Source organism: Tistlia consotensis USBA 355 (assembly GCF_900177295.1).
GTDB classification, from domain to species: Bacteria; Pseudomonadota; Alphaproteobacteria; order Kiloniellales; family DSM-21159; genus Tistlia; species Tistlia consotensis.
Genome location: NZ_FWZX01000004.1, coordinates 56,200 through 111,175, shown reverse-complemented (window position 1 = coordinate 111,175; position 54,976 = coordinate 56,200). Strand labels below are relative to the sequence as shown.

The 54,976-nt window shown below is 72.0% G+C and carries 54 protein-coding genes and 1 other RNA gene (2 of these 55 running past the window's edge); 30 read left to right on the top strand and 25 right to left on the bottom strand.

Annotated elements, in window-relative coordinates:
• The 4 genes from B9O00_RS07305 to B9O00_RS07290 form a co-directional block, all read left to right on the top strand.
• A protein-coding gene (locus B9O00_RS07305; protein ID WP_085121810.1) for a universal stress protein crosses the window boundary here: on the top strand, positions 1 to 251 show its 3' portion. 217 nt of this gene lie to the left of the window's left edge; the window shows 251 of its 468 coding nt (coding positions 218-468); its start codon lies beyond the left edge, outside the window; its stop codon occupies positions 249 to 251.
• 114 nt (positions 252 to 365) lie between these two features.
• Complete coding sequence (locus tag B9O00_RS07300) at positions 366 to 1,313, top strand: TAXI family TRAP transporter solute-binding subunit (protein WP_085121809.1); 948 nt, start codon at positions 366 to 368, stop codon at positions 1,311 to 1,313.
• Between the two features lie 116 nt (positions 1,314 to 1,429).
• Positions 1,430 to 3,529: a TRAP transporter permease gene (locus tag B9O00_RS07295; RefSeq protein WP_085121808.1), complete on the top strand. Its 2,100-nt coding sequence runs from the start codon at positions 1,430 to 1,432 to the stop codon at positions 3,527 to 3,529.
• A 10-nt stretch (positions 3,530 to 3,539) separates the two neighbouring features.
• Entirely contained in the window at positions 3,540 to 3,914 is a 375-nt protein-coding gene (locus B9O00_RS07290; protein WP_085121807.1) for a DUF1850 domain-containing protein, read from the top strand.
• On the opposite strand, the gene ogt is transcribed toward B9O00_RS07290, so the two are convergent.
• From ogt to pcaB, 3 genes are all read right to left on the bottom strand, one after another.
• Positions 3,899 to 4,444 carry a methylated-DNA--[protein]-cysteine S-methyltransferase gene (gene ogt, locus B9O00_RS07285; protein ID WP_322111168.1) on the bottom strand — a complete coding sequence of 182 codons (546 nt, stop codon included), beginning with the start codon at positions 4,442 to 4,444 and terminating at the stop codon, positions 3,899 to 3,901. The two genes, B9O00_RS07290 and ogt, sit on opposite strands and share 16 nt — an antisense overlap.
• Positions 4,437 to 6,020, bottom strand: coding sequence for an AlkA N-terminal domain-containing protein (locus B9O00_RS07280; protein ID WP_085121805.1), 1,584 nt, complete (start codon positions 6,018 to 6,020; stop codon positions 4,437 to 4,439). Before B9O00_RS07280 ends, ogt begins: the two co-directional genes overlap by 8 nt.
• A gap of 90 nt (positions 6,021 to 6,110) precedes the next feature.
• Positions 6,111 to 7,457, bottom strand: a complete 1,347-nt coding sequence (gene pcaB / locus B9O00_RS07275) for a 3-carboxy-cis,cis-muconate cycloisomerase (RefSeq protein WP_085121804.1) — start codon at positions 7,455 to 7,457, stop codon at positions 6,111 to 6,113.
• A 111-nt stretch (positions 7,458 to 7,568) separates the two neighbouring features.
• On the opposite strand from pcaB, the gene hutG reads away from it, so the two are divergent.
• Positions 7,569 to 8,360 carry an N-formylglutamate deformylase gene (gene hutG, locus B9O00_RS07270; RefSeq protein WP_085121803.1) on the top strand — a complete coding sequence of 264 codons (792 nt, stop codon included), beginning with the start codon at positions 7,569 to 7,571 and terminating at the stop codon, positions 8,358 to 8,360.
• A 127-nt stretch (positions 8,361 to 8,487) separates the two neighbouring features.
• On the opposite strand, the gene B9O00_RS07265 is transcribed toward hutG, so the two are convergent.
• The 3 genes from B9O00_RS07265 to B9O00_RS07255 form a co-directional block, all read right to left on the bottom strand.
• Entirely contained in the window at positions 8,488 to 9,630 is a 1,143-nt protein-coding gene (locus tag B9O00_RS07265; RefSeq protein WP_085121802.1) for an MFS transporter, read from the bottom strand.
• Positions 9,631 to 9,742: 112 nt separating this feature from the next.
• A complete protein-coding gene (locus B9O00_RS07260; protein ID WP_085121801.1) occupies positions 9,743 to 10,981 on the bottom strand; it encodes a M24 family metallopeptidase in 1,239 nt (412 codons plus the stop codon).
• A 107-nt stretch (positions 10,982 to 11,088) separates the two neighbouring features.
• Positions 11,089 to 11,793, bottom strand: a complete 705-nt coding sequence (locus B9O00_RS07255) for a hypothetical protein (protein ID WP_143596174.1) — start codon at positions 11,791 to 11,793, stop codon at positions 11,089 to 11,091.
• 235 nt (positions 11,794 to 12,028) lie between these two features.
• Between B9O00_RS07255 and B9O00_RS07250 the strand changes: the two genes are divergently transcribed.
• The 7 genes from B9O00_RS07250 (at position 12,029) to B9O00_RS07220 (ending at position 18,373) form a co-directional block, all read left to right on the top strand.
• Positions 12,029 to 13,159 carry a CobW family GTP-binding protein gene (locus B9O00_RS07250; protein ID WP_085121799.1) on the top strand — a complete coding sequence of 377 codons (1,131 nt, stop codon included), beginning with the start codon at positions 12,029 to 12,031 and terminating at the stop codon, positions 13,157 to 13,159.
• Entirely contained in the window at positions 13,156 to 13,536 is a 381-nt protein-coding gene (gene hisI / locus B9O00_RS07245; protein ID WP_085121798.1) for a phosphoribosyl-AMP cyclohydrolase, read from the top strand. The genes B9O00_RS07250 and hisI overlap by 4 nt, the downstream gene beginning before the upstream one ends.
• Positions 13,537 to 13,659: 123 nt before the next feature.
• Entirely contained in the window at positions 13,660 to 14,523 is an 864-nt protein-coding gene (dapD, locus tag B9O00_RS07240) for a 2,3,4,5-tetrahydropyridine-2,6-dicarboxylate N-succinyltransferase (RefSeq protein ID WP_085121797.1), read from the top strand.
• 16 nt (positions 14,524 to 14,539) lie between these two features.
• Positions 14,540 to 15,721 (top strand): succinyl-diaminopimelate desuccinylase, encoded by a 1,182-nt coding sequence (gene dapE, locus B9O00_RS07235; protein ID WP_085121796.1) that lies wholly within the window; start codon positions 14,540 to 14,542, stop codon positions 15,719 to 15,721.
• Complete coding sequence (locus tag B9O00_RS07230) at positions 15,718 to 16,305, top strand: YIP1 family protein (protein WP_085121795.1); 588 nt, start codon at positions 15,718 to 15,720, stop codon at positions 16,303 to 16,305. The genes dapE and B9O00_RS07230 overlap by 4 nt, the downstream gene beginning before the upstream one ends.
• A 109-nt stretch (positions 16,306 to 16,414) precedes the next feature.
• Positions 16,415 to 17,368, top strand: coding sequence for an N-acetyl-gamma-glutamyl-phosphate reductase (argC, locus tag B9O00_RS07225; protein ID WP_085121794.1), 954 nt, complete (start codon positions 16,415 to 16,417; stop codon positions 17,366 to 17,368).
• Positions 17,369 to 17,386: 18 nt separating this feature from the next.
• Positions 17,387 to 18,373, top strand: coding sequence for a metallophosphoesterase (locus B9O00_RS07220; protein WP_085121793.1), 987 nt, complete (start codon positions 17,387 to 17,389; stop codon positions 18,371 to 18,373).
• Between the two features lie 10 nt (positions 18,374 to 18,383).
• On the opposite strand, the gene truA is transcribed toward B9O00_RS07220, so the two are convergent.
• Genes truA through def form a run of 3 tightly spaced genes read right to left on the bottom strand, consistent with a single transcriptional unit; the run spans position 18,384 to position 20,674 of the window.
• Positions 18,384 to 19,121: a tRNA pseudouridine(38-40) synthase TruA gene (gene truA, locus B9O00_RS07215; protein WP_085121792.1), complete on the bottom strand. Its 738-nt coding sequence runs from the start codon at positions 19,119 to 19,121 to the stop codon at positions 18,384 to 18,386.
• Positions 19,103 to 20,068: a methionyl-tRNA formyltransferase gene (gene fmt / locus B9O00_RS07210; RefSeq protein WP_085121791.1), complete on the bottom strand. Its 966-nt coding sequence runs from the start codon at positions 20,066 to 20,068 to the stop codon at positions 19,103 to 19,105. The genes truA and fmt overlap by 19 nt, the downstream gene beginning before the upstream one ends.
• Before the next feature lie 57 nt (positions 20,069 to 20,125).
• A complete protein-coding gene (gene def, locus B9O00_RS07205) occupies positions 20,126 to 20,674 on the bottom strand; it encodes a peptide deformylase (RefSeq protein WP_085121790.1) in 549 nt (182 codons plus the stop codon).
• A gap of 132 nt (positions 20,675 to 20,806) precedes the next feature.
• On the opposite strand from def, the gene B9O00_RS07200 reads away from it, so the two are divergent.
• Positions 20,807 to 21,919 carry a DNA recombination protein RmuC gene (locus B9O00_RS07200; protein WP_085121789.1) on the top strand — a complete coding sequence of 371 codons (1,113 nt, stop codon included), beginning with the start codon at positions 20,807 to 20,809 and terminating at the stop codon, positions 21,917 to 21,919.
• 66 nt (positions 21,920 to 21,985) lie between these two features.
• Positions 21,986 to 22,888: a hypothetical protein gene (locus tag B9O00_RS07195; RefSeq protein WP_085121788.1), complete on the top strand. Its 903-nt coding sequence runs from the start codon at positions 21,986 to 21,988 to the stop codon at positions 22,886 to 22,888.
• 123 nt (positions 22,889 to 23,011) lie between these two features.
• On the opposite strand, the gene B9O00_RS07190 is transcribed toward B9O00_RS07195, so the two are convergent.
• Together B9O00_RS07190 and recR are read right to left on the bottom strand one after the other, a co-directional pair.
• Complete coding sequence (locus B9O00_RS07190) at positions 23,012 to 24,424, bottom strand: DUF4139 domain-containing protein (protein WP_085121787.1); 1,413 nt, start codon at positions 24,422 to 24,424, stop codon at positions 23,012 to 23,014.
• A gap of 119 nt (positions 24,425 to 24,543) precedes the next feature.
• A complete protein-coding gene (gene recR / locus B9O00_RS07185) occupies positions 24,544 to 25,140 on the bottom strand; it encodes a recombination mediator RecR (protein WP_085121786.1) in 597 nt (198 codons plus the stop codon).
• 46 nt (positions 25,141 to 25,186) lie between these two features.
• Here recR and B9O00_RS07180 point away from each other — a divergent pair, with 46 nt between their 5' ends.
• A complete protein-coding gene (locus B9O00_RS07180; RefSeq protein ID WP_085121785.1) occupies positions 25,187 to 25,609 on the top strand; it encodes an NUDIX domain-containing protein in 423 nt (140 codons plus the stop codon).
• Positions 25,610 to 25,805: 196 nt separating this feature from the next.
• On the opposite strand, the gene B9O00_RS07175 is transcribed toward B9O00_RS07180, so the two are convergent.
• From B9O00_RS07175 to B9O00_RS07160, 4 genes are all read right to left on the bottom strand, one after another.
• Positions 25,806 to 26,129, bottom strand: coding sequence for a YbaB/EbfC family nucleoid-associated protein (locus B9O00_RS07175; RefSeq protein WP_085121784.1), 324 nt, complete (start codon positions 26,127 to 26,129; stop codon positions 25,806 to 25,808).
• A 33-nt stretch (positions 26,130 to 26,162) separates the two neighbouring features.
• Positions 26,163 to 28,025, bottom strand: coding sequence for a DNA polymerase III subunit gamma/tau (locus tag B9O00_RS07170; protein ID WP_085121783.1), 1,863 nt, complete (start codon positions 28,023 to 28,025; stop codon positions 26,163 to 26,165).
• Positions 28,026 to 28,081: 56 nt separating this feature from the next.
• Positions 28,082 to 28,175: signal recognition particle sRNA small type (gene ffs / locus B9O00_RS07165), an RNA gene on the bottom strand.
• Between the two features lie 61 nt (positions 28,176 to 28,236).
• Positions 28,237 to 28,923 (bottom strand): DUF6134 family protein, encoded by a 687-nt coding sequence (locus B9O00_RS07160; RefSeq protein ID WP_085121782.1) that lies wholly within the window; start codon positions 28,921 to 28,923, stop codon positions 28,237 to 28,239.
• 102 nt (positions 28,924 to 29,025) lie between these two features.
• Between B9O00_RS07160 and nudC the strand changes: the two genes are divergently transcribed.
• Entirely contained in the window at positions 29,026 to 29,976 is a 951-nt protein-coding gene (gene nudC, locus B9O00_RS07155) for an NAD(+) diphosphatase (RefSeq protein ID WP_085121781.1), read from the top strand.
• A gap of 21 nt (positions 29,977 to 29,997) precedes the next feature.
• On the opposite strand, the gene B9O00_RS07150 is transcribed toward nudC, so the two are convergent.
• The gene (locus B9O00_RS07150) at positions 29,998 to 30,855 is read right to left on the bottom strand and encodes a prephenate dehydratase (protein ID WP_085121780.1); all 858 of its coding nucleotides are present in this window, start codon (positions 30,853 to 30,855) and stop codon (positions 29,998 to 30,000) included.
• A gap of 227 nt (positions 30,856 to 31,082) precedes the next feature.
• On the opposite strand from B9O00_RS07150, the gene B9O00_RS32390 reads away from it, so the two are divergent.
• From B9O00_RS32390 to B9O00_RS07110, 8 genes are all read left to right on the top strand, one after another.
• Positions 31,083 to 32,096, top strand: coding sequence for a c-type cytochrome (locus B9O00_RS32390; RefSeq protein WP_143596173.1), 1,014 nt, complete (start codon positions 31,083 to 31,085; stop codon positions 32,094 to 32,096).
• 14 nt (positions 32,097 to 32,110) lie between these two features.
• Entirely contained in the window at positions 32,111 to 32,926 is an 816-nt protein-coding gene (locus tag B9O00_RS07140) for an inositol monophosphatase family protein (RefSeq protein ID WP_235017059.1), read from the top strand.
• 190 nt (positions 32,927 to 33,116) lie between these two features.
• Positions 33,117 to 35,147 (top strand): extracellular solute-binding protein, encoded by a 2,031-nt coding sequence (locus tag B9O00_RS07135; RefSeq protein WP_235017058.1) that lies wholly within the window; start codon positions 33,117 to 33,119, stop codon positions 35,145 to 35,147.
• 16 nt (positions 35,148 to 35,163) lie between these two features.
• A complete protein-coding gene (locus tag B9O00_RS07130) occupies positions 35,164 to 36,285 on the top strand; it encodes a microcin C ABC transporter permease YejB (protein ID WP_085121779.1) in 1,122 nt (373 codons plus the stop codon).
• Positions 36,286 to 36,288: 3 nt separating this feature from the next.
• Entirely contained in the window at positions 36,289 to 37,431 is a 1,143-nt protein-coding gene (locus tag B9O00_RS07125) for an ABC transporter permease (RefSeq protein ID WP_085121778.1), read from the top strand.
• Positions 37,428 to 39,089 carry an ABC transporter ATP-binding protein gene (locus tag B9O00_RS07120; RefSeq protein ID WP_085121777.1) on the top strand — a complete coding sequence of 554 codons (1,662 nt, stop codon included), beginning with the start codon at positions 37,428 to 37,430 and terminating at the stop codon, positions 39,087 to 39,089. Before B9O00_RS07125 ends, B9O00_RS07120 begins: the two co-directional genes overlap by 4 nt.
• 12 nt (positions 39,090 to 39,101) lie before the next feature.
• A complete protein-coding gene (locus tag B9O00_RS07115) occupies positions 39,102 to 40,049 on the top strand; it encodes a 2-hydroxyacid dehydrogenase (RefSeq protein ID WP_085121776.1) in 948 nt (315 codons plus the stop codon).
• Positions 40,021 to 42,153, top strand: coding sequence for a S9 family peptidase (locus tag B9O00_RS07110; RefSeq protein WP_085121775.1), 2,133 nt, complete (start codon positions 40,021 to 40,023; stop codon positions 42,151 to 42,153). The genes B9O00_RS07115 and B9O00_RS07110 overlap by 29 nt, the downstream gene beginning before the upstream one ends.
• A gap of 10 nt (positions 42,154 to 42,163) precedes the next feature.
• Here B9O00_RS07110 and B9O00_RS07105 read toward each other — a convergent pair whose 3' ends face one another.
• From B9O00_RS07105 to B9O00_RS07075, 7 genes are all read right to left on the bottom strand, one after another.
• Complete coding sequence (locus B9O00_RS07105) at positions 42,164 to 42,601, bottom strand: hypothetical protein (RefSeq protein WP_085121774.1); 438 nt, start codon at positions 42,599 to 42,601, stop codon at positions 42,164 to 42,166.
• Positions 42,598 to 43,569: a hypothetical protein gene (locus B9O00_RS07100; protein ID WP_085121773.1), complete on the bottom strand. Its 972-nt coding sequence runs from the start codon at positions 43,567 to 43,569 to the stop codon at positions 42,598 to 42,600. Before B9O00_RS07100 ends, B9O00_RS07105 begins: the two co-directional genes overlap by 4 nt.
• A gap of 286 nt (positions 43,570 to 43,855) precedes the next feature.
• Positions 43,856 to 44,920 (bottom strand): hypothetical protein, encoded by a 1,065-nt coding sequence (locus B9O00_RS07095; RefSeq protein WP_085121772.1) that lies wholly within the window; start codon positions 44,918 to 44,920, stop codon positions 43,856 to 43,858.
• Positions 44,921 to 44,981: 61 nt separating this feature from the next.
• Positions 44,982 to 45,950 carry a hypothetical protein gene (locus B9O00_RS07090; RefSeq protein ID WP_085121771.1) on the bottom strand — a complete coding sequence of 323 codons (969 nt, stop codon included), beginning with the start codon at positions 45,948 to 45,950 and terminating at the stop codon, positions 44,982 to 44,984.
• 85 nt (positions 45,951 to 46,035) lie between these two features.
• Entirely contained in the window at positions 46,036 to 47,475 is a 1,440-nt protein-coding gene (locus B9O00_RS07085; RefSeq protein ID WP_085121770.1) for an MBOAT family O-acyltransferase, read from the bottom strand.
• Between the two features lie 352 nt (positions 47,476 to 47,827).
• The gene (locus B9O00_RS07080; protein WP_085121769.1) at positions 47,828 to 48,265 is read right to left on the bottom strand and encodes a hypothetical protein; all 438 of its coding nucleotides are present in this window, start codon (positions 48,263 to 48,265) and stop codon (positions 47,828 to 47,830) included.
• Positions 48,262 to 49,230 (bottom strand): hypothetical protein, encoded by a 969-nt coding sequence (locus B9O00_RS07075; RefSeq protein WP_085121768.1) that lies wholly within the window; start codon positions 49,228 to 49,230, stop codon positions 48,262 to 48,264. Before B9O00_RS07075 ends, B9O00_RS07080 begins: the two co-directional genes overlap by 4 nt.
• On the opposite strand from B9O00_RS07075, the gene B9O00_RS33015 reads away from it, so the two are divergent.
• Positions 49,229 to 49,402 (top strand): hypothetical protein, encoded by a 174-nt coding sequence (locus B9O00_RS33015; RefSeq protein WP_159460135.1) that lies wholly within the window; start codon positions 49,229 to 49,231, stop codon positions 49,400 to 49,402. The two genes, B9O00_RS07075 and B9O00_RS33015, sit on opposite strands and share 2 nt — an antisense overlap.
• A gap of 66 nt (positions 49,403 to 49,468) precedes the next feature.
• Here B9O00_RS33015 and B9O00_RS07070 read toward each other — a convergent pair whose 3' ends face one another.
• Complete coding sequence (locus B9O00_RS07070) at positions 49,469 to 50,449, bottom strand: 2-hydroxyacid dehydrogenase (protein ID WP_085121767.1); 981 nt, start codon at positions 50,447 to 50,449, stop codon at positions 49,469 to 49,471.
• Between the two features lie 244 nt (positions 50,450 to 50,693).
• Here B9O00_RS07070 and B9O00_RS07065 point away from each other — a divergent pair, with 244 nt between their 5' ends.
• Positions 50,694 to 51,260, top strand: coding sequence for an SH3 domain-containing protein (locus B9O00_RS07065; RefSeq protein ID WP_085121766.1), 567 nt, complete (start codon positions 50,694 to 50,696; stop codon positions 51,258 to 51,260).
• Positions 51,261 to 51,309: 49 nt separating this feature from the next.
• Here the strand turns inward: B9O00_RS07065 and B9O00_RS07060 are convergent, their stop codons facing one another.
• On the bottom strand, positions 51,310 to 52,188 hold the full coding sequence (locus B9O00_RS07060; protein WP_159460134.1) for a LysR family transcriptional regulator: 879 nt from the start codon (positions 52,186 to 52,188) through the stop codon (positions 51,310 to 51,312).
• A gap of 127 nt (positions 52,189 to 52,315) precedes the next feature.
• Between B9O00_RS07060 and B9O00_RS07055 the strand changes: the two genes are divergently transcribed.
• The 4 genes from B9O00_RS07055 to B9O00_RS07040 all read left to right on the top strand — a co-directional run.
• On the top strand, positions 52,316 to 52,756 hold the full coding sequence (locus tag B9O00_RS07055) for a DoxX family protein (protein WP_085121764.1): 441 nt from the start codon (positions 52,316 to 52,318) through the stop codon (positions 52,754 to 52,756).
• A 107-nt stretch (positions 52,757 to 52,863) separates the two neighbouring features.
• On the top strand, positions 52,864 to 53,583 hold the full coding sequence (locus B9O00_RS07050) for a GntR family transcriptional regulator (RefSeq protein ID WP_085121763.1): 720 nt from the start codon (positions 52,864 to 52,866) through the stop codon (positions 53,581 to 53,583).
• Between the two features lie 35 nt (positions 53,584 to 53,618).
• Positions 53,619 to 54,425 carry a phytanoyl-CoA dioxygenase family protein gene (locus B9O00_RS07045; protein ID WP_085121762.1) on the top strand — a complete coding sequence of 269 codons (807 nt, stop codon included), beginning with the start codon at positions 53,619 to 53,621 and terminating at the stop codon, positions 54,423 to 54,425.
• A 4-nt stretch (positions 54,426 to 54,429) separates the two neighbouring features.
• Positions 54,430 to 54,976 carry the beginning of an NAD(P)H-dependent oxidoreductase gene (locus B9O00_RS07040; RefSeq protein WP_085121761.1) on the top strand. It continues 779 nt past the right edge of the window, so 547 of the gene's 1,326 nt are visible here — the first part of the coding sequence; its start codon is at positions 54,430 to 54,432; the stop codon falls past the right edge of the window.

Genomic DNA, 54,976 nt, shown 5'->3' with positions numbered 1-54,976 from the left:
CCGAGGCCGGGGGCGCGGCGCCGGGCACGGGGGCGGGCACGGGGGCGGGCGGCGTCGAGATCGCGCGCGAGGTCCGCTTCGGCAGCATCGGGCACGAGGTCCTGGCCTGCGCGGCGGAGCGCCGGGCCGACCTGATCGTCATGGAATCGCACCGGCCCGAGATGCTCGACTACCTGATCGGGCCGAACGCCGCCCACGTCGCCCAGAACGCCCCCTGCTCGGTCTTCGTGCTGCGCTCCCACGGCGGCTGAGGCCGGCTTCCGGGGCCGCCTCGAAGGCGGGGCGGGGCGGCGAAAAATTCGCGATGTGACTCGCCGGTTCCTGCCCTATAAATCCGCGACGGATTGACACAGAGGGAGGAATCCATGCTTCGCCGTCCGGGGCTTGCTCTTGCGGCCGCGGTCGTGGCCGCGGCGGTGTCCACCGCGGCTCACGCCGATACCTTCATCAACATCCTGACCGGCGGTCAGGCGGGCGTCTACTACCCGCTGGGCGTCGCGCTCGAGAAGATCTACGCCGGCGCCGTGCCGGGGGCCCGCCCGTCGGTCCAGTCGACGAAGGCATCGGTCGAGAACCTCAACCTGATCCAGGCCGGCCGCGGCGAGGTCGCCTTCACGCTCGGCGACTCCCTGCTCAACGCCTGGCAGGGCAACGCGGAGGTCGGCTTTCCGAAGAAGCTCGACAAGCTGCGCACGATCGCCGCGATCTATCCGAACTACGTCCAGATCGTCGCCTCCAGGGAGTCCGGCATCAAGACGCTGGCCGACCTGAAGGGCAAGCGACTGTCGGTCGGCGCGCCGAAGTCCGGCACCGAGCTCAACGCCCGCACCATCCTCGGCGCGGCCGGCATCGGCTACGGCGACCTCGGCAAGGTCGAGTACCTGCCCTTCGCCGAGTCGGTGGACCTGATGAAGAACCGCCAGCTCGACGCCACCCTGCAGTCGGCCGGTCTCGGCGTCGCCTCGCTGCGCGATCTCGCCAGCTCGATCCCGATCACCGTGGTCGAGGTGCCTGCCGAGGTCGTCGAGAAGATCGGCGCGCCCTACCGCGCGGCGGTGATCCCGGCCGGGACCTACGACGGGCAGGACGCCGACGTGAAGACCGCCTCGGTGATCAACTACCTGGTGACCCGCTCCGACCTCGACGAGGAGACGGTCTACCAGATGACCAAGGCGCTGTTCGAGCACCTGGGCGACCTGGTGGCCGCCCACTCGGCCGCCAAGGCGATCAAGCTCGACAAGGCGGCGACCGACTCGCCGGTGCCGCTGCACCCGGGTGCGGAGCGCTTCTACAAGGAAAAGGGCCTGCTGTGAGGCACCGCCTCCGGGCCTGATCGGCAAGGGCAGCGACCCGGTCGTCCCCGCCGGGCGGGAGCGGCCGGGTCGGTCCGTTTCGGGCCGCTCTTTCGGAGCCCAGGAAACAGAACGCCATGACCAGTGACGCTCAGGCCGCGGCCGACCAGGCCGAGCACATCCCCGGCTGGGGCGCCGGCCGTCTCGGCCGTCTGCTCTTCGGCATCGCGGTCGCCTTCTCCGCCTTCCAGCTCTGGACCGCCGCCTATTCGCCGCTGCCCAGCCAGGTCGTCCGCTCGGTTCACGTCGGCTTCCTGCTGCTGCTGTTCTTCGGCCTGGTCGCCAACGCCGCCGGCGGGGGCCGGCGCCTGTTCTGGTCGGCCGCGGCGGTGATCGGCTTCCTGGTCGGGCTCTACCACTGGGTCTTCTACCAGGACCTGATCCTGCGCGCCGGCATGCCGGACGATCTGGACCTCGCGGTCGGCGTCGTCGCCGTGGCCCTGGTCTTCCTGGCCGGCGTCCGGATGATCGGGCCGGCCCTGCCGATCATCTGCGCCGTCTTCCTGGCCTACGCGCTCTGGGGCCATCTGCTGCCGAGCCCGCTCGACCACCGGCCCTACGCCTTCGACCAGGTCGTCGACATCCTGTTCCTCGGCACCGAGGGCATCTACGGCACGCCGATCTACGTCTCCTCCTCCTACATCTTCCTGTTCATCCTGTTCGGCTCGTTCCTCGAGCGCGCCGGCATGATCCAGCTGTTCACCGACGTCTCGCTCGGCCTGGTCGGCCACACCCGCGGCGGCCCGGCCAAGGTCTCGGTGGTCTCCTCGGGCCTGATGGGTACGATCAACGGCTCGGGCGTCGCCAACGTGGTGACGACCGGCGCCTTCACGATCCCGCTGATGAAGCGCTACGGCTTCCGGCCGGCCTTCGCCGGCGGCGTCGAGGCGACGGCCTCGATGGGCGGCCAGATCATGCCGCCGGTGATGGGCGCGGTCGCCTTCATCATGGCCGAGACCCTGGGCGTCGAGTACGTGACCATCGTCAAGGCGGCGATCGTCCCGGCCCTGCTCTACTTCCTGACCGTGTTCTGGATGGTCCATCTGGAATCCGGCCGGCTCGGCCTCTGGGGCCTGCCCAAGGCCGAGCTGCCGAGCGCGCTCGGCGCGCTCAGGGCGCGCTGGTTCCTGACCCTGCCGCTGGCGGCGCTGATCTACCTGCTGTTCTCAGGCTACACGCCGCTCTTCGCCGGCACGGTCGGGCTCGGCCTGACCGTGCTCATCGTGCTCGGCGGGCCGGTCTCGAACCGCCTGCCGCTGGCTCTGCGGGTGCTGTTCTGGGTCGCCCTCGGCCTGCTCGCCGCGGCCGCCTTCGGCACGACCTTCCGGCTCTTCGGCACGCCGCTGCGCGGCATCACCCTGGTCTTGGCGCTGATCGCGCTGCTGGTCGCGGTCAACCTGGCCGTGCGCGGCGGCCGCGCGACCCTGCGGCTCTGCCTGGAGAGCCTCGGCGAGGGCGCCAGGAACGCCCTGCCGGTCGGCGTCGCCTGCGCCCTGGTCGGCGTCATCATCGGCGTACTGGTGCTGACCGGTGCCGCGACGACCTTCGCGATCTTCATCGTCTCGATCGGCCAGCACTCGCTGTTCCTCTCGCTGGTCCTGACCATGCTGACCTGCCTGGTGCTCGGCATGGGCATCCCGACGATCCCGAACTACATCATCACCTCCTCGATCGCCGGCCCGGCGCTGCTGCAGCTGGGCGTGCCGCTGATCGTCAGCCACATGTTCGTCTTCTACTTCGGCATCATGGCCGACCTGACGCCGCCGGTCGCGCTGGCCGCCTTCGCGGCGGCGCCGATCGCCCGCGAGAGCGGCATGAAGATCGGCCTGCAGGCGGTGCGCGTCGCCGCCGCCGGCTTCGTCGTGCCCTTCATGGCGGTCTACGCGCCGACCATCATGCTGCAGGACGGCGGGCCGCTGGCCCAGGCGATCGGCTTCTGGCCCGCCGTCGCCGTCACCGTGACCAAGGCGGTCATCGCGATCGGCCTGTGGGGCGCCACCGCGATCGGCTGGGCCGGCCGGCCGCTGGCCTGGTGGGAGCGGCTCTGGTCCTTCGCCGCGGCCGCCCTGCTGATCGCCTCGCTGCCGCTCAGCGACGAGGCCGGCCTGGCCGCCGGCGCGGCCTTCGCCGCCTGGGTCTGGTGGCGGACCCGGGCGGCGGCGCCGGCCGCGGGCTGAGACAGCACGCATGAGTGTGCTCTGCCTGGCCGGCGGCGGGGTTGTCGCCAGGATCGCCGCGACCGCCTTCACGCTCGCCTGGATGCACACGGTCGAGCGGATTCCCTGGGAGGAGGACTGGCGGGTCGAGGGCGACCGGCTGGTCGTCGTCGAGTCGCGGGTCAAGGGCTCCGGGGCCGGCATGGACCCGCCGCCCGAGGCCAGGCTGCTCGACGGCTTCTACCGCTGGACGCCCGAGCAGGGCGAGCGCAGGGAGGTGATCCTGCGCCGCTCGCCGGCGCCGAACGTCGGCGACTGGACGCTCTGCGCCCTCGGCACCTGCCGTAAGCTCGGCGAGATCCTGCCGCCCGACGCCGATCCGGTGCGCCTCTATCCCTGCGAGTGAGCGGCCCCCTCATGGGCGAGCAGCCAGCGCTTGCGCTCCAGGCCGCCGCCGTAGCCGGTCAGCGAGCCGTCGCTGCCGATCACCCTATGGCAGGGCACCACGATGGCGACCGGGTTGGCGCCGTTGGCCAGGCCGACGGCGCGCACCGCCGCCGGCCTGCCGATCCGTTCCGCGAGCCTGCGGTAGGAGATCGTCGTGCCGCAGGGAATCGCGCGCAGCGCCTGCCAGACCGCGCGCTGGAAGGCGGTGCCGCCGGTTGCGGACGGCAGGCCGTCGATGCTGCCGAGGTCGCCCTCGAAGTAGGCGGCCATCCGGCCGCTCAGGCCGCCCGGGTCGCGGTCCCGGACCGTCTTCCAGCCGCCGGCGCCGTAGTGCCGGCGCAGCAGCAGCGCCATGCGGTGCTCGTAGTCGCTCCAGTCGAGGCTGCGCAGGCGGTCCTCCTCGTCGGCCAGCAGCAGCAGCTCGCCGATCGGCGTCGCCAGGCGGTCGAGGCGCAGGGTCAATGGACGGACGTTCAGGGTGTCAGGCACGGCGTTCCTCCGCATCGGCGGCCCAGAGGTGCTGGGCGGCATAGGCCCGCCAGGGCCGCCAGGGCTCGGCGCGGCGCACCAGCTCGGCCGGGCTCGGCCGGCCGCCGTCCGGCGCCGCGGCGCCGCGCAGCAGGCCGATGTCGCTGGCCGGGAAGGCGTCGGTCTCGCGCAGCGCGCGCAGGGCGATGTAGTGCGCCGTCCAGTCGCCGATCCCGGGGATCGCACGCAGCCGCGCCACCGCCTGCTCGATGTCGCCGAAGGGCCGGAACAGCTGCGGGTCGGCGAGCGTCGCCTCGGCGAGGGCCCTGAGCGCTGCGCGCCGGGCCTGCGGCATGCCGAGCGCGGCGAGATCGGCGGCGGCGACCCGTTCCGGGCCCGGAAAGGCATGGCTCAGGCCGGCCAGGGCGAGGCCGTCCGGCAGCGGCAGGCCGCAGAGCGCGACCAGCTTGCCCGCGAGGGCGCGGGCGGCAGCGACCGTGACCTGCTGGCCCAGGACGGCGCGCACCGCCAGCTCGAAGCCGTCCCAGCCGCCCGGTGCGCGCAGGCCGGGCCGGGCCGCGACCAGGCGGGCCAGGAAGGGGTCGCGCGACAGGTGGTCACCGATCGTCTCGATGTCGGCACCCAAGTCGAAGACCCGGCGGACCCGCGCCACCACCGCCGGCAGGGCGCGCACCGAGGGATGGCGGATCGTGACCGCCAGGCGGGCCGGTGCCGGCTCGTGGCGCACCTCGACGGTGCCGGGCGCGCCGGCCTCGGCCAGGGTCCGGCGGTAGAGGTCGTCCGCCACGACCTCGACGCCGGCGATCGCCCGCGCCGAGAGGAAGGCGAGCATGGCGGGCCAGTCGTAGGGCGGCCGGTAGCTGAGCCTGAGGGTGACGCCGGCGGTGTCCGGCGGGGCCTCGGCCAGGGCCCTGCGGCGCAGGGCGCTGGGCGGCCGGCCGTAGAGGGCGCGAAAGGTCTCGTTGAAGCGGCGCTGGCTGCCGAAGCCGGCGGCCAGCGCGACCTCGGCCATCGGCAGGCTCGTCTCCTGGATCAGCTGCTTGGCGAAGAGCACGCGGCGGGTCTGGGCGACGGCGACCGGCGAGGCGCCGAGGTGCTGCCGGAACAGCCGCCTGAGCTGCCGCCCGCCCAGCCCGAGCCGGGCCGCCAGCGCCTCGACCCCCGACTCGGGCCCCGACTCGGGCCCCGACTCGGGCCCGCGCTCAGGCCCGGCCTCGCCCGGCCCGTCGCGATCGCCGTCGAGCGCCCCCTCGGCGATCAGCGCCAGGGCGCGCTGCACGGAGTTCGAGGTGCCGCGCCAGGAGGCGAGGTCGGGCGCCGTCTCGGGCCGGCAGCGCAGGCAGGGCCGGAAGCCGTTCTCCTGGGCCGCCGCCGCCGAGGGGAAGAAGCGGCAGTTCGCGGCCTTCGGCGTGCGCGCCGGGCAGATCGGCCGGCAGTAGATGCCGGTCGAGGTGACCCCGACGAAGAGCCGGCCGTCGAAGCGCGCATCGCGGCTCTGGATCGCCCGATAGCAGGCAGCCGGATCCTCCAGCAGGTCACCGGGCCACGCGACGGCGGGGAGAGGCAGGTTGTCCATCGCCCGAGACTGTCACGGCCGCGCCCGCCACGCTCGCGGTTTTCGGACATGGATGGCGCGCCGCCGCGTCCTGCGGCAGCCGATGCTCGGTCAGCGCCGCCCGGCCAGCAGCCGGCGGACCATCTGCGGGGCGACGCCCAGGTAGTTGGCCGGCTCGACCAGCGCGGCCAGCTCCGCGCGGCTCGCCGCGGCGGCGATCCGCGGCTCGGCGGCGAGCGCGTCGAGGAAGGCGATGCCCTCGTCGAGCGCCCTGCGGCAGCAGTCGTAGACCAGGTCGTGGGCGACGCCGCGGCCGAGCTTCGAGGCCAGGCCCATCATCACCGCCTCGGCGACGATCAGCCCGCCGCTCGACTCGAGCGTCCTGCGCATCGCCTCGGGATGGACCTCCAGCCCGGCCAGGGTCTCGCGCGCCGCCTTGAGGCCGGCCGAGGCGGCCAGGAAGGCGGTCGGCAGGGCCTGCCACTCGACCTGCCACTGGCCGGTCGCGCGCTCGTGGTCCTGGACCAGGGCGTCGAGCATCGCCGCATGCTGCTCGCGGGCCAGCTTGGCGGCCGCCAGCATCAGCTCGCTGGCGATCGGGTTGCGCTTCTGCGGCATGGTCGAGCTGGAGCCGCGGCCCGGGATGAAGGGCTCGAAGACCTCGCCGACCTCGGTCTGCATCAGCAGCATGATGTCGTAGCCGATCTTGCCCAGGCTGGCCGCGACCAGGGCCAGGAAGCCGCTGGTCTCGGCGAAGGCGTCGCGGATCGTGTGCCAGGTCATGGCGGGACGGCCAAGGCCGAGCTCCGCCATCAGCGCGTCCTGGACCTCCAGGCCCCGGTCGCCGAGCGAGGCCAGGGTGCCGGCGGCCCCGGCGAACTGGCCGACCAGCAGGCGGGGCTTGAGCTCGCGGAGCCGCTCGCGGTGGCGGTCGATGCCCGACAGCCAGGTCGCGGCCTTGTAGCCGAAGGTGATCGGCAGGGCGTGCTGCAGGTGGGTGCGCCCGGCCATCGGCGTCTCGGCGTGCATCTCGGCCAGCGTGGCGAGGCTCGCGGCGATCGCCTCCAGGTCGGCCTCGACCAGGGCCAGGGCGTCGCGCAGCTGCAGCACGTCGGCCGTGTCCATGATGTCCTGGGTCGTCGCCCCCCAGTGGGCGTACCTGCCGAGGCCGTCCTCGGCCCAGGTCGAGAGCTGGTCGACCAGCGGCTTGATCGGATAGCCGACCAGGCGGGTCTTCTTCGCCAGCGGCTCCCAGTCGACCTTCTCGACCCGCGCCGCCGCGGTGATCGCCGCGCCCGCCTCGGCCGGGATCAGGCCGAGCCCGGACTGGGCGCGCGCCAGCGCCGCCTCGACGTCGAGGTAGCGCTGGACGATGGCCTCGTCGCTGAACAGGGCGCGCATCTCGGCGCTGCCGAACATCTCGCCGAACAGCTTGGATTCGAGCACGAGGGAAGGCATGGCGGGGTCCTGGAGGTAGCCGGTGTCTGACTGCGGTGGCGACCCTAGCCGGCGCTGGCGCCGGACGGAACGCAGATTGTAGGCTGGCGCGGCGAACAGGGAGGCAGGGCGTTGAAGATCGTCGAGGTTGTCGAGGGCGAGGGCCCGGTGGTGCTCGGCCAGCCGCACGGCGGCACCGAGGTGCCGGAGGAGATCCGCGCGCGGCTCAATGCCGTCGGCGCCGGCCTGTCCGACACCGACTGGCACATCGGCCGGCTCTACGACGGCCTGCTGCCCGGCGCCACGGTCGTGCAGGCGCGCCTGCACCGCTACGTGATCGACTGCAACCGCGACCCCTCGGGCGCCTCGCTCTATCCGGGCCAGGCGACGACCGGCCTCTGCCCGGTCACCGATTTCGACGGCCGCCCGCTCTGGTCGGCCGGCGCGGAACCGGACGAGGCCGAGATCGCGCGGCGGCGGGACGCCTACCACGCGCCCTACCACGCCGCGCTGGCCGCCCAGATCGAGCGGGTCCGGGCGCGCCACGGCGTCTGCCTGTTCTTCGACTGCCACTCGATCCGCTCCCTGGTGCCGCGGCTCTTCGAGGGCCGGCTGCCGACCTTCAACCTCGGCACCAACGGCGGCGCCTCCTGCGCGCCCGCGGTCGAGTCGGCGGTGCGCGACGCCGTCGCGGCCCTGGCCGAGGGCCCCGGCGACTGGGTGCTCAACGGCCGCTTCAAGGGCGGCTGGTGCACCCGCCACTACGGCCGCCCGGAGCAGGGCCTCCATGCCGTCCAGCTCGAGCTGGCCCAGCGCGCCTACATGGAGGAAGTCGCGCCCTGGCGTTACGACCCGGCCAGGGCCGAGGTCACGCGCGGCAAGCTGAAGCAGGTCCTGGAGGCCTTCGCCGGCAGCCTGGCCTGACCAAAGGAGCCCTCACGCCCCTCGACAAGCTCGGGACGAAGCGAAGGGTTGAGAGAGCTGTGAGTCCGCTTCGTCCCGAGCTTGTCGAGGGGCGTGAATTCGCCAGCCCTGCCGGCTTTCCGGCCGCTCAGCGCCGGATCAGCCGGACGCCCAGGAAGCCGAGCGCGATCATCAGGGTGCCGGCGAGCAGGAACGGCGCCGTGAAGCCGGCCCGGTGGGCCAGGGCGCCATAGACCACCGGCCCGGCGCCCTGGCCGAGGAAGAAGCTGGCGGCGAAGAGCGCGACCGCCGAGCCGCGCGCCGTTGGTGCCAGCTCGGTCGCCTGGGTCTGCAGCGAGTTGTGCAGCATGTAGAAGGCGAAGCCGGCGACCAGGAAGACCGCGCCGACCGCCGGCCAGGCCAGCGGCAGGGCCATCGAGAGGTAGCAGAGGCCGAAGAGCACGCCGCCGGCCTGCATCATCCGCCACTGGCCGAGCCCGGCGACGAGGTGCCGGACGGTCAGGCTGTAGAGCACGCCGCCGCCGGCGAAGGCGACCAGCACGATGCCGGCCTCGAAGGCCCCGGAGCCGCCGTGGCCGCCCAGCATCGGCGCGACGAAGGGGAAGGCGCCGAGCACCAGGAAGCCCTCCAGCGCGACCGTGGCGAAGACGGCGAGCGAGACCGGGTTGGCGAGCACCGAGACATAGCGGCTCCGGGCGTCGGCGAAGGACAGGCGGGCGCGCGGCCCCCCCTGGCCCCGCAGGCCGAGCAGGGTGGCCGCGCAGACCAGCGCGGTCAGGCCGGCCGACAGGCCGAAGACCGCGCGCCAGCCGAGCAGCTCGGCGACCGGCCCGCCGGCCGCCGAGCCGCAGACCTGGCCGAGGATCACGGCGATCAGGAAGCGGCTGATCGCGACCTGGCGCCCCGACCAGGGCACCCGGTCGCCGATCAGCGCCATCGCGCCCGGAATGATGCCGCCGGCAAAGCCGCCGGCCAGGATGCGCGCGGCCATCACCGTACCGTAGGTCGGCGCGACGGCCGAGAGCGCGAGGCCGACGGTCAGCACGGCCAGCGCGATGCGGATCAGCAGGGCCTTGCCGATCGCGTCGCCGACCGGGCCGAGCACCACCTGCATCAGGGCGTAGGGCAGGGTGTAGGCCGAGGACAGCAGCGCCGCCTGCTGCAGCGTGACCCCGAGGTCGCCGGCGACCAGCCCGAGCATCGGGTCGGTCGCGCGCAGCGAGACGGCGCTGGCGAAGCCGGCGAGGCCGAGCAGCAGGATCAGGGGCATCGGCAGCGAAGGGTCATGGCAGCGGCCGGCCAGTGGCGGGAGACGGCCATGCTGCCAGCTTGGACGCGGCCGGGCGATCCCCGGCGCCGCAAGGCAGGGTTGATGCGCCGGCTCAGACCTCGCGCCCCAGCAGCCGCTCCTCGAAGGGGAAGGGGCTGAGCAGCTCGATGCCGGTCTCGGTGACCAGGACCTGCTGCTCCAGCTTGACGCCCTCGCCGCCGGCCTCGTCGCCGATGAAGGACTCCACCGAGAGGGTCATGTTCGGGACGACCACGCCGTCGTAGTTGGCACCCGAGTCGTAGTCGGCGTCCTGCACCAGGTAGGGATACTCGCCGGTCGGGCCGTTGCCGTGCATCAGCAGGTAGTAGCGCCGGGCGTAGTAGCGCTCCGGGATCGTCCAGGCCGCCTCGGTGATCTCGCGGAACGACTTTCCGGGGGCGATCAGGCCGAGGTTGTGGTGCAGCTGCTCGAAGGCCGTGCCGTAAAGCCGGCGCTGGTCGTCGGAGGCCGGCCCGTCGCCGACCAGGAAGGTCCGCGAGAAGTCGGCGTAGTAGCCGTGCGGCCCGACCACGTCGGTGTCGTGGGCGACCAGCTCCCCGGCCTGCAGGATCCGCTCGCCGGTCTCCTGGAACCAGGGGTTGGTGCGCGGGCCGGAGGTCAGCAGGCGGGTCTCGACATAGTCGGCGCCGCCGGCGATGACCTCGCGGTGCAGCACGCTCCAGAGCTGCTGCTCGCTCAGGCCCGGGCGGATCGCGTCGCGCAGCTTCGCCTCGCCGCTCATCACGCAGGCCAGGGAGCGGCGGATGCAGACCAGCTCCTCCGGCGTCTTGACCGCGCGGGCGCGCTCGACCGGCTTCTGGGCGTCGAGGATCTGGTAGCCCTTGCGGCGCAGCAGGTGCACGGCCAGCGGGTCGATGCGCTCGACGCCGAGGCGGCTCTCGCCCGGGCAGCGCTCGCTCATCAGCTCGGCGATCTCGGCCGCCCAGCGCGCCGCCGCCGCCTCCAGCAGCTCGGCACGGGCGACGTAGGAGACGGTGGTCGCGACGCGGATCTCGTCGATCGCGGGATTGCCGGCCTCGAGGTGCTCGCAGCCCTCGAACTCGAACAGCGTCACCGGCCCTTCCAGCGGCACGAAGAGGTAGCGTGCCGGATTGCGCAGCAGGAAGGGCGTCATGTTGCGTGCGCCCGAGGCGTAGCGAACGTTGTGCGGATCGGTCAGCACGACCGCCGGATAGCCGTAGCGCGCCATCTCCTGGCGCAGGCGGGCGAGGCGGCCGAGGCGCAGGGCCGTCTCGTCGGGTGCCGGCGGGGCGGGGAAGGCGGGGTCGGGGCGGTAGGCGGGCTGGTCCATCGCCTCAGCCTACGGACCGGGGCGGGGCCCGCAACCCGTTCCGCGACCTGACCGCCGTCGGAAACGGGACGACGCCGTCGAGCGCCCGGGCCGGGTCAGGGGCCGGGTCACGGATAGTTGCAGCTGTCGGCGGTGACCTCGACGAAGCCGCGGCGGTCTGAGACGACCGCGCTGAACAGGTACTCGGTGTCGCGGCGCACCAGGGAGAACTGCAGCGGCAGCTCGCCTTCGACCAGCTTGGGCTTGCCGCCGAGCGGCGTGACCGAGAAATGCAGCGGCTTGGCCGGGTCGAACCAGGCGTTCGGCCGGCCCTGCTCGTCGACCGCCGAGTCGCCGGTCGCGGTCACGGTGATCGTGCTGTCGGCGAAGCCGACCGAGTCCGCGCCGCCCGAGTAGATCGGCGTGCGCACGATGAAGCGCTTGGTCTCCGGCTTGTTGGCGCAGGTTCGCTGCTTCTTCACCGCCTCGACCACGAACTGGACCCGCTCGGCCGGCACGCCGTCGGCGAGGCGCTGGCGCACGAGGTTCAGGATGTCGGCGACCGCGCCCTGCGGGACGTCCGCCTGGTAGCGCTCGTGCCAGCGGGTCTCGGCCTGCTGGGCGCGCGCGACCTCGGCCTGCAGCTGGCTGCGCTGGCTCTCGAAGGCCTCCTGCTCCTGCTGGCTCTTCTCCAGCTTGGTGCGCAGGGCCTCCATCTCGCCGCTGGCGATCTGCTTGCCGAATTCGTAGGCGAGCGCCAGCGAACCGCCGAGCGCGCCGACGATCAGCAGGAATCTGATCACCGCCCAGCGACGCTGGCGACGGCGTCTCAACCGTGTTTCGTGCAGTCCGAGTGACATGATCTGGTGCGTGCCGACCGGGGCGACATAGCAGACCCGCTCGGCCGAACCAAGGCCGCCCTGCCGCCCCCAAGGAAGATGGCCGACGCTAGGCGGCGACTGTGACCGCTTTGCGGCACCCGGGGCGCGCCTCCGGGGAGCCGCTCGGAGCGCCGGGTTTGCACGCCCGGACCGTCGGTGACATATAGCCGGCGACAAGGAGGGCCCGATGGGCGAACCGACAGAACCGACTCGCGAGGACCCGACTCCCGGGGACGCGCTCGCCGACCGCCGCGACCCGTTGATTCCGGTGACCGTGCTGACCGGCTTTCTGGGCAGCGGCAAGACGACCCTGCTCAAGGCCCTGCTGGCCCGCCCGGAACTGGCCGACACCGCCGTCGTGGTCAACGAGTTCGGCGAGGTCGGGCTGGACCACCTGCTGCTCGAGGGCAGCGAGGAGCAGATCGTCGAGCTGTCGAGTGGCTGCCTCTGCTGCACCGTGCGCTGGGACCTGGTCGAGACGCTCGACTCGCTCTGGTCGCGCCGCGCCGCCGGCGAGATCGCCTTCCGCCGGATCGTCGTCGAGACCACCGGCCTCGCCGACCCGGCGCCGATCCTGCACAGCCTGATCAGCGACCCCAGGCTGGCGCGTCGCTACCGCCTGGACGGCGTGGTCACGGTGGTCGACGCCGTCGCCGGCGCCGAGACCCTGGGGCGCCAGCCCGAGGCGGCCAAGCAGGCCGCGGTCGCCGACCGCATCGTCCTCAGCAAGACCGACCTGCCGGAGGCCCGGCCGGACGAGGTGGAGGCCCTGCTGAGGCGGTTCAACCCCTCGGTGCCGGTCGAGCGGGCCAGCCACGGCGCGGTCGAGCCCGGCCGGATCCTCGGGCTCGGCCTGTTCGATCCGGCCAGGAAGCATCCCGACGTCGCGGCCTGGCTCAACGCCGAGGCCTTCGCGGAGGCCCAGGCACACGATCAGGGCCACCGTCACCTGCACGACGTCAACCGCCACGACGCGCGCATCCGCGCCTTCTGCGTCGAGCGCGAGCGGCCGATCGCCTCGGCCAACTTCTCGCTGTTCCTCGAGCTGCTGCTGGCCAACCGCGGCGCCGACCTGCTGCGCGTCAAGGGCCTGGTCGACATCGCCGAGAACCCGGGCCGGCCGGCCGTGCTGCACGGCGTCCAGCACCTGTTCCACCCCGTCGTCTTCCTCGACGCCTGGCCGGGCGGGAGCGCGCGCACCCGTCTGGTCTTCATCGTCCGCGACATCCCGCAGGCCTGGATCGAGAAGCTGCTCGACGCGCTGACCGGGGAACAGGCCGACGACGGCGCCGACCCCCTGCAGGAGATCGCCCGATGACCGCTTCCGACGACCTGCTCGCCGAGGTCCGCTTCGACGCGCGCGGCCTGGTGCCGGCGATCGCCCAGCAGCACGACAGCGGCGAGGTGCTGATGATGGCCTGGATGAACGCCGACTCGATCCGCGAGACCCTGGCGACCGGCCGGGTCTGCTACTGGTCGCGCAGCCGCCAGGCCTTCTGGCGCAAGGGCGAGAGCTCGGGCCACGTCCAGCGGCTGGTCGAGCTGCGCCTCGACTGCGACGGCGATACCCTGCTGCTGCTGGTCGACCAGACCGGGCCGGCCTGTCACACCGACCGGCGCAGCTGCTTCTACCGGGCCGTGCGCGACGACGTCCTGGCCACCATCGCGGAGCCGGTCGCCGGCACGGAGGCCTGATCCGCGTCCTCCCTCTTGGTCCTGCGTTGACTCGGGGGGACGCCCCACGCACTCTCCGGCCCGCCTGCGGCGGGCGAAGCTCGCGTGGCCGGGGGCGTGACCCAGGGGAGTGGAAGAGGCGGGATGAAGACCGAGGACCTGAAGCAGACCATCGAGGCGGCCTTCGAGGAGCGCGACAAGATCGGCCTGGACACCAAGGGCGTGGTCCGCGACGCCGTCGAGCTGTCGCTCGAGGGTCTCGACAGCGGCCGCTACCGGGTCGCCGAGCGCGTCGAGGGCAGGAACGACTGGCAGGTCAACGAGTGGCTGAAGAAGGCGGTGCTGCTGGCCTTCCGGCTCTACCCGACCGCGGTCCAGCCGGGCGGCCCGCGCCACGCCGACCACGGCGAATCGGCCTGGTACGACAAGCTGCCCTCGAAGTTCGCCGGCTGGAGCGAGGAGCACTTCGAGAAGGCCGGCTTCCGCGCCGTGCCGGGCGCCATCGTGCGCCGCTCGGCCTACATCGCGCCGGGCACCGTTCTGATGCCGAGCTTCGTCAACCTCGGCGCCTACGTCGACAGCGGCACCATGGTCGACACCTGGGCGACGGTCGGCTCCTGCGCGCAGATCGGCAAGAACTGCCATCTGTCCGGCGGCGCCGGCATCGGCGGCGTGCTCGAGCCGCTGCAGGCGACCCCGGTGATCATCGAGGACAACTGCTTCATCGGCGCGCGCAGCGAGGTCGCCGAGGGCGTCGTGGTGCGCGAGGGCTCGGTGCTGTCGATGGGCGTCTACCTCGGCGCCTCGACGCCGATCGTCGACCGGACCACGGGCCAGGTGCTGCGCGGCGAGGTGCCGCCCTATTCGGTCGTCGTGCCGGGCACGACGCCGGGCAAGCCGCTGCCCGACGGCTCGCCGGGGCCGGGCCTCTACTGCGCGGTCATCGTCAAGCGCGTCGACGAGCGCACCCGCTCGAAGACCTCGATCAACGAGCTGCTGCGGACCTGAGCGGGAAGGCTGCCCGATGGCCAACGTCGTCGCCCCCGATCCGCTCGACCTGACGCAGCGCCTGATCCGCTGCCCCAGCGTCACGCCGGCGGAGGGCGGCGCGCTGGACCTGCTGCAGTCCGAGCTCGAGGCGCTCGGCTTCGCCTGCACCCGCCTGGTCTTCGAGGAGGAGGGCACGGCGCCGGTCGACAACCTCTACGCCCGGCTCGGCACGGCGCAGCCGAACTTCTGCTTCGCCGGCCATACCGACGTGGTGCCGCCCGGCGATCCGGCCGACTGGTCGACCGATCCCTTCGAGTCGCAGATCGTCGAGGGCGAGCTGATCGGCCGCGGCGCCTCGGACATGAAGGGCGCGATCGCGGCCTTCGTCGCGGCGGCCGGCCGCTTCCTGGCCGGCCGGAGCGGAACGCCGGCGGGCTTCGGGGGCTCGATCTCCCTGCTGATCACCGGCGACGAGGAGGGGCCCTCGATCAACGGCACGCGCAAGGTGCTGGGCTGGCTGGCCGGGCAGGGCGAGACGCTCGACGCCTGCCTGGTCGGCGAGCCGACCAATCCCGACGCGCTCGGCGACATGGTCAAGATCGGCCGGCGCGGCAGCCTGACCGGGACCCTGACGGTCTTCGGCAAGCAGGGCCACACCGCCTATCCGCACCTCGCCGACAACGCCGCGCACCGCCTGGTGCGGATGCTCGGCGCGCTGATCGCCGAGCCGCTCGACCAGGGCACCGAGCACTTCCAGCCCTCGACGCTGCAGATCTCGACCATCGACGTCGGCAATCCGGCGAGCAACGTCGTGCCGGGCAAGGCGACGGCCGCCTTCAACATCCGCTTCAACGACAGCCACAGCGGCGCCTCGCTGGAGCGCTGGCTGCGCACGACGCTCGACGGCGTCGCCGCGGAGTCGGGGGGCGGCCGCTACGAGCTGGCGGTGCGGGTCTCGGGCGAGTCCTTCCTGACCCCGCCGGGGCCGCTGTCGGAAACCCTGGCCGGCGCGATCGAGGCGGTCACCGGGCGCCGCCCGGAGCTCTCGACGACCGGCGGCACCTCGGACGCTCGCTTCATCAAGGACCACTGCCCGGTCGCCGAGTTCGGCCTGGTCGGCAAGACCATGCACCAGGTCGACGAGCGGGCCGCGGTCGCCGACCTCGAGACCCTGACGCGCATCTACGCCAAGGCCCTCGAGGACTATTTCGGGTGACCCGTCCGACGCTCAGCGAAGCCGCCGTGGCCCTCTGGGCCGCCGGCCGGCTGCTGCGCTTCGACCCCGTCGCCTGGCGGACCTTCGACGACACGCCGGAGACCTTCTGGAAGTCCTTCTGGGCGGCGCTGCCGGTGCTGCCGCTCTACCTGCTGATGATCACGCTGCACCTCTCCGACGTCGCCGCCGCCGGCCGGCCGGTGCAGGCCGGCTGGCTCGAGACCGCGCTGATCGTCGGCTTGGCCTACGTGATCTCCTGGACCGCCTATCCGCTGGTGCTGTTCCACCTGACCCGTGCCATGGGCAAGGAGCGGCGCTTCGTGCCGCTGGTTGCGGCGATGAACTGGCTGAACGTGCCGCTGTCGCTGATCGGCACGCTGGCGGTGGTGATCTCGGAGCTCGATCTGCTCGGCAACCTGTCCGGGCTGCTGCGCATCGGCGCGCAGATCTACGTGCTGGTCTGCATGACCCAACTGGTGGTCCGCACGCTCGACCTGCGTGGCTTCCCCGCCTTCGGCGTCGTGCTGATCGGCGTGGTCATCGACTATTTTCTCTTGTTCGCGACGACGGCTACGCTCATTTAATCGGTCCCGCGTCCCGGGCGGCCGGAGTTCCGGTCCCGGCGCGGCTGTGAGAGTTCTGGGGCGGCCCGGCGATGCTGTCGCCGGAGGCCGGCTGGCAAAGGAGGCGGCGATGGCCAAGAAGGTGTTCATCGACGGCGAGGCCGGGACCACGGGCCTGCAGATCCGTGCGCGCCTGGAGAGCCGCCGCGACCTCGAGCTGCTGTCGGTGCCGGCCGAGCGCCGCAAGGACCCCGCCGCCCGAAAGGCGCTGCTCAACGAGGCCGACCTGGTCATCCTCTGCCTGCCCGACGACGCGGCGCGCGAGGCCGTCTCGCTGATCGAGAGCGCCGAGACCCGGGTCATCGACGCCTCGACCGCGCATCGCGTGGCGCCCGGCTGGACCTACGGCTTCCCGGAGATGACCGCCGAGCAGGCCGGCCTGGTCGCCGCCTCGAAGCGCGTCTCCAATCCCGGCTGCTATCCGACCGGCGCGATCGCCCTGATCCGCCCGCTGGTCGAGAACGGCCTGCTGCCGGACGACTTTCCGGTCACGGTGCATGCCGTCTCGGGCTACAGCGGCGGCGGCCGCAAGCTGATCGAGTCCTTCGAGGGCGTCGCCGGGGCCGAGCCGATCGAGGCCAACTACTTCCTCTACGGCCTGGAGCTGAAGCACAAGCACCTGCCGGAGATGCAGGCCCACGCCCGGCTCCGGCATCCGCCGATCTTCGTGCCGAGCGTCGGCCGCTTCGCCCAGGGCATGCTGGTCCAGGTGGCCCTGCCGCTCTGGGCGCTGCCCGGCAAGCCGGCGGCCGCCGACCTGCGCGAGGCGCTGGAGGAGAGCTATGCCGGCCAGCGCTTCGTCTCGGTCGCCTCGCCGGCCGAGAGCGGGCAGCTGGCGCGTCTCGATCCCGAGGCGCTGAACGGCACCAACGACCTGCGTCTCTACGTGTTCGCCAACGAGAAGCAGGAGCAGGCGCTGCTGGTCGCCCAGCTCGACAACCTCGGCAAGGGCGCCTCGGGCGCGGCGGTGCAGAATCTCAACCTGATGCTCGGCGCCGAGCTCGAGCTCGGCCTCGCCGCCTAGGCGGCCGCAAGAACGCGGGTGACCAGCAGTCAGCCGACGCTCCGGCCCGCGCCCTCGGCGATGGAGGGCCTGCGGCGCCTGACCGGCGGACCGGGGACGGCGGACCGCCGGGCGTGGCGGGAGTGCCGTCTCGCCCTCGAGGCCTCCGGCCTGCGCCACACGGTGCTCGGCCCGCGACGCTCCGGTGGGCTGCTCTACCGCAGCGCGCCGGCCATGGCACGGGCGCTGCGGCTGGTCGGGCTGCACGGCCTCGGCGAGCGCAACGCCCGGACGCCGGTCCTGGAGCGGCGGGAGCTGGCGCTGCAGGCCCTGCCGGCGGCCTTCGAGGGCTACCGGATCCTGCATCTCTCGGATCCGCACTTCGAGAACCTGCCGGGCCTCGCCGAGAGCGCTGCCCGGCAGCTGCGCGACGCGGCCGTCGACCTCGTCGCGATCACCGGCGACTTCCAGCACCACTGGTGGGTCGAGCCGCAGGCCGCCGTCGAGGCCCTGGCCCTGCTGCTCGACGGCCTGCGGGCCGCCGACGGCTGCCTTGCCGTGCTCGGCAACCACGACGGCGCCGGCCTGGTCGAGCCGCTCGAGGCGGCGGGCGTGCTGGTGCTGGTCAACGAGCACGCGGCGGTGACGCGCGGCGGCGAGCGCCTGATCTTCACCGGCACCGACGACCCGGCCTGCTTCTTCACCGCCGGAGCCCTGTCCGCGCTCGAGGCGGCGCCGGAGGGGCTGCGCATCGCCCTGGTGCACTCGCCCGAGCTGGCCCAGCCGGCGGCCGCCGCCGGCCACAGCCTCTACCTCTGCGGCCACACCCACGGCGGCCAGATCTGCCTGCCCGGCGGCCGACCGCTGGTCACGCAGCTGACCGTGAACCGCCACCTGGCGCGCGGCTGGTGGCGCCAGGGCGCCATGGTCGGCCACACCAGCCGCGGCCTCGGCAGCGCCAACCTGTCGGTGCGCTTCAACTGCCCGCCGGCCATGACCCTGATCACCTGCCGCCGTCCCGCCTGACCGGCGACGCTCAGTAGCGCACCGAGACCAGGGTCAGGCCGTCGGGCGGCGCAGTCTGCCCCGCGGCACGGCGGTCGCGCGCCGCGAGGGCCCGGCTGACGTCGTCGGCCGTCCAGCGGCCGTCGCCGACCATCCGCAGGGTGCCGGCCAGGATCCGGACCTGGTTGTGGAGGAACGAGCGGGCCGCGACCTCCAGCTCCACGACATCGCCGCGGCGCGTCACCCGCAGCAGGTCGAGGGTGCGCAGGGCGTCCCTGGCCTGGCACTCGCTGGAGCGGAAGGACTCGAAGTCGTGGTGGCCGAGCAGGCGGTCGGCGGCCTGCTGCATGGCTGCCGCGTCGAGCGGCTGCGGCACCCACCAGGCGCGGCCGCGGTCGAGTACCAGCGGCGCCCGGCGGTTGACGATGCGGTAGCGGTAGCGCCGCTCGACCGCCGAGAAGCGGGCGTGGAACCCGGCGTCGGCCGGCTCGGCGGTCAGCACGGCGGCCGGCCGCGGCTTCAGGTGGAAGTTGACGGCGTCGCGCAGCTTGTCGGGCAGCGCGTCGCGCTCCAGGTCCAGGTGCGCGACCTGGCCTTCGGCATGGACGCCGGTGTCGGTCCGCCCGGCGCCGTGCACCGTGACCCGCTCGCCGCAGAAGGCCGCGACCGCCTCCTCCAGCGCCTGCTGGACCGACAGGCCGTTGGCCTGGCGCTGCCAGCCGACGAAGCCGGCGCCGTCGTACTCGATGGTCAGCTTGTAGCGGGGCACGGCAGGCGGGTCCCGGCGGCGATCGGATAGCCGCGCAGCAGGGCCTCGGTCGCCATCGCCGCCTTGCCGGGGCGCTGCACCAGGCTCGGCCGCAGCGCGCCCTCGCCGCAGGCGATGGTCAGGCGGCCGTCGAGCACCAGCCCCGGCTCGCCCGCGGCCTCCGCGACCGTCTCGGCGGCGAGCACCTTGAGCCGCGTGCCCTCGTGCTCGAAGAAGGCGCCCGGCCAGGGCGTGAAGGCGCGCACCTGGCGCTCCAGCCGCCAGGCCGGCCGGGTCCAGTCGAGCCGGGCCTCCTCGCGGCTCAGCTTGGTCGCGTAGCTGGCGCCCGCGTCCGGCTGCGGCAGCGCCGGAAGGCTGCCGTCGGCGAGGCCGTCGAGGGCCGGCACGATCAGCCTGGCGCCGAGCGCCGCCAGCTTGTCGTGCAGCGTCCGGCCGGTCTCGTCGGGCGCCAGCGGCAGCGCCTCGCGCAGCAGCATCGGGCCGGTGTCGAGGCCGGCGTCCATCAGCATGATGGTGACGCCGCTCTCGGCGTCGCCGGCCAGGATCGCCCGCTGGATCGGCGCGGCACCGCGCCAGCGCGGCAGCAGCGAGGCGTGGACGTTGACGCAGCCGAGGCGCGGCGCCTCCAGGATCGGGCGCGGCAGGATCTGGCCGAAGGCGACGACCACGGCGGCGTCGAGCGCCAGCGCGGCGAAGGCGGCCTGCTCGGCCGGGTCGCGCAGGCTCGCCGGCGTGCGCACCGGCAGGCCGCGCGCCTCGGCGAAGGCCTGGACCGGCGCCGGCCGGGGCTTCTGGCCGCGCCCGGCCGGCCGCGGCGGCTGGGAGTAGACGCAGGCGACCTCGTGGCCGGCGTCGAGCAGGGCCGCCAGGGTCGCGACGGCGAAGTCCGGGGCGCCCAGGAAGGCGAGGCGCAGGCGCTGTCGGGCTTTCGGGGGGGCCGGAGTCATGACCCAGGGTTTAGCAGGATGTCCGCGGCCGCGCAGCCGTCGGCGTCGCGCGCCGGCTCAGGCCGCGGGGGCCGCCGCCTCGGAATAGGAGGGCAGCTCGGCGGACTTCTTGGCCTTGAGCAGCTTGCGCAGGATCATGTTCCGCTTGAGCGCCGAGATGTGGTCGACGAACAGGATGCCGTCGAGGTGGTCGATCTCGTGCTGGATGCAGGTCGCCAGCAGGCCTTCGGCCTCCAGCTCGCGCGCCGCGCCGGTCTCGTCCAGGTACTTCAGGCGGATCGCCTCCGGGCGCACGACCTCCGCGTAGTGCTCGGGCAGCGACAGGCAGCCCTCCTCGTAGCTGGCGTCCTCGTCGGAGACCCAGACCAGCTCGGGATTGGCGATGCGCAGCGGCTGCGGCGCCTCGCCCTCGCGCGCGATGTCGAGCACGATGACCCGCTTCATGACGCCGACCTGGGTGGCGGCGAGGCCGATGCCTGGGGCCGCGTACATCGTCTCCAGCATGTCGTCCATCAGCTGGCGCAGCGCGCTGTCGACGGAGGCGACGGCCTCGGCCTTCTTCTTCAGGCGGGGATCGGGCGCGGTGATGATCGGCAGCTTGGCCATGGCTCTGGACGGACGCGACGTGCAGTTTAGAGGTTTTCGAAACTGCTAGGTATGGGTGCGGGGCGCGCCCGTCAAGACAGCGGCGACTCCGGCAGGCTGCTAGACTGCGCTCCGGAAGGAGGCCGGAGGACCATGGAACTGCAAGCCCTGCTGATCGGCGCGCTCGGTCTCGCCCTCGGCGCGCTGGTCGCGCTGCTCCTGCTGCGCCGGCCCTCGGGCGGGCGCGGCGACGACACCGCGGAGCTGGAGGCCCGCCTGCGCCAGCTCGCGGAGAGCCAGGCCGCGACCCAGGCGCAGACCGCCGAGGCCCTGCGCGGCCAGGAGCGGGCGCTGGCCGAGGCGCTCGATGCGCGCTTCGGCGACTTCGCCAAGAAGGTCGGCGACCGCCTGCAGGAGGGCGCCCAGGCCCAGGGCACGACGCTCGGCGAGCTGCGCGAGCGCCTCGCGGTGATCGACAAGGCCCAGCAGAACATCACCCAGCTCTCGACCCAGGTCGTCGGCCTGCAGGACATCCTGTCCAACAAGCAGGCGCGCGGCGCCTTCGGCGAGGTCCAGCTGCACGACCTCGTGACCTCGATCCTGCCGCCCTCGGCCTATGCCTTCCAGGCGGCGCTGCCCGGCAACGTGCGCGTCGACTGCCTGCTGCTGCTGCCCAATCCGCCGGGCTCGATCGCCATCGACTCGAAGTTCCCGCTGGAGAGCTACCGGGCACTGCGCGACGCGCCGGACGACGCCGGGCGGCAGGCCGCCGTCCGGAGCTTCCGCCAGGACGTGCGCAACCACGTCAAGGCGATCCGCGACAAGTACATCGTGCCGGGCGAGACCGCCGAATCGGCGCTGCTGTTCCTGCCCAGCGAGGCGGTCTATGCCGAGCTGCACGCCAACTTCTCCGAGCTGGTCGAGGAGTCCTACCGGGCGCGGGTCTGGATCGTCTCGCCGACCACCCTGATGGCGACGCTCAACACCGTGCGCGCCGTGCTCAAGGACGTGCGCATGCGCGAGCAGGCCGGACTGATCCAGGCCGAGGTGCAGCGCCTGCTGGAGGACGTGAAGCGGCTCGACGAGCGGGCGGGCCGGCTGCAGAAGCACTTCGACCAGGCGACCAACGACCTGCGCGAGATCCGCATCTCGACCGAGAAGGTGACCAAGCGCGGCGAGCGCATCGAGGAGGTGCAGGTCGAGGCGGTGGAGCCCGATGCGGCGCTGGCGCCCGCGCCGCTTCCGGGGCAGCGGGCGGCCGAGTAGACAAGCCTCTTGCCTGCGGCCGGCCCACTGTTCCAGAAGAGAGGCGTCAGGTCGGGGCGGGACGAGATGTTCAAGGATCTCTTCGGGGGCGCCCAGCGGCGCAGGCTGGAAAAGCGCGTCGAGCGGCTCGGCGGCCAGCTCGAGGCGCTGCGTGTCGAGTTCGCCAAGGAATACAAGTGGCGCCGGCGCCTTGAGGACAAGCTCGACGCGCTGCTGCGCGGCCAGCAGCTCGCCTCCGGCGACTTCGCCGATCCCCACGCGGCGCTGCAGGCCTGGCGCTTCGGCCTGACCTCCCAGAACGAGGAGGACGGGCTGGTGCTCTCGCTGGTCCGCGCCATGACGCCGCGCGACCGCCGCTTCGTCGACATCGGCTGCGGCCGCAACGGCGGCAACTGCGGCCTGCTCGGCCGCGAGCTCGGCTGGTCGGGCCTGATGCTCGACGCCTCCGAGGTCGCGATCCGCCAGCTCGGCGAGCGCCTGGCCGGCAACCGCCGGGTGACGGCCCTGGCGCGCAGGGTGACGCCCGAGACGATCGACGCCCTGCTCGAGGAGCAGGGGCTGACCGGCAGCCTCGACGTCTTCTCGCTCGACATCGACTCCTTCGACTACTGGGTGCTGGAGGCGATGACCGTGGCCAAGCCGCGCCTGCTGATCGTCGAGTACAACTGGCTGTTCGGCGGCGAGCGCGCGGTCACGGTGCCGCGCAACGCCGACCTCGCCTCGGCGCCGAAGGGCTACCACGGCGCCTCGCTGGCCGCCTTCGACAAGCTGCTGAGCGGCCGCGGCTACCGCCTGGTCTGCGTCGAGCCGATGGGCGTCAACGCCTTCTTCCTGGCCGACGGCGAGGCGACCGAGCTGCCCGGCATGACCGCCGCCGAGGCCTACCGGCCGCACCCCGGCCGCAAGACCGACAAGGCCGGCGAGAGCCGCGAGCGCCCGAGCTTCGAGCTGCCGCTGGTCGAGGTGTGACGGTCTTCGCGCTGCCACATCCCTCGACAGGCTCGGGATGAAGCGACCGTTGGAGCGTGCTCGAAGCCCGCTTCGTCCCGAGCCTGTCGAGGGACGTGGCAGCGCCGAACGCGCAGCGGCCTGCTACCGACTGACCCGCAGTCGGTAGGTCACCTTGGCCTCGCCGCCGGCCGGGATCTTCACCCGCCAGAGGATGTGGTTGGCCGACTCCAGCTCGTGGGGCCGGCTCTCCTGCAGCATCTTCCAGCCGCGCGGCAGCTGGCCCGCCAGCTCGACCTCGACCGGCTCGTCCTTGGCGCTGGCCAGGGTGATCTCCTGGGCGACCTCGTAGGCCTTGTCCGACAGGCGCTCCAGCGCGGTCACCTTGGCGGTGCCGGTGACATCGAAGGCCTCGCCGACCGGCAGCTCGACCTTGCCGCCGGCCGGCGTGCGCGGGATCGCGACCTCGCCGGCGAAGAGGCGCTTGCCGCCGCTCGTCTCGTAGAGCCGGAGGGTGCCGGCCGGTAGCGGCCGGGCGTCCGGGCCCTTCGGGTTCTCGAAGCCGACCAGCACGGTCGGCTGCACCGGGCCGATCTCCTCCGGCCCGCCGCCGGCCGAGACCAGGCCGTCGAAGCGCAGGCGCCGCTCGGCGGCGACCTTCAGGCCCTGGAACAGCACCAGCTGCTGGGTCTCGCCACGTGCCAGGTCGACCTTGCGCCCGGTGTCGTAGAGATAGCGTTCGCCAGTTGCCTGCGGCGCCGGCAGCGAATCCGTCGCCGCCATCTCGCTGCGCATCGCCTTGGGGGCCGCGGCCAGGAAGGGCTGCGGCGCCCGCTGCTGGCGGCTGACCTCGCCGGCGACGACGGTTAGCGCGGCCTTCTCGAAGGCGACGTCCGTGCCGTTGCTGACGGTCAGCAGGCCGGTCAGCTCGAGCGCGTCGCCGGCCGGGTTCAGCTCGGCGACGTAGTCGGCCTGCCAGCTCAGGCCGTCGACCAGATAGGCGAGGCCGAGCTCGCGCGGCCCGCCGTCGCCGGCATCGAGGGTCAGGGAGAGGCGCGGCTCGGGACTGAGGCCCTCGGGCAGCCGGTCGAGCACGATGCGGCCGGGCGGGTCGATCTCGATGCGATCGCCGACCCGCAGCACCGGGCCGCCGGCCAGGGACAGCAGCACCGCCGGCTCGGTCACCGTCTCGCCGGTCTTGGGATCCTGGTGGACCAGCCGGACCTTGCCGCCGAGCGCCGACTCCAGCAGCCGCTGCGGCGTCAGGTCGGCGGGCCGCCAGGCCTGGTCGCGCAGGCTCACGCCCTGGGCGGCGACGGTCAGGCTGGGCGCCACGATGCGCTGCGAGATGCCGTAGAGGTCGAGGCGGTTCTCGCCCGGCAGCAGCGGCACCCAGCGCGTCTCCTCCACCAGGCCCAGGCCGTTCTGGTACACGGTCAGGGCGAGGCTGCGGCGGGCCTCGATTGGCACCGTCGTGGCGGTCTCGGCGTGCAGCGCGCCCGCCGTCGCCAGCGGCAGCGCGAGGGTGGCGGCGAGCAGCAGCGTCGAAGGTCTCATGGCCCCAGACTCCTTGTCCTGTCGGCGTCGCGGCCGGCACGCTGGCCGGCGATTGCGGCGCCTTGATGATCGGCCGCGGCGGCTCGCCGGACAATCCGGCGCCAGCCCGTCGGCGCGGCTCAGCCGGCCGGCCGTCGCGCCTTCAGCGCCGCTGCCAGGGTGCCGTCGTCGAGGAAGTCCAGGCTGCCGCCGACCGGCACGCCGCGGCCCAGGCCGGTCACCTCGACCGGCAGGCCGGCCAGGCGTTCGACCAGGTAGTGGGCCGTGGTCTGGCCCTCGACCGTGGCGCTGAGCGCCAGGATGATCTCCTCCGTGCCCGCCTCGCCCGCCCGCTCGAGCAGCCGGCCGAGGTTGAGCTGCTCGGGCCCGCGGCCGTCGAGCGCCGAGAGCGTGCCGCCGAGCACGTGGTAGCGGCCCTTGAAGGCGCCGCTGCGCTCCAGCGCCCAGAGGTCGCCGACCTCCTCGACGACGCAGATCGTGCTGCGGTCGCGGCCCGGGTCGCGGCAGATCGCGCAGGGGTCGCTCGAGTCGAGATTGCCGCAGGTCGAGCAGGCGACGATCGACTCGGCGGCGCGGGTCAGGGCGGCGGCCAGCGGCTGCAGCAGCGACTCGCGCCGCTGCAGCAGATAGAGCGCGCCGCGCCGCGCCGAGCGCGGTCCGAGGCCCGGCAGTCGGGCGAGCAGCTGAATCAGGCGGTCAATGTCGCCGTCGGCCATGGCGCTCTGTTAGCCTCCCCGGGCTTGAGTCGTCTAGGATCGTCGCATGAAGGACATCGAGACCCCGAAGCTGGCCAGCGACTGCGTCGTCTTCCTGCCCGGCGGGCTGCTGCTGATCCGCCGCGGCTTCCCGCCCTGGAAGGGCGGCTACGCCCTGCCCGGCGGCTTCATGGAGGTCGGCGAGACGGCGGAGCAGGCCTGCGCGCGCGAGCTGGCCGAGGAGACCGGCCTGAGGGTCGATCCGGCGACCCTGCGCCTGGTCGGCGTCTATTCCGACCCCGGGCGCGACCCGCGCGGCCACTGCGTCTCGATCGCCTTCACCGCGCGCCTGGACCAGGGCCTGCCGCGGGCCGGCGACGACGCCGCGGCGGTCGAGGTCGTGCCGGACTGGCACAGGGTCGAGATGGCCTTCGACCACGCCAGGATCGTCGCCGACGCCGAGCGGCTCTGGCTCGGCAGCGTGGAGTAGAGGCGGAGGCGAGCCGCGCCGCCGGTCCCACCTCTCCCCGACCCTCTCCCCCCCAAGGGGGCGGAGAGGGAGTCGAACGTCGAGGCCGCGGTCCAGGACCCTCTCCGCTCCCTTGGGGAGGGGAGAGGGAGGGGCCCGCGGCCGTCAGGCCGTGGGAGGGTGAGGTGAGGGGCCGGTGGGCCCGGCGACAGCTGCCTCAGAACGGCAAATTCATCCCCGGCGGCAGGCTGAGGCCGCCGGTCAGCTCCTTCATCGCCTCCTGGCTGAAGCGCTCGACCTTGGCGCGGGCGTCGTTGAAGGCGGCCAGGATCAGGTCCTCGAGCACCTCGACGTCGTTCGGGTCGACCAGGGAGGGGTCGATCTTGACCGCCTTGACCTCGTTCTTGCCGTTGACCGTCACCCGGACCATGCCGCCGCCGGCCTGGCCCTCGAGCTCCTGCTCGGCGAGCTTTTCCTGCAGTTCGGCCATCTTCGACTGCATCTGCTGCGCCTGCTTCATCAGCTGGCCCAGGTTCTTCATGGCTTGCCCTTCGTCACGTTGCGCCTCGCTCGCCTAGGCCTCGCGGTCCGGATCGCCGTCCGGCGCCTCGCGGGCCTCGTCCGGATCGACCGGGCCGCCGCCGGCCGGCAGTGGCTCGTCGGTCTCCCTGATAGCCTTGATCTCGGCGCCAGGGAAGGTCTCCAGCGCGGCCTTGACCAGGGGGTGGCAGCGCACCTCCTCCAGCTTGCGGGCCCGGCTGTCGGCATCCTGGTCGGCCAGGGTCGGCTGCCCCGCCTGGTCGGAGACGCTGACCACCCAGCGCTGGCCGGTCGCGTCGCCGAGCAGCCGGCCGAGCCGGCCGGCGAGGTCGCGCGGCGCCTCCTCGCGCGGGTTGAGCTCGATGCGCCCGGGCTGGAAGGAGACCAGGTGGACGTCGCGCCTCAGGTGCTCGGCCAGGGCCAGCTCGCGCCGCTCGGCGACCAGTTCGACGACCGCCCGGTAGTCCTTCGGCCCGGTCACTGCGGCGACGGCCTCAGTCCGGGCCTCGGCGCTCGGGGCCGGCATTGCACGCGGGCCGCCGCCGGCGCCTGCCTCGCCGCGCGGCCGGGGTGCCGGCTCGGGTGCCTGGACCCCGGACGCCTGGAGCCGCGGCCCGCCGCCGGCGCCGCCGCCCGGTCCTGCCGGTGCGGCCGTGGCGCCGGCCGGGGCGCCGCCCTCGCGCAGCCGGCGCACCAGCTCGCCGGGATCGGGCAGCTCGCTGGCGAAGGCCAGGCGGATCAGCACCATCTCGGCGGCGGCGAGCGGCGCGGGCGCGCGCTGCACCTCCTCCAGGCCCTTGAGCAGCAGCTGCCAGGTCCGGGTCAGCACCGGCATCGACAGGCCCTCGGCGAGCGCCCGGCCGCGCCGCCGCTCGGCCTCGGGCAGGCCTTCGTCGGCGCGCTCGGGCAGCAGCTTGGCGCGGCCCAGGCCGTGGGTCAGCTCGAGCAGGTCCTGGAGCACGACCAGCGGGTCTGCGCCGCCGTTGTAGAGGTCGGCCAGGATCTCCAGGGCCTCGGGCGTACGGCCGCGCATGACCTCCTCGAAGAGGTCGTAGATCCGGGTGCGGTCGGCGAGGCCCAGCATCTCCTTGACCGTCGCCGCGGCGATGCGGCCCTCGGAGAGCGCGATCGCCTGGTCGAGCAGCGAGAGGCCGTCGCGCACCGAGCCGTCGGCGGCGCGCGCGATCATGGCCAGCGCCTCCTCCTCGGCGCTCACCCCCTCCTTGCCGCAGATCCGCGCGAAGTGCTGGGCCAGGACCGGCTGCTCGACCCGGCGCAGGTCGAAGCGCATGCAGCGCGACAGGACCGTCACCGGCACCTTGCGGATCTCGGTCGTCGCGAAGATGAAGACGACGTGCTCCGGCGGCTCCTCCAGCGTCTTCAGCAGCGCGTTGAAGGCGTTGCGCGACAGCATGTGGACTTCGTCGACGATGTAGACCTTGTAGCGCGCCGAGGTCGGGCGGTAGCGCACGCCCTCGATCAGGTCGCGGATGTCGTCGACGCCGGTGCGGCTGGCGGCGTCCATCTCGATGACGTCCGGATGGCGGTCCTCGGCGATCGCCCGGCAGATCGGGCAGTCGCTGGTGTCGCCGACCGTCGCCGCGGCCGTGCCGTCGGGGCCGGCGTAGTTGATCGCCTTGGCGATGATCCGCGCCGTCGTCGTCTTGCCGACGCCGCGCACGCCGGTCAGCACGATGGCGTGCGGCAGGCGGCGGTTCTCGATGGCGTTCTTCAGGGTCCGGACCAGGGCCTCCTGGCCGATCAGGTCGGCGAAGGACTGCGGCCGGTACTTGCGGGCGAGCACCCGGTAGGGCGCCGCCGCCGGCTCGGTGCCGGGCTTCTGGTCGGGGTCCGCGCTGGCGGGGGCGGCGCCGGTCTCAGCGACCTCGTCGGTCATCGCCTGCTCGCTGTCCGGAAGAGGGAGCGGCGGCAGCACCGCCGGAGCTTGAAAGTGGAAGGCCGGCGGGCGACCCGGACCGGAAACTCGTTACGGCTGCTTCCTTCCGGACCTGACCGGGTTGGCGAGCGGTCCGTCCGCTGCCGACCTTCCGAGGGCACTATATCAGGGTCCCGGCGGCCCCTGGCAAGGGCGGAGGCGAAGAGCGGGCTCAACGCCGCCGCTCGAGCACGATCGGGCTGCCGTCCGGCGCGCCGAAGCGCACGCGCACCAGCCGCCGTCCGGCGTCGTACCAGAGCTCGCGCTCCAGCTCGCCGGTGATCCGCCAGTAGGTCGCCTCGACCCGGCCCTTGCCGAGCGGCACCCACTCGGTCGGGCCGCGCCGGCCACGGATCAGCCGGGTGCGGCCGGTGACGCTGTCGAGCAGCGCCTCCAGGCGCGGCGTCTCCGGGTGCCAGAGCGAAGAGGGCACGACATAGCCGCTGGCCGTGAAGGCGTGGCCGTCGCGCCGGCCGCGCAGGGCGTCGTCGTCGCGCTCGACCCGCAGGCGGTGGGTCCTGCCGCCCAGGCGCGTGCGGCTGTCGATGCCGTAGAGCCAGCCGTCGCGCCAGCGCTCCTCCGAGCTGTGGCGCAGGGTCACGCCCCCGCCGGCCGCCGGCAGGCGCCAGAAGGCCTCGACCGCGACGTCGAACAGGCTGGGTGCGCGGGCGAAGCGGTAGCTGAGCGCGCCGATCGCCCGGCCGGCCCGGTCGAGGGCGACGAAGCCCCAGAAGCCGTCCGCCGGGAACAGCGCGGCGCGGGCGGCCGTCGGGGCGAGGGTCGGGGCGATCGCCGGCGCAAGCAGCGGCAGGGCCGCCATGGCGGCCAGCAGCCTGCGCCGGCTCGGGCCCTGGACCATGCCCCGAGCCTTGCCGATTCCGGGCGGCGGCACAAGGCCGGGCCCCGGCGGCGTCGCCCCCCGTTGTCCGGCGCGGCGCGGCCGTGGCACCTTTCCGGCGCCATGCAGAGAACCCCGAACTTCTACAGCGACCTCGGCCTCGACCGCGCCGATCGCCTGCGCAGCGACCACGACTGGCTGGCCGCCCGCCTCGCCGCACCGAGCAGCCGCTTCGTGCCGCTCTGGCAGACCCGCTCGCTCTTCGACCCGCCGCCCGCCCCGTCACCAGAGGCAGGCGGCGAGCCGCGCGCCGTGCTGCTCGAGGCCGCCGAGGCCGAGGCGCTGGTCGCGCGCGGCGGCGAGCGCATCTTCCTCGGTCTCGACGACGAGGAGCGCGCCTATTTCGCGCTCGACGTCTCGGCCCTGGACAGCCCGGACCACGAGCCGGCGCTGGCCGGCCGCGGCAGCTTCGCCGACCTGCGCTCCTTCGGGCCGCTGCTGCCGCGCGGCGAGGGCGCCCTGCTGGCCTATGCGCGCGCCATGGTCTGGTGGCACGACCGGCACCGCTTCTGCGGCGTCTGCGGCGCCCGCACCGAGAGCCGCCAGGGCGGCTTCCAGCGGACCTGCAGCAATCCCGACTGCGGCGCCCTGCACTTCCCACGCACCGACCCGGCGGTGATCATGCTGGTCCACGACGGCGGCGAGCGCTGCGTGCTCGGCCGCCAGAAGGTCTGGGCGCCGGGCATGCATTCGACCCTGGCCGGCTTCGTCGAGCCGGGCGAGAGCCTGGAGGCGGCGGTCGCCCGCGAGGTCGAGGAGGAGGTCGGCATCGCCGTCGAGGAGGTCGTCTACCACTCCTCCCAGCCCTGGCCCTTCCCCTCCTCGCTGATGCTCGGCTTCTACGCCCGCACCCGCGACCGCGCGCTCAGGGTCCACCCGACCGAGCTGGAGTCGGCACGCTGGTTCGATCGCGACTTCCTGAAGGCCTCGCCCGAGGATGAGTCCTTCAAGCTGCCGCGCCGGGATTCGATCGCCCGGCGGCTGATCGTCGACTGGCTGGAGGAAACGGCCTGAGGGACGCCGACGCCCCGGCCCCTACTCCGCACCCGGCGCGGGGCTGTTGCGGAAGGGCGAGGCCGGGTAGACGCCGAGGATCCGCACCTCGCGGCTGAAGAAGGCCAGCTCCTCCAGCGCCAGGCGCACCAGCCGGTCCTCCGGATGGCCCTCGACATCGGCGTAGAACTGGGCGACCCGGAACGAGCCGTCGATGATGTAGCTCTCCAGCTTGGTGATGTTGACGCCGTTGGTCGCGAAGCCGCCGAGCGCCTTGTAGAGCGCCGCCGGCACCGAGCGGACCCGGAACACGAAGGAGGTCACGGTCGGGCCTGCCTCGCGCGGGTGGTCCATCGGCTCGCGCGCCATGACGACGAAGCGCGTCGTGTTGTGCTGCAGGTCGTGCACGTTGGGCAGCAGGGTCTGGAGGCCGTAGAGCTCGCCGGCGAGCGCCGAGGCGATGGCGGCATGGGCCGGGTCGCCGCGCTCGGCGACCTCGGCGGCGGCGCCGGCCGTGTCGGCGTGGACCTCGGGCCGGAGGCCGTGGCTGCGCAGGAAGTTGCGGCACTGGCCGAGCGCCTGGACGTGGCTGTGCACGGTCTTGATGGTCTGCAGCGTCGCGCCCCTCGGCGCCAGCAGCTGGTGCTCGACCTTCTGGAAGTGCTCGCCGACGATGTGCAGCCCGGAGCCCGGCAGCAGGTGATGGATGTCGGCGACCCGGCCGGCCGAGGAGTTCTCGATCGGAATCATCGCCCGCTCGGCGCGGCCTTCGGAAAGGGCGGCGAAGGTGTCCTCGAAGTCCGGGCAGGGCAGCGTCGTCCAGTCCGGGAAGACGGCGCGGCAGGCCATGTCGGAATAGGCGCCGGGCGCGCCCTGGAAGGCGATGGTCTGCTCGGTCATGGCGGTCTCGGGCCTGGGCTGAGGCGGGGCGCGGAGTATCGGGGTGTGGCCGCGCGCAAGTCAATCGACCGGAGAAAGCCGAAGCGCTGCGGCAATTCGAAGCCCGGTGTCCAGGTGCGCGGCCTTGCTCCGCGCGCGCTGGGATCGTATTGAACGCCGTCGGGGGCGCGGCTATTGTCCGCCGCGTCGTGGAATACGCTGTCGTCTGAGAAGGGGTAGGACTCTCGATGTCCCTGGAAATGAACAAGATCGCCGCGGCCGGATTGACCGCGGGCGTGGTCGCCATGCTTTCCGGCTTCGTCGCGGACCTTCTCGTTCACCCCCGCCATCTGGAGAAGGCAGCCTTCCCGATCGAGGTCGCCTCGACCGAGGCGCCCGCCCAGGCGGCGGCCAAGCCGGCCGGGGTCGAGCCGGTGCTGCCGCTGCTCGCCAAGGCCGATCCGGCGAACGGCGAGAAGCTGACCCGGGCCTGCCAGGCCTGCCACACCTTCGAGAAGGGCGGCCCGAACAAGGTCGGCCCGAACCTCTACGGCGTCGTCGTCGGCCCGATGGGCCACAAGGCGGACTTCAGCTACTCCGATGCCATGATGAAGCACCACGAGGCCGGCGACACCTGGACCTACGAGAACCTCAACCACTTCATCCACGGCCCGCGCGAGTGGATGTCCGGGACCAAGATGACCTACGGCGGCATGAAGAAGGTCGCGGACCGCGCCGACGTCATCGCCTACCTGCGCCAGAACGCCGACAGCCCGATCCCGCTGCCGACCCAGGAGGAGATCGACAAGGTCACCGCCAAGAGCGCCGCGGCCGAGCAGGCGGCGCCGGCGGCCGCTGCGGGCGGCGGCGAGCAGCAGGCGGCGGCTTCCGGCGGCCAGAGCCCCGAGCAGATGATCGCCGCGGGCGACGCCGACAAGGGCGCCAAGGTCGCGCGCGTCTGCCAGGCCTGCCACGACTTCACCAAGGGCGGCCCGAACAAGATCGGGCCGAACCTCTGGGGCGTGGTCGGCGGCCCGGTCGCCCACAAGGACGACTTCAACTACTCCGACGCCTTCAAGAAGCTGCACGAGGCAGGCGACACCTGGACCTACGACCGGCTCTGGGGCTTCCTGCACGACCCGCGCGGCCACGTCCCCGGCACCAAGATGACCTTCGCCGGCCTGAAGCAGGACGACAAGGTCGCCGACCTCGTCGCCTGGCTGCGCGAGCAGTCGGACAGCCCGGTGCCGCTGAAGCAGTAGGCGGAGCCGGGGGCTTGTCCCAGCCGCTGCCGCCGGAGGCCCTGCCCGAGGTCCCGGAGGCGTTCGTCGAGGTCGCCGGCCTGCTGGCCGACGCCGCCAGTGCGGTGACCCGCGGCTGGTTCCGCGGCGACTTCCGGATCGAGGACAAGGCCGACGAATCGCCCGTCACGGTCGCCGATCGCGCGGCCGAGCAGGTGATGCGGGCGATCCTCGCCGAGCGCCTGCCGCAGCACGGCATCGTCGGCGAGGAGTGGGGCTCGGAGCGCACGGACGCCGAGTGGGTCTGGGTGCTCGACCCGATCGACGGCACCCGCGCCTTCGTCACCGGCAACCCGCTGTTCGGCACCCTGGTCGGCCTGGCCTGGCGCGGCCGACCCTGCCTCGGGGTCATCGAGATGCCGATTCTCGGCGAGCGCTGGCTCGGCGCCGCCGGCCGGCCGACCCGTTTCACCGACGAGCGCGGCAGCCGCGCGGTCGGCACGCGCGACGTCGGCGGGCTCGAGCAGGCGATCCTGCGCTGCACCTCGCCCTCGATGTTCGAGGGCGAGAGCCTCGCCGCCTTCGACCGGCTGCGCGGCGCCGTCAAGTCGACGCTCTACGGCGGCGACCTCTTCTGCTACGGCCAGCTCGCCAGCGGCTTCGTCGACCTGGTCTGCGAGAACCAGCTGCAGCCCTACGACTTCATGGCCCTGGTGCCGGTGCTGACCGGCGCCGGCGCGACCGTCACCGACTGGTCGGGCCGGCCGATGGGGCTCGGCTCGAAGGGCGACATCCTGGTCGCCGCAACGCCGGCGCTGCACGCGGCCGCGCTGAGCCGGCTCGCCGGCTGACCGCCGCCGCCCGATCCGGGGGGCGGGTGACGAAACGCTCATCTGCCGGAAAGGTCTTCGGCCTTGTGGCCGCGTCGCGTTTCGCTAGGGTGCTGCGGGGAACCGACTGGTCAACAAGTTGGTGTGCCGGATCATGCGAAATCCGATGACCCGGATCTCGCGACCGGGACACCAGGGAGGTCCTGGCGCCTTGCGTTTCGCCGCACTCGGCATGTTGATGCTGCTCGCCGCCGCCGGTGCGCCGCGGGCGCTCGCCGAGGGCGCGAAGCCGGGCGAGGCGCCGCCGCCGGTGCCGGTCGCCGCGGTCGACAGCCAGCCGCTCGGCCCGGTTGTCATCAGGGCCCACGCCATCGCCATGCACGGCGAGCCGAAGTACGGGCCCGGCTTCAAGCACTTCGACTACGTCAATCCCGACGCGCCCAAGGGCGGCGAGATCCGCCTGGCCGCCGAGGGCACCTTCGACAGCTTCAACCCCTACAACGACAAGGGCAATCCGGCCGGCGTCGCCTACGAGACGCTGCTGACGCCCTCGGCCGACGAGGCCTTCACCGAGTACGGGCTGATCGCCGAATCGCTGGAATGGCCGCTCGACCGCTCCTGGGTGATCTTCCATCTGCGCCCCGAGGCGCACTGGCACGACGGCGAGCCGATCACGGTCGAGGACGTCATCTATTCGCTGGAGACCCTGAAGGCCAAGGGCCAGCCCTTCTATCGCTACTACTACAGGGCCGTGCAGAAGGCCGAGAAGGTCGGGCCGCGCAGCGTCAAGTTCACCTTCAACGAGAAGGGCAACCGCGAGCTGCCGCTGATCGTCGGCCAGATGCCGATCATTCCCAAGCACTACTGGGAGAGCCGGGACTTCGGCGCGACGACCCTGGAGCCGCCGCTGACCAGCGGGCCCTACAAGATCACCAAATTCGAGCCCGGCCGCTACTACGTCCAGGAGCGGGTCAAGGACTACTGGGGCAAGGACCTGCCGGTGCGCGTCGGCACCGAGAACTTCGACCGCATCCGCACGGACTTCTTCCTCGACGCGACGGTGATCCGCGAGGCGCTGAAGTCGGGCTCGATCGACTACCGCGAGGAGAACCAGGCCAAGGCCTGGGCGCTCGACTACGACGTCCCCGCGGTGCGCAACGGCTGGCTGATCAAGGCCGAGGTCCCGAACCAGCGGCCGACCGGCATGCAGGCCTTCATCTTCAACACCCGCCGGCCGCTCTTCCAGGATCCGCGGGTGCGCGAGGCGCTGGGCTACGCCTTCGACTTCGAATGGACCAACAAGGTCCTGTTCTTCGGCCAGTACACCCGGACCAGGAGCTACTTCAGCAACTCCGAGCTGGCCTCGCGCGGCCTGCCCGAAGGCCAGGAGCTGGAGGTGCTGGACCGCTTCCGCGACCAGCTGCCGGCCGAGGTCTTCGACAAGCCCTTCACCGTGCCCGAGACCGACGGCACCGGCTGGCCGCGCGCCAACCTGCTGAAGGCGCTCGCCCTGCTGAAGCAGGCCGGCTGGGTCGTCGATCCGAAGAGCCTGAAGCTGGTGAACGAGAAGACGCGCCAGCCCTTCCGCTTCGAGATCCTGCTGACCCAGCAGGCCTTCGAGCGCATCGTCCTGCCCTTCACCCGCAACCTGAAGCGGCTCGGCATCGACGCCAACGTGCGGCTGGTCGACCAGTCCCAGTACATCAACCGCCTGCGGTCCTTCGACTACGACATGATCTCGCTGGGCTGGGGCGAGTCGGACTCGCCGGGCAACGAGCAGCGCAACTACTGGACCAGCGAGTCGGCCAAGCGGCAGGGCTCGCAGAACTACGCGGGCATCGAGAGCCCGGTGGTCGACAAGCTGGTCGACCTGGTGATCAACGCGCCGGACCGCGAGAGCCTGGTCGCGCGGACCCGGGCCCTGGACCGCGTGCTGCTCTGGGGCCAGTACGTGATCCCGGCCTGGCACCTGGCCATGGACCGGATCCTCTACTGGGACAAGTATTCGCGCCCGGAGGTCACGCCGAAGGACGGCACCGCGATCGACTACTGGTGGTACGACGCGGCCAAGGCGGCGGCGCTGCAGGCGCGCGAGAGCCAGGCGCAGGACCAGGACAAGGGCGGCGGGGCGAGCGCCGAGCGGCGCGGCCCGAGCCCCAGCGTGATCATCGCGCTGCTGGCCGGCCTGCTGCTGGTCGGCGGCTGGGTCGCCCGGCGCGCCGTGACCGGCGGCCGGAAATAGCGGGGGAGCGGAAGCGATGGCAGCCTATCTGGTCCGGCGTCTGCTGCTCCTGGTGCCGACCCTGTTCGTCATCATGCTGGTCAACTTCGTGGTGCTGCAGTTCCTGCCCGGCGGCCCGGTCGAGCAGATCATCGCCAAGCTGACCGGCACCGGCGGCGCGATCACCCAGCGCATCACCCAGACCGGGGCCGGCGACCTCGGCGCGCCGGCGCCCTCCGGCGGCGGCCAGGGCGGCCAGGGCGCCGGCCCGCGCGGCGACTACCGCGGCGCCCAGGGCCTCGATCCGCAGTTCGTCGCCGAGCTGGAGAAGCAGTTCGGCCTCGACAAGCCGATGGGCGAGCGCTTCCTGATCATGATGCGCAACTACCTGGTCTTCGACTTCGGCGACTCCTTCTTCCGCGACCGCCCGGTCTTCAGCCTGATCCTCGACAAGATGCCGGTCTCGATCTCGCTCGGCGTCTGGTCGACCCTGATCATCTACCTGATCTCGATTCCCCTCGGCGTCGCCAAGGCGGTGCGCGACGGCAGCGAGTTCGACGCCTGGACCTCGGGCGTCGTGGTCGTCGGCACGGCCGTGCCCGGCTTCCTCTTCGCGGTGTTCCTGCTGGTCGTCTTCGCCGGCGGCCAGTACCTCGACTGGTTCCCCTTGCGCGGCCTGGTCTCGGAGAACTGGCACCAGCTCTCGCTGCCCGACAAGGTGCTCGACTACTTCTGGCACCTGGTGCTGCCGATCCTGGCGCTCTCGATCGGCGGCTTCGCGGCGCTGACCATGCTGACCAAGAACTCCTTCATGGACCAGATCAACCAGCAGTACGTGACCACCGCCCGGGCCAAGGGCCTGACCGAGCGGCGCGTGCTCTACGGCCACGTCTTCCGCAACGCCATGCTGATCGTCATCGCCGGCTTCCCCGGCCAGCTGATCGGCATGCTGTTCACCGGCTCGGTGCTGATCGAGGTGATCTTCTCGCTCGACGGCCTCGGCCGGCTCGGCTTCGAGGCGGTGTTCCAGCGCGACTACCCGGTCGTGCTCGGCACGCTCTACGTCTTCACCCTGATGGGCCTGGTCATGGGCATCGTCACCGACATGACCTACACGCTGATCGACCCGCGCATCGACTTCGAGAGCCGGGAGGTCTGAGCCATGGCGGCACGGCAGGCGGCACCCGGCAAGACCCGCTTCCTCGGCTTCGAGCTGACGCCGCTCGACCACCGGCGCCTGGCCAACTTCAAGGCCAACCGGCGCGGCTTCTGGGCGCTCTGGATCTTCCTGCTGCTGTTCGTCGTCTCGCTGTTCGCCGAGGTCATCGCCAACGACCGGCCGTTCCTGGTGATGTACGACGGCCAGCCCTACTTCCCGATCTTCCGGTCCTATCCGGAGACGACCTTCGGCGGCCAGCTGCCGACCGAGACCGACTACACCGATCCGACGGTGCGCCGGCTGATCGACAGCCACGGCTGGATGCTCGAGCCGCCGATCCCCTACAGCTACCGCACGGTCGCCTGGAACCTGCCGGCGCCGGCGCCGACGCCGCCCAGCGGCGATCACTGGCTCGGCACCGACGACCAGGCCCGCGACGTCGCGGCGCGGCTGATCTACGGCTTCCGCATCTCCGTGCTGTTCGGCGTCGTGCTGACCGCGCTCTCGGCCATGATCGGGGTCAGCGCCGGCGCCCTGCAGGGCTACTACGGCGGCTGGCTCGACCTGATCGGCCAGCGCTTCATCGAGATCTGGTCCTCGATGCCGCAGCTCTACATCCTGATCATCATCGCCAGCGTCGTCGAGCCGACCTTCTGGTGGCTGCTGATCGTGCTGCTGCTGTTCACCTGGCTCGGCTTCGTCGGCGTCGTGCGCGCCGAGTTCCTGCGCGCGCGCAATCTCGACTTCATCCGCGCCAGCCGGGCGCTCGGCGTCGCCAACCTGACGATCATCTTCCGCCACGTGCTGCCCAACGCCATGGTCGCGACCCTGACCTTCGTGCCCTTCACCCTGGCCGGCTCGGTCACCGCCCTGACCGCGCTCGACTTCCTCGGGGTCGGCCTGCCGCCCGGCTCGGCCTCGCTCGGCGAGCTGCTGGCCCAGGGCAAGGCGAACCTGCAGGCGCCCTGGCTGGGCCTCACCGGCTTCTTCGTCATCGCGATCATGCTGAGCCTGCTGATCTTCGTCGGCGAGGCGGTGCGCGACGCCTTCGATCCGCGCAAGCTCTTCGCCGACACGGCGCCGCCGCCCGAGCACGCGGCCGAGGAGCTGCAGGCGCGTCCGGCGGGCGCGGGAGCCGGCCGATGAGCGCGGCGGAGAAGACGGCCGCCTGGAACGGCGAGCGGCTGCTGGAGGTCTCGAACCTCGGCGTCGACTTCGGACGCGGACCGCAGGCGACCCACGCGGTGCGCGGCATCTCCTTCGACATCAAGCCCGGCGAGACCGTCGCGCTGGTCGGCGAGTCGGGCTCCGGCAAGTCGGTCTCGGCGCTCTCGATCCTGCAGCTGCTGCCCTATCCGCTCGCCCGCCATCCCGAGGGCAGCTCGGTCCGCTTCAAGGGCGAGGAGCTGATCGGCGCGCCGCAGCGCAGGCTGCGCCAGGTCCGCGGCAACGACATCTCGATGGTCTTCCAGGAGCCGATGACCTCGCTCAATCCGCTCCACACCGTCGAGAAGCAGATCGGCGAGACCCTGATCCTGCACCGCGGCCTCGACCACGCCCGCGCCCGCAAGGCGTCGCTGGAGCTGCTGCGCCTGGTCGGCATCCGCGAGCCGGAGCGCCGGCTCGGCGCCTATCCGCACGAGCTCTCGGGCGGCCAGCGCCAGCGCGTGATGATCGCCATGGCGCTGGCCAACCAGCCCGAGCTGCTGATCGCCGACGAACCGACGACGGCGCTCGACGTCACCATCCAGGCGCAGATCCTGAAGCTGCTGAAGGAGCTGCAGGGCCGGCTCGGCATGGCGATCCTGCTGATCACCCACGACCTCTCGATCGTCCGCAAGGTCGCCGACCGGGTCTGCGTCATGACCCAGGGCGAGATCGTCGAGCAGGGCCCGACCGCCGGGATCTTCGAGAATCCGCGGCACGACTACACCCGGCGCCTGCTCTCGGCCGAGCCCAAGGGCGCGCCGCTGCACGCCGCGCCCGACGCGCCGACCATCCTCGAGGGCAAGGACGTCAAGGTGCACTTCCCGATCCGGGCCGGGGTGCTGAAGCGCACGATCGACGTCGTCAAGGCGGTCGACGGCGTCGACGTCACGGTGCGCGAGGGCCATACGGTCGGCGTCGTCGGCGAATCCGGCTCGGGCAAGACGACGCTCGGCCTCGCCCTGCTGCGGCTGATCGCCAGCGAGGGCCGGATCGCCTACCTCGGCAAGTCGATCCAGGGCCTCGGCTCGAAGGCGCTCAGGCCGCTGCGGCGCGAGCTGCAGATCGTCTTCCAGGACCCCTACGGCTCGCTGTCGCCGCGCCTGTCGGTCGGCGAGATCGTCGGCGAGGGCCTGCGCGTCCACGACCTGGCCGCGACGGCCGCCGAGCGCGAGCGGCTGATCGTCCGGGCGCTCGAGGAGGTCGGCCTCGATCCCGCCAGCCGCGACCGCTATCCCCACGAGTTCTCGGGCGGCCAGCGCCAGCGCATCGCCGTCGCCCGCGCCATGGTGCTGAAGCCGCGCTTCGTCGTGCTCGACGAGCCGACCTCGGCGCTCGACATGTCGGTGCAGGCCCAGATCGTCGACCTGCTGCGCGACCTGCAGGCCCGGCACAAGCTGGCCTATCTCTTCATCAGCCACGATCTCAAGGTCGTGCGGGCGCTCGCCGACCAGGTGCTGGTGCTGCGCAACGGCAGGGTCGTCGAGCAGGGCCCGGCGGCGCGGATCTTCGACGATCCGCGCGAGGACTATACCAAGGCCCTGATGAAGGCGGCCTTCGAGCTCGAAGCGGTGGAAAGCGGCGTGGTCAGCCAGTAGGCTGCGCCGGCCATGACCAAGCTGCTGTTCAAGTCCGACCTCGACCGCGCCGACCTCTGGACGGCGGCCCTGCAGAAGCACCAGCCGGATCTCCAGGTCGAGGTCTGGCCGAGCGGTGCCGCCGCGCCCGGGGGCGACCTCTCGGCGATCGACTACGCCCTGGTCTGGAAGCCGCCGACGGGCGTGCTGAAGCGCCTGCCGAACCTCAAGGCGATCTTCTCGCTGGGCGCCGGCATCGACCACATCTTCCGAGATCCCGAGCTGCCGGCCGGGGTGCCGGTGGTGCGCATGGTCGAGCGCGGCCTGACCGCCGGCATGACCGAGTACGTGGTCATGCAGGTGCTCTTCCACCACCGCCGCATGTTCGACTACCGCGCCCAGCAGCGCGCCGGGGTCTGGGAGGAGCTGCCGCCCGTCGCCGCCTGGGACCGCAGGGTCGGCATCCTGGGCCTCGGCCAGCTCGGCAGCGACGCCGCCGCGAAGCTGGCGGGCCTGCGCCTCGACGTCGCCGGCTGGAGCCGCTCGCCGAAGGAGATCCCAGGCGTCGCCTCCTATTCCGGCGCGGCCGGGCTCGACGCCTTCCTGGCGCGCACGGAGATCCTGGTCAACCTGCTGCCGCTGACCGACGAGACCCGCGGCATCCTCGATGCCGAGACCTTCGCCAAGCTGCCGGCCGGCGCCAGCCTGATCAACGTCGGGCGCGGCGAGCACCTGGTCGAGGCCGACCTGCTGGCGGCGCTCGAGTCGGGCCAGATCGACTCGGCGACGCTCGACGTCTTCGCCCGGGAGCCGCTGCCCGGGGACTCGCCCTTCTGGCGCCACGAGCGGGTCGTCGTCACGCCGCACGTCGCCTCGATGACGCTCCCCGATACCGCCGCCGAGGCCGTCGTCGAGAACATCCGGCGCATCGAGCGCGGCGAGCCGCCGCTCAATGCCGTCGACCGCGGCCGGGGCTACTGAGGCCGTGGCCGGCGCGCCGACCCCGCCGGTCGCCGAGCGGCGCCCGACCCGCCGGACGGTCCACGGCGTCGAGCTGAGCGACGACTACGCCTGGCTGCGCGACCCGCAGTGGCAGCAGGTGATGCGCGACCCCTCGGTGCTGCAGCCCGACATCCGTGCCTACCTGGAGGCGGAGAACGCCTATACCGAGGCGGCGCTGGCCGGCACCGGGGCCCTGCGCGAGACGCTCTTCGCCGAGCTCAAGGGCCGGATCAAGGAGCACGACGATTCGGTCCCGGACCCCGACGGGCCCTGGGAGTACTTCGTCCGCTTCGTCGCCGGCGGCGACTATCCGCTTCTGGTGCGCCGGCCGACCGGCGCGGCGGACGGCGCCGGCGAAGAGGTGCTGCTCGACGGCAACCGCGAGGCCGAGGGCCATCCCTTCTTCGCCCTCGGCGGCGCCAGCCACAGCCGCGACCATCGGCACCTCGCCTATGCCGTCGACCTGAACGGCTCGGAGTTCTTCGAGATCCGGGTGCTCGACATGGCGAGCGGCAGCCTGCTGCCGGACCGGATCGCCAGCGCCTCCGGCTCGCTGGCCTGGGCGGCCGACGGCGAGACGCTGTTCTATACCCGGCTCGACGACCACCACCGGCCCTGCCAGGTGCTGCGCCACCGCCTGGGCGGCGACCCGGCCGAGGACGTGCTGGTCTACGAGGAGAAGGATCCCGGCTTCTTCCTCGGCGTCGCCCTCACCGACAGCCGCGAGCTGATCCTGATCGACAGCCACGACCACGCGACCAGCGAGATCCGGCTGCTCGACGCCTGGCGGCCGGCGGGCGAGCCTCTGCTGGTCGCCGCCCGCGAGCCCGACCTGCGCTACTCGATCCAGCACGACGCGCCGCGCGACCGCCTGCTGATCCTGACCAACCTGGACGGTGCCGAGGACTTCAAGCTGATGGCGGCGCCGCTCGCGGCGCCCGGCCGCTCGAGCTGGCGCGACCTGCTGCCCCACGAGCCCGGCACGCTGCGCCTGGGCATGGAGTGCTTCAGGGAGCACCTGGTGCTGCTCGAGCGGGTCGACGCCCTGCCGCGCCTGACCGTGCTGCGCCTCGCCGACGGCGCCAGTCACCGCATCGGCTTCGAGGAGGCGGCCTACAGCCTGGGCATCGATCCGAGCGCCGCCTACGACACCACGGCCCTGCGCTTCGTCTATTCCTCGCCGACCACGCCGGCGCAGACCTACGCCTACGACCTGGAGAGCCGCGAGCGCAGCCTGCTCAAGGAGCAGGAGGTGCCGAGCGGCCACGATGCCGCGGCCTACCGGGTCGAGCGCTTCCATGCCCTGGCCGAGGACGGCGAGGAGATTCCGGTGACCCTGCTGCACCGGGCCGACACGCCGCTCGACGGCTCGGCGCCGGTGCTGCTCTACGGCTACGGCGCCTACGGCATCGCCGTGCCGGCGAACTTCGTGACCAACCGCTTCAGCCTGGTCGACCGCGGCTTCGTCTACGTCATCGCGCACATCCGCGGCGGCATGGACAAGGGCTGGCGCTGGTACCGCAACGGCAAGCTGGAGCAGAAGACCAACTCCTTCGACGACTTCGTCGCGGTCGCCCGCAGCCTGATCGCCCGCGGCCTCGCCCGGAAGGGCGAGATCTCGATCATGGGCGGCAGCGCCGGCGGCCTGCTGGTCGGCGCCGTGCTGAACCGGGCGCCCGAGCTCTTCAAGGCCGCGGTCGCCGACGTGCCCTTCGTCGACACGCTCAACACCATGCTCGACGAGACCCTGCCCCTGACCCCGCCCGAGTGGCCGGAGTGGGGCAACCCGATCACCGACGCCGAGGCCTTCGCGCGGATCCGCGGCTACAGCCCCTACGACAACGTCGGCCGCCACGGCTATCCGCACCTGCTCGTCACGGCCGGCCTGACCGACCCGCGCGTCACCTACTGGGAGCCGGCCAAGTGGGTCGCGAAGCTGCGCGCCCTCAAGACCGACGACCAGCTGCTGCTGCTGCGCACCTACATGGAGGCCGGCCACGGCGGCGCCTCGGGCCGCTTCGACAAGCTGAAGGAGGTCGCGCTGACCTACGCCTTCCTGCTCGAGGTGTTCGGCCGGGCGTAGCGCCGACCGTTCAGCCGCAGCGGTAGATCGGGGGCAGGCGCGGCAGCACCATAAACTCGCCGGTCGCCTTCTGGCTGTAGTCGAACGCGCCCTCGAGCACGCTGAGCGTGTCGTTGGTGCCGACGACGAAGGTCCAGCGGGTGCCCTGGTCGTCGAGCAACGGCAGGGAGGTGAAGACGCGGCTGTGGAACAGCTGGACGCGCACGCCCGTGGTGGCGAGCAGATGGCCGGAGGCGCTGTAGGCCTGGGTCTGGATGGTGGCGCGGCCGTCAGCGCCGACCGTCAAGGTCGGCGTCTCGCCGGCGCCGCACTTGTCGGCGCCGCCCAGCACCCACGAGCCGACCAGGTCCGCAGCCTGGAAGGCCGGCGGCGGCGGCCGGCTCGCGATCTGGGCGACGACCAGCGCGGCGACGCCGAGGGCGACGAGCAGCAGGGACAGGCGGATCATGGCTTGCTCCTCGCTGGCTTCCGGGCCAGGGCCTGGACCTGCGGCAGCGCCAGGATCCTCGGCATCACGTCGTCCATCAGGCGCTTCGAGCTCTGCGCATCGATGTGGGGTCCGACTTGGCTGGTCAGATCCGGCCGCATCGCCTCGACGAAGATCCGCCGGTTCTCCTCGTTCAGCCGCTTGGACAGAAAGTAGCCGGCGAAGCTGGCATTGTCCTGAAGCACGGTGAGCACCACCAGGATGCCCCGCTTGTCCATCTCCCTGAGAAACTCGGCAGAGGTGATGCGGTCCTGCGGCAAGACCTGGTCGATCCACTTCTTCACCGCTTCGCTCGGCTGGGGGCCGGGCAGCCGCGTCAGTGTTTTGCCCTCGGTAAGGGCATAGGCGAAGATCGGCGCGCCGTCGCGCCGAGATCGGTAGATGACCTCGAAGGGGGCCGGGTCGGTGAAGTCCCGCAAAGGCGGCACCAGCTGGTGCAGATGCTTCTGCACCAGCCATTTGATCGTCACGCCGTAGTAGTGCTTGAAGGCATTCCAGGCACCTTCGCCGCGCGCCTTCTCTTCGAAGAGCGTCCGGTTGAGTTCGAGGAAGCGCTCGTCGCTGATGACGACCATCTTCGGGTGCAGATCGTACCGTCGGATCACCCAGAGCGGCATGTACCCGCCGCTGCCGATGAACGCCATGCTGAAGCCGCGCAGGCCGAGCTTGTCCAGCCAGGGCTGGAAGTATTGCGGCCGGAAGCTGTAGACCATCAGGGAATTGCCCAGGAACAGGACATCCGCCTTGCGCGCCGCGTCGACGACGTTGTCCCAGTCGTAGGTGAAAGCCTCGTAGCCCAGCACCGTGCCGCGGAAGTCGAGGTAGTCGTCCTCCGTGAGGTCGGGGATGCCGGCTTGGTACGGCGAGTACTCGAGGCGCATCAGCGGATAGGAGCGGTCGTACCAGCGCTCCGCGGCGAGCATCGTCATCGCCGTCCAGGCGAAGATCGAGAGGTGAAGGAGGGCCCTGCGCGCGCGCCTCGGCAGCGGGCCGCCGGGCCGCCTCCGCTAGGCCGGGGAACCGCAGATCGCCGCGCTCGCCGTTCTCACCGCAGAGGCTCCCTGCCGCCAGGACCGGGGTTCCGGAAGCGATCACCAGCCCGACGCGGGCCTTCCCCGGCAAGCAGCCTCCGTCGGCCGCCCGCGGGGCCGGCCGACCGCCCGGGGCGGCGGATGCCGGATCGCACCGGTCCGGCCGGCCGGGGCGACAGGCCGGTCATGGCCGCGTTCCCGCGGGCTTGCGGGCCAGGGCCTGGACCTGTGGCAGCGCCAGGATCTTGGGCATCAGGTCGTCCATCAGGCGCTTGGAGCTCCAGGCGTCCATGTGGCTTCCGGCCTGTCCCATCAGGTTCGGCAGCATGGCATGGACGTAGATCCGCCTGTTCTCCTCGTTCAGAGCCTTGGCCAGGTAGTAGCCGGCGAACTCCCCGTTGTCCTGGATGGCCGTGAGCACCACCAGGATGCCCCGCCGGTCCATCTCCTCGAGAAACTTCTTCGAGCCGGCGCGGACGATGGGCAGGCTCTGGTCGACGAGCTCCCGCATCGCTCGGCTCGGCTCGTCGGGCGGCAGGCGCGTCATCGGCTTGCCCTCGGACTCGCCGAAGGCGAAGATCGGCGCACCGTCCCGGATCGAGCGGTAGACGACCAGGGAACGCCGGCCGGTGAAGGCCCTGAGGGGCGGCACGATCTGGTGCAGGCGCTTCTGGACCAGCCATCGGGCCGTCTTGCTGTAGTAGTCCTTGAAGGCGCGCCAGGGACCTTCCGTCCGCGCGGCCTTGCCCCAGGCGGTGTCCCTGAGCAGGAAGAAGCCGTCGTCGTTGATGACGACCATCTTAGGATGCAGGTCGAACTTGCGGATCACGTAGAGCGGCGCGAAGCCGCCGCCGCCGAAGAAGGCCATGTTGAAGCCGCGCAGGCCGATCTTGTCGAGCCAGGGCTGGAAGTACTGCGGCCGGAAACCGTAGACGGCCCGGGAGTTGCCGAGGAACAGCACGTCCGCCTTGCGCGCCGCGTCGACGACGTGATCCCAGTCGTAGGCGAAGGCGTTGTAGGCGAGCGAGGTGCCGCGCGAGCCCAGATAGGTGCCGGCCGAGATATCGGGGATACCCGCCTGGTACTCCGTGCGCTCCAGCCGGAGCAGGCGGTCGGAGCGGTCGTACCAGCGCGCCGCGGCCAGGACGAGCATGACCGAGCAGGCGAAGATCGACAGGTGAAGGATGGCTCCGCGCGTGCGCTTCGACAGCGGGCCGCCGACGCTCGGGCTGGACGGGGCCGCGCTCATGGCCTTCGCCGGACGAGGCCGGCGGCGGCGGCGCTGGCCAGGAACGGCCGGGAGAGGCGGGTCATGGCCGCGTCTCCTGCTGCTTCCCGGCCAGGGCCTGGACCCGGGGCAGGGCCAGGATCTTGGGCATCAGGTCTTCCATCAGGCGCTTCGAGCTCTCGGCGTCCATGTGGCTGCCGGCCTGGCCCATCAGGTTCGGCAGCATCGCGTGGACGTAGATCCGCCCGTTCCTCTCGTTCAGCCGCCGGGACATGTAGTAGCCGGCGAAGTCGCCGTTGTCCTGGATGACGGTGAGAACGACCAGGATGCCCCGCCGGTCCATCTCCCGCAGGAACTCAGCCGACGTGCGGCGCCCTCGGGCCAGGGCCTGGTCGATCCAGGCCTTCACGGCTTGGTCCGCCTGCGCGGACGGCAGCCTGGTCATCGGCTTGCCCTCCGATTCGCCGAAGACGAAGATCGGCGCGCCAGTCCCGATCGAGCGGTACACCACGAGCCTGCGCCGGCCGGTGTAGGCTCTGAGGGGCGGCACGATCCGGTGCAGGCGCTTCTGGACCAGCCATGCCGCCGCGCTGCCGTAGTAGTCCTTGAAAGCGCCCCAGGTGCTCTCCTTGTCGAGTGCCTGTTCCCACTCGGTCTTGCCGAGCAGGAGGAAGCGGTCGTCGTTGATGACGACCATCTTGGGATGCAGGTCGTAGTGGCGGATCAGCCAGAGCGGCAGCTGGCCGGTGCCGCCGAAGAAGGCCATGTTGAAGCCGCGCAGACCGATCCTGTCGAGCCAGGGCTGGAAATACTGCGGGCGGAAGCCGTAGACGGCCCGGGAGTTGCCGAGGAACAGCACGTCCGCCTTGCGCGCTGCGTCGACGACGTGGTTCCAGTCGTGGGTGAAGGCGTTGTAGGCCAGCGAGGTGCCGCGCGAGTCGAGGTAGGTGTCGGCGGAAGGGTCGGGGAGCCCCGCCTGGTACTCCGTGCGTTCCAGGCGCAGCAGGGGATGGGTGCGGTCGTACCAGCGCGCCGTTGCCAGGACCGTCATGGCCGCGCAGGCGAAGGCCGAGAGATGCAGGAGACCCTTGCGCGAGCGGGGCGACAGGAGCTGATCGAACGATGTCCTTCTGGTCCTAGAACTGGAAATAGATGAACTCACCGCCTTCACCGTAGAAGCTCAGGGTGGCGATCAGCAGGAAGCCCGAGACGATGGCCTGTTCGATGCGGGTCTCCCGGAAGGGGCGGCCGCCGGCCTCCCTGAGCAGGGCACGGAGATGCAGCAGGGGCACCGCCCAGATGACGATCAGGGCGGCCTGCAGGTTGGGATAGTCGGCGATCTCGATATGCGGGAAGTCGAGCCGCGCGGCGTTGGTGATCAGCACGCCGGCCTCGGCGAACCTGGACGAGCGGAAGAAGATCCAGGCGAAGAGCACGACGGCCTGGACGACCAGGAACCAGCCGAGCCGGGCCGCGAGCCATCGCTCGGTGACCCGCGCGATGCCGGCGGCGCGTTCGACGACCAGGCCGGTGCCGTGGATGGCGCCCCAGACGATGAAGGTCCAGCCGGCGCCGTGCCACAGGCCGCCCAGCAGCATCACGGCCATCACGTTGACCAGGGTCCGGCCCTTGGAGATGCGGTTGCCGCCGAGCGGGATATAGAGATAGTCGCGCAGCCAGGTCGACAGCGTGATGTGCCAGCGGTGCCAGAACTCGCTGAAGCTGCCGGCGAGGTAGGGGGCGTTGAAGTTGATCGGCAGCCGGAAGCCGAGCAGGTAGGCGAGGCCGCGCGCGATGTTGGTGTAGCCGGCGAAGTCGCAGAAGATCTGGGCGGGGAACAGGATGATCGCGTACCAGGCGAGCGTGCTGGGGCCGTCGGGCTGCACGGCGTAGTCCCAGATGCCGACGCTCTGGAGATTGATGCCCGAGAGCGCGTAGCCGATGTTGTCGGCGACCACCAGCTTCAGGAAGAAGCCGAGGATCATCAGCCGGAAGCCTTCGAGCCAGACGACCAGGCGGATGCTGCGGACGCGGTGGATCTGGTAGAGGAAGTTGTGGGCCCGGACGATCGGCCCGGCGACCAGCTGCGGGAAGAAGGAAATATAGAAGATGAAGTCGAGGAAGCTGCGGGTCGGCTTTTCTCCCCGATAGACGTCGATCGTGTAGGACATCGACTGGAAGGTGTAGAAGGAGATGCCGATCGGCAGGACGATGCCGCGCAGCGCCGTCGCGATCCCCGGCTCGAGCGGCAGGACCGTCGAGAGGTTCTGGACGAAGAAGCCTGTGTATTTGAAGAAGCCCAGCAGGCCCAGGTTGGCGACGCAGGAGATCGTGACGATCGCGCGGCGGGTCCTGGGGGAGCTGCGGTATTTCTCGATCGCCAGCGCGGCGAAGAAGTCGATGACCGTGCTCAGCAGGATCAGGAAGACGTAGGACGGTTCCTCCCAGCCGTAGAAGACGAGGCTGAGCAGGACCAGGATCGACACGAAGACGCGCGATCCCGACTGCCTGTAGAAAAGCCGGATGACCAGGACGACGAGAAAGAAGACGCCGAACTCGAGCGAGGCGAAGTTCACGGAGCGACCTTCCGGTTAGGCATGGCGCAGCAGTGCAGCATTCGCTTTCCTGATCGTTCTTTGCCTGGGAGCACCTGCGGCTCGAGCGGCGACACGGGGCGACAGGCCGTTTTCCGGATCGATCGACCCTTGAGACAGCGGTTTCTCGAGGGGGAAATCCTTGGTCCGGCCGACAGAGCGGTGAGCGATTCGAGAGGGGATGACTCGTGCCCGAAGGGATAGCATCGGCGTCCGGCCAAGGCAAACAAGGGTCGTACCGATTCGGCGCCGGTTGCTGCCGGTTTCACAAGACTGAAACGAGGCGGACGCGGCGGCAATGCCGCGACGCCGCTCTCCAGGCGCGTCCGGATCGTCAACTGCAGCGGTAGAGGGGGGGCAGGCGGGGCAGGACCATGAAGCGACCATCCGAAGCCTGCCAGTAGTCGAAGACGCCCTCCAGGACGCGCAGATCGCTGTCGGAGCCGAAGATGAACACCCAGCGGGTGCCCTGCTCGTCGAGCAGCGGCACCTGGGTGAAGGTCCGGTCGCGGAACGGGCTCCGCCACATGCCCTCGGTCCCCAGCAGACGGCCGGCGGCCTTGTAGGCCTCGGTCGTCACCTTGGCGCGGCCGTCCGCGGCGACCTCCAGGGTCGGCGCCTCGCCGCTGCCGCACTTGTCGGCGCCGCCCATCGTCCACGAGCCGACCAGGTCCGCGACCTGGAACCTCGGCGGCGGCGGGCGGCTCTCGATCTGGGCGACGACCAGCGCGGCGACGCCGATGGCGACGAGCAGGATCGACAGGCGGATCACGGCCGGGCCTCCCCGGGCTTGCGGGCAAGGGCCTGGACCTGCGGCAGAGCCAGGATCTTGGGCATCAGGTCGTTCATCAGGCGTTGCGAGCTCCTGGCGTCCATGTGGCTGCCCGCCTGTCCCATCAGGTTGGGCAGCATCGCGTGGACGTAGATCCTTTTGTTCTCCTCGTTCATCCGCTTGGCCAGGTAGTAGCCGATGAACTCTCCGTTGTCCTGGATGGCGGTGAGGACGACCAGGATGCCCCGCCGGTCCATCTCGTCGAAGAACTCCTTCGACCCCAGACGGGAGGGCGGAACGGCCCTGTCGACGATCGTCTTCACGGCGGGCGGCGGCTCTGCGGCGGGCAGCTCTCGCATCGGCTTGCCCTCGTCCTCGCCGAAGGCGAAGATCGGTTCGCCGTCCTTGATCGAGGTGTAGATCACCAGGGAGCGCCGGCCGGTGAAGGCCCGCAGCGGCGGCACGATCTGGTGCAGGCGTTTCTGCACGAGCCAGAGGGCCGTCTCGCCGTAGTAGTGCTTGAAGTCGCCCCAGGCGCCGGCCCGGCGGGCTGCTTCACCCCAGCGGGTGCCTTCCAGCAGCAGGAAGCCGTCGTCGTTGACGACGACCATCTTCGGATGCAGGTCGTACTTGCGGATCACGTAGAGCGGCATGAAGCCGCCGCCGCCGAAGAACGACATGTTGAAGCCGCGCAGGCCGATCCTGTCGAGCCAGGGCTGGAAGTACTGGGGCCGGAAGCCGTAGACCGCCCGGGAGTTGCCGAGGAACAGCACATCCGCCTTGCGCGCGGCCTCGACCACGTGGTCCCAGTCGTAGGTGAAGGCGCTGTAGCCGAGCGGCGCACCGCGGGCACTGAGGTAGCTGTCCGCCGAGATGTCCGGGATGCCCGCCTGGTACTCCGTGTGCTCGAGCCGCAGCAGCGGGTTGAGCCGGTCGTACCAGCGCGCCGCAGCCAGGACCACCATGGCCGAGCAGGCGAAGAAAGACAGGTTGAGGATCGCCCTGCGGGTGCGCTTCGCCGCTGACTGGCTGCGCCGCCTGGTGCCGATCCCCGGCCTCACAGGAAAAGAGCTCACCGCCTGGACCATCGACGCACGTGGATGCGACCGGGAGAATGCCCGAGACGATCGCGTCTAGGCCAGCCCCGAGGTGAAGGGCGAGCGAGGCCGGGGCCGGAACCGAGGAGCACTGGCGGCCCGGCCCTCAGAACATCGCTTCGAGCACACGGTCCGGCGGCGTGTGTCCGTCGACGAAGGTCTTGATGTTGATGATGACCTTCTCGCCCATGGCGATGCGGCCCTCGATCGTCGCCGAGCCCATGTGCGGCAGCAGCAGGACGTTGTCGAGCTTGAGCAGCTTCGGGTTGATCGCCGGCTCGTGCTCGAAGACGTCGAGGCCGGCGCCGGCCAGCTCGCCGGAGGCCAGCAGGCGGGCCAGGGCGTTCTCGTCGATCACCTCGCCGCGGCTGGTGTTGACGATGTAGGCGTCGGGCCGCATCAGCTTCAGCCGGCGCGCCGAGAGCAGGTGGAAGGTCGCCGGCGTGTGCGGGCAGTTCACCGAGATCATGTCCATGCGCGCCAGCATCTGGTCGAGGCTCTCCCAGTAGGTCGCCTCGAGCTCGCGCTCGACCTCCTCGGAGACGCGCCGGCGGTTGTGGTAGTGGATCGACAGGCCGAAGCCGCGGGCGCGCCGCGCCACGGCCTGGCCGATCCGGCCCATGCCGATGATGCCGAGCCGCTTGCCCCAGATCCTGTGGCCGAGCATGCCGGTCGGGCTCCAGCCGTTCCAGCTGCCGGAGCGGACGACCCGCTCGCCCTCGGCGAGGCGCCGCGGCACCGCCAGCAGCAGCGCCATGGTCATGTCGGCCGTGTCCTCGGTCAGGACGCCGGGCGTGTTGGTCACGGTGATGCCGCGCTGGCGGGCGGTCTTCAGGTCGATGTGGTCGACGCCGGTGCCGAACGAGGCGATCAGGCGCAGCTTGGGCCCGGCCTGGGACAGGATCGCGGCGTCGATCCGGTCTGTCACCGTCGGCACCAGGATCTCGGCGGTCTTGACCGCCTCGAGCAATGCGGCCTGGCTCATCGGCTGGTCGTCGAGGTTCAGCCGGCAGTCGAACAGCTCCATCATCCGGGTCTCGATGACGTCCGGCAGGCGCCGCGTGACGATGACCAGAGGCTTGCCCATGGCTTCGAAGTCCGCCTTCGCTGTTCGCACGAGGGATGTCCCGGCCGAGGGGTGCCTCGCTTGGGGGGCCCGCGCGCCCTCTTGGCGGGGGCTTTAGCAGGCGGGACAGCGGCTTGTCCAGCGTGCGCCCCCGGGCCGCGCAGGGGGCCCCGGAGCGGCCCGGGCCGCGGCGGGCCGGGCCGGGCGCGGGGTGCGCCGGGAGGCGGCCTTGACGTCGCCCGGGGGGAGGGTTAGGCCGGAGCGCATGAGCCGGGTCCGAGTCGCCGCCGCCCTTGCCTGCCGAGCCGCCGCCGGTGTCCTCGTCGCGCTCTGCCTGCTGCTCGCCGCGGCGCCGCTCGCCGGCACCCTGGTCGCGCCCGCCTGGGCGCAGGCCTCCGTTGGCAGCGCCAGCGGCCTGCCGCTGCCGCGCTTCGTCTCGCTGCGCTCCGACCAGGTCAACCTGCGCGCCGGCCCGGGCCTGCAGTATCCGATCGAGTGGGTCTATCGCCGCGCCGACCTGCCGGTCGAGGTCATCGACGAGTTCGACAACTGGCGCAAGCTGCGCGACTGGGAGGGCACCGAGGGCTGGGTGCATTCCTCGATGATCCAGGCCAAGCGCACCGCCCAGGTGCTGGCGACCTCGGACGGCGGCCCGCGCACCCTGCGGCGCGCGCCGGGCGACGATTCTCCGGCCGTCGCCACCCTGCAGCCGAACGCCATCGGCAACCTGCTCGGTTGCCACAAGGGCTGGTGCCAGCTCGCCTTCGGCAGCTTCGAGGGCTGGCTGAAGCGCGACGAGTTCTTCGGCATCCACGCCAACGAGGCGGACTGAACGGGCCCGTCCCGCTTCGTCGGGGCCGAGCCGGCCCGCCGCGAAGCCCTCAATCCTCCGGCCCGGCGAGGTCCGCGGCCTTGGCCCGCAGCGCCTCGTAGAGGAAGTCGAGCAGGGCGCGGACCCGCGGGTTGCGGCGCAGGTCGCTGTGGGTCAGCAGCCACAGCTGGCCGCTCTCGGCCGGGCCGCGCGGCAGGATCCGCTGCAGCGCCGGCGAGCTCTCGCCCAGCACGCAGGGCAGCAGGGCGGCGCCGATGCCGGCCTCGGCGGCGAGCAGCTGGTTGAGCAGGGAGTTGCTGCGCAAGACGATGCGCTCGCGCGATGCCAGGCCGGCCAGGCGCCGCGCGACCAGGGGCGAGCCCGCCCCCTCCTCCCAGGCGATCCAGTCGAGCGCCGCGGGGTCGCGGCCGGCCAGCGCGGGGATGGCATAGCCGGCCCAGCCGATCGGGCCGATGCAGCGCCCGACGGTCGATTCCGGCGGATTGCTCGTGGCGCGCAGCGCCACGTCGGCCTCGCGCCGGGTCAGGCTCACCGCCCGGTTGTCGAGCACCAGCTCGAGCCGGATGCCGGGCTCGCGCTGCCGGAAGCGGGCGAGCAGCGGCAGCAGCAGGCGCGCGCCCAGGTCGTCGGGCGCGGTCACGCGCAGGCTGCCTTCCAGCCGCTGGCGCTCGCCGGCGAGCCGCGCGTCGAGTCCTTCGACCTCGCGCTCCATAGCCTCGGCGGCCTGCACGACGGCCGCGCCGGTCGCGGTCGGGGCGCGGCCGTCGGCCGAGCGCTCGAACAGCGGCGTGGCCAGGCTGCGCTCCAGCGTCGTGACGCGGCGATAGACCGTCGACTGGTCGAGGCCGAGACGCCGGGCCGCCGCGGCGTAGCTGCCGGCCCGCGCGACGGCGAGCACGAGACGCAGGTCGCTCCAGTCCAGGGTCACGGCGTCACTTGCAAATTTGCAAAGAGGAAGAGGCAATTATCACCATGGCATGGCGGAGTCGCAAGCCACACCTTCCCCGTCATGAGCGGAGCCACCGGCTGCCGCGCCTGCTCCAAGGGGACAAGCCATGACCGATTCCCGTACCGCGCCCTATGCCGCCCTGCTGCTCAGGGTCTCGCTGGGCGTCATGTTCCTCGCCCACTCGCTGATCCTGAAGCTCGGCGTCTTCGGCCTCGCCGGCACGATCGGCTTCTTCGAATCGCTCGGCCTGCCGGCGATCACCGCCTATCTCACGATCTTCGCCGAGGTGACCGGCGGCGTGCTGCTGCTGCTCGGCGTGCAGACCCGCCTGGTCTCGCTGGCTGTGCTGCCGGTGCTGCTCGGCGCCGCCTGGGCGCACTCCGGCAACGGCTGGGTGTTCAGCGGCCAGGGCGGCGGCTGGGAGTACCCGGTCTTCCTGGTGATCCTGGCCCTGGTCCAGGCCCTGCTCGGCGACGGCGCCCTGGCGCTCCGCCTGCGCCTGCCGCTGCTGCCCTCCTGGCTGCAGGGCAGCGCCGCGGCGGCCTGATCCGGGCCGCCGCCGGAACGACAGGAAGGGCCCGTCATGGCGACGGGCCCTTTTTGCATGGCTCGCATTATTGAATTCCGAATTCAGAGGGCTCTAGAGTTGCGCTCATGCGCATCGAGCCCCGCCCGGTCCTGATCGACGAGGTCTACGACCGCCTGAAGCAGGCGATCCTGGCCGGCGAGCTGGCCGCCGGCGCGCCGCTCGCCCAGGAGCCGCTGGCGGCCCGCCTCGGCGTCTCGCGCCAGCCGGTCAGCCATGCGCTGCGCCTGCTGCTGAGCGAGGGCCTGGTCACCGAGCGCGGCCGCCGCGGCCTGATGGTCGCGCCGATCGAGCCGGACCGCCTGCGCGATCTCTACCGGGTGCGCGCGGCGCTCGACGCCCTGGCCGCGCGCCTGGCGGCGGAGCGCGCCGCGGGCGGGGCCGTCGTCGACCTCTCGGCCTGTCTCTCCCAGGGCCGCGCGGCCCTCGCCGACGGCGAGCTGGGCCGGCTGATCGCCGCCGACGTCGCGTTCCACCGCGCGGTCTACGCCGCCTCCGGCAACAGCGCGATCGCCGAGACCGCCGAGGCGGCCTGGCCGCACTTCCAGCGCTCGATGGGGCTGGTGCTCGGCGACCCCGACTACGGCGCGCGGGCCTGGCGCGAGCATGCCGCGATCGCCGAGGCCGTCGGCCGCGGCCAGGCGGAGCGCGCCGAGACCCTGGCCCGGGCCCATGCCGAGCAGGCCGGCGAGGCGACCTGGCGGCGCCTGAGCGCCGAGGTCGCGCCCGCCGCCGAGTCCGCAAGCGGCCCCGAAACCGACCCCGAAACCGACAACAAGGCGGCCTGAAGCCGTCCGCCGTCCCCCACGGAGGAGTCCCGGAGATGAAGCTGACCCCCGAAGAGCTCGCCCATTTCGAGACCGAAGGCTGGCTGTTCCTGCCCGAGCGGTTCGACCGCGAGGAGATCGGCCTGCTGCGCCGCGAGGCCGACGCCGTCTACGCCCAGGAGCGCCAGGAGGTCTGGCGCGAGAAGTCCGGCGTGGCGCGCACTGCCTTCGCCGCCCACACCTTCAACGAGGCCTACCGCCGACTCGGGCGCCATCCGCGCTTGGTCGAGCCGGTCCAGCAGCTGCTCGACGGCCCGGTCTACATGCACCAGTTCAAGATCAACGCGAAGGCCGCCTTCGACGGCGAGGTCTGGCAGTGGCACCAGGACTACGGCACCTGGAAGCGCGACGACGACATGCCCGAGCCGCGCGCCATGAACATCGCCCTGTTCCTCGACGAGGTGACGGCGGTCAATGGCCCGCTGTTCATCGTGCCGAAGAGCCACAAGGCCGGCACGCTGGAGGCCGGGCACGACCTCGAGACGACCTCCTATCCGCTCTGGACGCTCGACCGCGCGACGGTCAAGCGCCTGGCCGACGCGGGCGGCATCGTGGCGCCGCAGGGCCCGGCCGGCTCGGTGCTGATGTTCCACTCGAACATCGTCCACGCCAGCCCGCCGAACATCAGCCCCTGGCCGCGCACGATCGTCTATCTGTCGCTCTGCCACGTCGACAACCACATCCGGCAGTTCAAGCGCGCCGACTGGATCGCGCACCGCGACTTCACGCCGATCGAGCCGCTGTCCGACGACAGCCTGCGCGAGCTCGCCCGGGAGAGCGTCGCGACCCAGGCCGCGGAGTAGCGCCATGAACCTCTATGCGAAGCTGCAGCAGCGCGCTGCCCGCGGCTGGCCGGTCCGCGTCCTGCTGATCGGCGCCGGCAAGTTCGGCTCGATGTTCCTGTCCCAGGTGCCCCACACCCCGGGCCTCGACGTCGCGGCGGTCGCCGACCTCGACCCGCAGCGGGCGCGCGAGGCCTGCCGCCGGGTCGGCTGGGCCGAGGAGCTGATCGAGGCCACCGACTTCGTCGACGACTCCCTGCGGGCGATCGAGCGCGAGGACGTCGAGGTCGTCATCGAGGCGACCGGCAATCCGGCCGCCGGCACCCGCCACGCCCTGGCCGCCATCGCGGCCGGCAAGCACATCGTCATGGTCAACGTCGAGGCCGACGTGCTGGTCGGCCCGCTGCTCGCCCGCAAGGCGCAGGAGGCCGGCGTCGTCTACTCGCTGGCCTACGGCGACCAGCCGGCGCTGATCTGCGAGATGGTCGACTGGGCCCGGTCCTGCGGCTTCGAGGTGGTCTGCGCCGGCAAGGGCACGAAGTACCTGCCGGAGTACCACGCCTCGACCCCCG

Excerpts from the sequence above, each read along its gene's own strand:
- B9O00_RS07190 (WP_085121787.1), bottom strand. The coding sequence starts at position 24,424 with ATGAGACCTTCGACGCTGCTGCTCGCCGCCACCCTCGCGCTGCCGCTG.
- B9O00_RS07280 (WP_085121805.1), bottom strand. The coding sequence starts at position 6,020 with ATGGACAACCTGCCTCTCCCCGCCGTCGCGTGGCCCGGTGACCTGCTG.
- B9O00_RS07290 (WP_085121807.1), top strand. The coding sequence starts at position 3,540 with ATGAGTGTGCTCTGCCTGGCCGGCGGCGGGGTTGTCGCCAGGATCGCC.
- B9O00_RS07070 (WP_085121767.1), bottom strand. The coding sequence starts at position 50,449 with ATGGGCAAGCCTCTGGTCATCGTCACGCGGCGCCTGCCGGACGTCATC.
- B9O00_RS07250 (WP_085121799.1), top strand. The coding sequence starts at position 12,029 with ATGGGCGAACCGACAGAACCGACTCGCGAGGACCCGACTCCCGGGGAC.
- B9O00_RS07200 (WP_085121789.1), top strand. The coding sequence starts at position 20,807 with ATGGAACTGCAAGCCCTGCTGATCGGCGCGCTCGGTCTCGCCCTCGGC.
- B9O00_RS07260 (WP_085121801.1), bottom strand. The coding sequence starts at position 10,981 with ATGGACCAGCCCGCCTACCGCCCCGACCCCGCCTTCCCCGCCCCGCCG.
- nudC (WP_085121781.1), top strand. The coding sequence starts at position 29,026 with ATGCAGAGAACCCCGAACTTCTACAGCGACCTCGGCCTCGACCGCGCC.
- B9O00_RS07095 (WP_085121772.1), bottom strand. The coding sequence starts at position 44,920 with ATGAGCGCGGCCCCGTCCAGCCCGAGCGTCGGCGGCCCGCTGTCGAAG.
- B9O00_RS07195 (WP_085121788.1), top strand. The coding sequence starts at position 21,986 with ATGTTCAAGGATCTCTTCGGGGGCGCCCAGCGGCGCAGGCTGGAAAAG.
- B9O00_RS07090 (WP_085121771.1), bottom strand. The coding sequence starts at position 45,950 with ATGACGGTCCTGGCAACGGCGCGCTGGTACGACCGCACCCATCCCCTG.
- hisI (WP_085121798.1), top strand. The coding sequence starts at position 13,156 with ATGACCGCTTCCGACGACCTGCTCGCCGAGGTCCGCTTCGACGCGCGC.
- B9O00_RS07170 (WP_085121783.1), bottom strand. The coding sequence starts at position 28,025 with ATGACCGACGAGGTCGCTGAGACCGGCGCCGCCCCCGCCAGCGCGGAC.
- B9O00_RS07120 (WP_085121777.1), top strand. The coding sequence starts at position 37,428 with ATGAGCGCGGCGGAGAAGACGGCCGCCTGGAACGGCGAGCGGCTGCTG.
- argC (WP_085121794.1), top strand. The coding sequence starts at position 16,415 with ATGGCCAAGAAGGTGTTCATCGACGGCGAGGCCGGGACCACGGGCCTG.
- B9O00_RS07125 (WP_085121778.1), top strand. The coding sequence starts at position 36,289 with ATGGCGGCACGGCAGGCGGCACCCGGCAAGACCCGCTTCCTCGGCTTC.
- fmt (WP_085121791.1), bottom strand. The coding sequence starts at position 20,068 with ATGACTCCGGCCCCCCCGAAAGCCCGACAGCGCCTGCGCCTCGCCTTC.
- B9O00_RS33015 (WP_159460135.1), top strand. The coding sequence starts at position 49,229 with ATGGCCGAGCAGGCGAAGAAAGACAGGTTGAGGATCGCCCTGCGGGTG.
- B9O00_RS07150 (WP_085121780.1), bottom strand. The coding sequence starts at position 30,855 with ATGACCGAGCAGACCATCGCCTTCCAGGGCGCGCCCGGCGCCTATTCC.
- dapE (WP_085121796.1), top strand. The coding sequence starts at position 14,540 with ATGGCCAACGTCGTCGCCCCCGATCCGCTCGACCTGACGCAGCGCCTG.
- B9O00_RS07300 (WP_085121809.1), top strand. The coding sequence starts at position 366 with ATGCTTCGCCGTCCGGGGCTTGCTCTTGCGGCCGCGGTCGTGGCCGCG.
- def (WP_085121790.1), bottom strand. The coding sequence starts at position 20,674 with ATGGCCAAGCTGCCGATCATCACCGCGCCCGATCCCCGCCTGAAGAAG.
- B9O00_RS07175 (WP_085121784.1), bottom strand. The coding sequence starts at position 26,129 with ATGAAGAACCTGGGCCAGCTGATGAAGCAGGCGCAGCAGATGCAGTCG.
- recR (WP_085121786.1), bottom strand. The coding sequence starts at position 25,140 with ATGGCCGACGGCGACATTGACCGCCTGATTCAGCTGCTCGCCCGACTG.
- pcaB (WP_085121804.1), bottom strand. The coding sequence starts at position 7,457 with ATGCCTTCCCTCGTGCTCGAATCCAAGCTGTTCGGCGAGATGTTCGGC.
- B9O00_RS07265 (WP_085121802.1), bottom strand. The coding sequence starts at position 9,630 with ATGCCCCTGATCCTGCTGCTCGGCCTCGCCGGCTTCGCCAGCGCCGTC.
- B9O00_RS07180 (WP_085121785.1), top strand. The coding sequence starts at position 25,187 with ATGAAGGACATCGAGACCCCGAAGCTGGCCAGCGACTGCGTCGTCTTC.
- B9O00_RS07130 (WP_085121779.1), top strand. The coding sequence starts at position 35,164 with ATGGCAGCCTATCTGGTCCGGCGTCTGCTGCTCCTGGTGCCGACCCTG.
- B9O00_RS07065 (WP_085121766.1), top strand. The coding sequence starts at position 50,694 with ATGAGCCGGGTCCGAGTCGCCGCCGCCCTTGCCTGCCGAGCCGCCGCC.
- B9O00_RS07055 (WP_085121764.1), top strand. The coding sequence starts at position 52,316 with ATGACCGATTCCCGTACCGCGCCCTATGCCGCCCTGCTGCTCAGGGTC.
- B9O00_RS07105 (WP_085121774.1), bottom strand. The coding sequence starts at position 42,601 with ATGATCCGCCTGTCCCTGCTGCTCGTCGCCCTCGGCGTCGCCGCGCTG.
- B9O00_RS07295 (WP_085121808.1), top strand. The coding sequence starts at position 1,430 with ATGACCAGTGACGCTCAGGCCGCGGCCGACCAGGCCGAGCACATCCCC.
- B9O00_RS07050 (WP_085121763.1), top strand. The coding sequence starts at position 52,864 with ATGCGCATCGAGCCCCGCCCGGTCCTGATCGACGAGGTCTACGACCGC.
- B9O00_RS07100 (WP_085121773.1), bottom strand. The coding sequence starts at position 43,569 with ATGACGATGCTCGCCGCGGAGCGCTGGTACGACCGCTCCTATCCGCTG.
- dapD (WP_085121797.1), top strand. The coding sequence starts at position 13,660 with ATGAAGACCGAGGACCTGAAGCAGACCATCGAGGCGGCCTTCGAGGAG.
- B9O00_RS07110 (WP_085121775.1), top strand. The coding sequence starts at position 40,021 with ATGCCGTCGACCGCGGCCGGGGCTACTGAGGCCGTGGCCGGCGCGCCG.
- B9O00_RS32390 (WP_143596173.1), top strand. The coding sequence starts at position 31,083 with ATGTCCCTGGAAATGAACAAGATCGCCGCGGCCGGATTGACCGCGGGC.
- B9O00_RS07045 (WP_085121762.1), top strand. The coding sequence starts at position 53,619 with ATGAAGCTGACCCCCGAAGAGCTCGCCCATTTCGAGACCGAAGGCTGG.
- B9O00_RS07115 (WP_085121776.1), top strand. The coding sequence starts at position 39,102 with ATGACCAAGCTGCTGTTCAAGTCCGACCTCGACCGCGCCGACCTCTGG.
- B9O00_RS07075 (WP_085121768.1), bottom strand. The coding sequence starts at position 49,230 with ATGGTGGTCCTGGCTGCGGCGCGCTGGTACGACCGGCTCAACCCGCTG.
- B9O00_RS07160 (WP_085121782.1), bottom strand. The coding sequence starts at position 28,923 with ATGGTCCAGGGCCCGAGCCGGCGCAGGCTGCTGGCCGCCATGGCGGCC.